The following is a 54,870-nucleotide window of genomic DNA, read 5'->3' as shown; positions in this document are numbered from 1 at the left end:
CGAGGCCTTCATCCTCAAGCGCTGGGGCCCGGCCATGCTGGCGATGGTCGAGAAGCGGCTGGCGATGTGGAGCATCATCGGCCTGGTGGTGCTCGTCGGCGCCATCGTGGCGGTCAAGCTTCTCTGATCGAGCGAGCCTCATCGACGCGGCGTTCCGGCGCGGCTATGAACGTCGTCCGATGAGACGCCTTTATCGACTCCTGACGCGGTGGTGGACCGCCTTCGCCCTCGCCGCCTCGCTGGCGCTGCTGGGCGCGGCGCATGCGTTCGAGCGGTTCGCCGGCCTGGCGCCGTGCAACCTGTGTCTCAAGCAGCGCGAGGTCTACTGGGGCGCCGTCGTCATCGCCCTGACCGCCACCCTCTGGCACGTCATCAGCCGCGGCAGCCGCGGCACGCCCCGCATCGCCGCCTTCCTGCTGGCCGTCGTCTTCGCCACCGGGACGATCACCGCCGTCTTCCACATGGGCGGTGAGATGAAGTGGTGGGAACTGCCCGCGACCTGCGCCGGCGGGGGAGACGTCAATCTCGAAAGCCTGGCCGCGCTCGCCCTCGGCGCCGGACCGATCGAGGCGCCGGTCTTCTGCGACACGGTGACATGGCGGTTCCTCGGCCTGTCGATGGCAGGATGGAACGCCCTGATCTCGGCGGCCCTCGCCATCTTCAGCCTGCTCGCCGCAAAGAGGCCCAAGGATGCCAGAGCGCCTCGAACCTGAACCTCCCGTAGCGGATTCCACGACCGGTCGGCGCATTCCTCTGGCCCGGCCGGGACGGGGCGCGAGCCGCCGTCGCCGGGCCGAAATCCTGCGCGTCGATCACGCGGGCGAATACGCCGCCGTCCACATCTATCGGGCCCAGAAGGCCGTGTTCGAGGGCCGCGCGGGCAAGGCGGCGCTGGTCGCCGATACGGGCGGGATGCAGGCCCAGGAGGCGGTGCATCTGGCGCGCTTCGACGCCCTGCTGAACGCCGAACGGGTGCGGCCCACGGCGATGACCCCGGTCTGGCGCCTGGCCGCCCTGGCCCTGGGGACCGGCACGGCCCTGATGGGCGAAAAGGCCGCCCACGCCTGCACCGAGGCGGTCGAGAGCGTCATCGAGGAACACTACGCCGACCAGATCGCCGAGCTGCGCGAGAGCGATCCCGCGTTGGCGGCGGAGCTGTCTGTTTTCCGGGACGAGGAGCTGGCGCACCACGATCACGCCGTGGACCACGGGGCCCGCGAGGCGCCTGGCTATGGTCTGCTGAGCGCGGTCATAAAGGCCGGTTGCCGTGTGGCGATCAGGATCAGCGAAAAGGTCTGACCGCACGTACGGGTTGCGATCCGCCGCCCCGTTGGCATTATAGGCCCGAAGTTTCACAGGAGAGCCGTGTGCCGTTCCCCGTCGCCTTGCTGGCCTCGCTCGTCTTGTCGCAGCAGACACCTCCAGCCCGGACCCCCGCGGTCGCGCCGGCGCCCGTCGCGGCGACCGCAGCCGAAGCCGCTCCGGCGCCCTCGGGCGCAAGCGTCGTCGCGGAGCAGGCCCAACCGACGCAGGTCTGCCGGACCGAGCCGGTGACCGGATCGCGCTTCGGCCGTCGGATTTGCCGCAGCGTGGTCCAGAGCGGCGAGGATCGCGCCGACAGCCGCGAAATGTTGCGCCAGATGCAGGGCGCCCGGACTCCGCCGGTCGGCTAGGGCGTAACGGCGGGCTCGACGTCGAAGGCCAGCAGCAGGGTCCGCTGCCGCGGATTGTCGTTATCGTCCGACAGGATGTAGAGGCGCGTCCCTGACACGCCCGCCGTCGCCGCCACGCCCTCGAAATTATCGGTCGTTGACGGCAGGCCGAGGGTCGCCAGCACGGGGCCCGGCCGGCCTGACGCGTCCATGCGGCGCAGGCGCGCGCGCATGTCGAACGGCGCGCGGTACAGGCGCTCGACGACGAACCAGCCGCCGCCCGCCGGGTCGCGGTCCATGCCGGTGATGCGCCAGTCGGCGATTGCAGGCGGCGTCGCCGGCGGCGCGACGACCTCGACGCATCGCAGGGGCGCGCAATCCCAGACTCCACCGCCCTCCGCGGCGGCGCGCAGGCCGTCCGGTCCGGCCGCCAGCGCTTCCAGGCCGTCGTTTCCGGGCGGGACGGGCGGAACCGCCCGCGGAGAGGGACGGTCTCGCAGGCCGTCGAGCGGGCCATAGGACCACAGGCGCGGCCTCTGTTCGAAACCGACGAGCAGATCGCCGTCCGCCGTGATCGCCAGGCTTTCGGCGTCGCCGTCGGCCTTGCTCGGGAAGCCGCGCCCGTCTTCGGCGGTCAGGCCTCGCAGACGCAGACCGGACAGGCCCGCCAGCCGACCCCGCCGATCGAACCCCAGCCGCCCACGCACCAGATCCCCCGCATCCGTGACGGCGATGAAGTCTCCGTCCACCAGCTTCAGGTCTGACAGGCCGTGCAACCGGTCGCCCCTGGGCGCGACGATCTGAAGTCCACCGGCGAACCGCACGCCCGGAGCCAGCCGGACGCCGCCGGGCGCGCCCAGCCCGATGGGGCGGATTTCGGCGGCAATCGGGGTCCAGCCGCCGGCGGTGCCTCGCCAGGGTTCGGAAACCGCACCCGCGCCCGCGCAGGCGCCCAGCAGCCATGTCAGGACGACGGCGGCGAGCCGCCTCACGCGGCCTTCCGGCGGCGGCCCGCCGAGACGGCCTTGGGCTCGGCGTCGAACAGGGCGGCCAGGTTTTCGACCATGGCCCCGGCCAGCTGTTCGACATCGACGATGGTCACGGCGCGGCGATACCAGCGGGTCACGTCGTGGCCGATGCCGATGGCCATCAGCTCGACCGGCGAACGGGTCTCGATCTCGGCGATGATCTGGCGCAGGTGCTTGTCCAGATACAGGGCGGCATTGGCCGACTGGGTGGAATCGTCGACCGGCGACCCGTCCGAGATGACCATCAGGATGCGGCGCGACTCGGTGCGGGCCAGCAGCCGTTCGTGGGCCCAGGTCAGGGCCTCGCCGTCGATGTTTTCCTTCAGCAGCCCCTCGCGCATCATCAGGCCGAGGCTCTTCTTGGCCCGCCGCCACGGCGCGTCGGCGGACTTGTAGATGATGTGGCGCAGGTCGTTCAGACGGCCCGGATTGGCGGGCTTGCCGGCCGTGATCCACGCCTCGCGCGACTGGCCGCCCTTCCACGCCCGGGTGGTGAAGCCGAGGATCTCGACCTTGACCCCGCAGCGCTCCAGCGTCCGCGCCAGGATGTCGGCGCACACCGCCGCGACCATGATCGGCCGCCCGCGCATCGAGCCGGAATTGTCCAGCAGCAGGGTCACCACCGTGTCGCGGAAGGGGCTCTCGCTCTCGGCCTTGAAGCTCAGCGGGCTGGTCGGGTCAGTGATGATCCGGGTCAGGCGGGCGGTGTCCAGCACCCCCTCCTCGAGATCGAAATGCCAGCTGCGGTTCTGCTGCGCCATCAACCGGCGCTGCAGCTTGTTGGCCAGCCGCGACACCACCGACGACAGGGCCGTCAGCTGCTGGTCCAGCAGGGCCCGCAGCCGCTCCAGCTCGTTGGGGTCGCACAGGTCGGCGGCGTCGACCACTTCATCGAAGGCGGTCGTGAACACCCGATAGGCGTCGATGGCGCGGCCGTCGTCGGCGGTCTGCTGGCGGTTGGGCAGGGAGCCTTCGTTGACGTCGGGGCCGTTGTCCGAGGCCTCGCCGTCGGGATCACCGGGCGCGCCGTCCGGGCGGCTGTCGCGGTCCTCGCCCTCGGCCCTGTCGTCGGCCGAGCCGTCCATCGACTGGCCCTCGCCGCCGCCGGCGTCCTCCTCCTCGTCCTGGTCGTCGGCGGCGTCGGGGTCCTGCGGGGGCTCCTCGTCGCCCTGATTGTCCGAGGCGTCGTCGCCGCGCCCGTCGCCGGGATCAAGGTCCAGCGCCCGCAACACGTCCTTCAGCCGCTCGGCGAACATCGCCTGGTTGCCGGCTGCCGCCGCCAGGGCGTTCAGCTTCGCCCCGGCCCTGTCCTCGATGCTCGTGCGCACGAGATCCAGCATGGCGCCGGCGCCGTCGGGCGCGCGCTGGCCGGTCAGGCGCTCGCGCACCAGCAGGGCCACGGCCTCGGCCACCGGGACCCGCTCGGCCTCGGTGACGCGCAGGGCCCCCATCTTCTCCAGACGGGTCAGCAGGGCCGCGCTCATATTGGCCCGGACCCCGGCGAGGGCGGTCGAGCCGACGGCCTCGACGCGAGCCTGTTCCACGGCCTCGAACACCTCGGCGGCGCGCGTGTCCACGGGCCGCAGCCGGGCGTGCAGGCCTTCGTCGTGATTGGCCAGGCGCAGCGCCAGCCGGTCGGCCTGGCCTCGCAGGGCGGCGTTGCCGGTCGCGCCGGGATCGCGCGGCGGATGCGGCAGGGTCAGGACGCCGTTGGCCAGTTTCGGCCCGTCCGAACCGAACGTGACCTCAAGCTCGGACTGCTCGGCCAGCGCCCGCGCCGCATGGGCGAGCGCGCGCTTGAAGATGTCGGCGGGGGTTTCGGCGGCGGCCATGGGCGACACATAGCGCAGCGAGCGGAGAGGGGAAGCGTTCTCCCTCCCTTTATGCGGAGGGATGTCGGTGCGAAGCGACGACAGGGTGGGTGTGTCAGCCGTTCCCCACCCGGTCGCTTCGCGACCACCCTCCCCATAAAGGGGAGAGAGACGACGATTACGCCGCGTTGGCCGCTTTCGACTTCAGCTTGGCCTGGTGCGCGCGCATGCCCGCGGCGATCAGTTCGGCGGCCTCGCCGGCGTCGCCCCAGCCCTTCACCGTCACCGACTTGTTCTTCTCCAGGTCCTTGTAGCGGGTGAAGAAATGCTCGATCTGCTCGACCAGGATGGCCGGGAGCTGCCGGTAGCTGGCGATGTCGGTGTAGTAGGGGTTCAGCTTGTCGACCGGCACGGCCAGGATCTTCTCGTCGCCGCCGGCCTCGTCTTCCATCTTCAGCACGCCGATCGGGCGCGAGCGGATGATGCAGCCCGGCACCACCGGCGTCGGGTTCAGCACGATCACGTCGCAGGGATCGCCGTCGTCCGACAGGGTGTGCGGGATGAAGCCGTAGTTGCCCGGATAGTACATCGCCGTGTGCAGGAAGCGGTCGACGAACAGGGCGCCCGACGCCTTGTCCATCTCGTACTTCACCGGCAGGCCGCCCTGCGGGATCTCGATGATGACATTGACGTCCCAGGGCGGGTTGGGGCCGACGGGGATGGCGTCGATATTCATGGCGCGCTCGATTATGGTGCAGTGCGATACGAAGTGGCGGGCGTGATAGGCGTGCACGGCGCCCGAAGCAAGGCGGAGCATGCTTTGGCCCTGGCGCCGGCGCCGCGGTCACTCGCGGCTTGAGCGCCGGGGCCGCGCGCGCCACCATGGGGGGATGACGAGGACCCTCCGATGACCCTGTTCGACTGGCTGGCCCTCGGCCTCTTCATCCTCTGCTGGCTCGGCTACGGCCCCCTGCTCGGCCTGCTGGCGCGGCGCAGCGGCACGCTGAACGACGACATGATGGTCGTCCGCCGGGTGTGGATGACGGCCATGACCCATCGCGAGATTCGCCTCGTCGACAGCCAGTTGCTGGGCCACACCATCAATTCCGGAGGCTTTTTCGCCTCGACCAACCTGCTGCTGATCGCGGCGGTGGCCAGCGTCCTGTTCGGCGGCGAGCAGGCGCTTCAGGGGTTCGCCTCGGTCGGCGCCGAAGACGTGCCGACCCGGTTGCTCGAGGCCAAGCTGGCCCTGGTGTTGGTCTGCCTGGCCCGTGGCCTGCTGGATTTCATCTGGTCGATCCGCCAGCTGAACTACTCGCTGGCCCTGATCGGCGCGGCGCCCGAGGTGCACACAGAGGCGGACCGGGTGGCGCTCGGCGATGCGGCGGCCAACCTGCTGAACCCCGCGCTCAGCGCCTTCAGCCAGGGCGTGCGCGGCTATTATTTCGCCCTGGCGGCGGCGGCCTGGCTGTTCGGACCGCTGTGGCTGGCCGTCGGCGTCGCCGCCGCCTTCTGTCTGCTGGTCTGGCGCCAGGCCGGGTCCCCCGCCGCCCGCGCGATCCGCAGCGCGCGGCGATTGCTCGAGCCGTGACGCTGAACGCCCAAGGTTGTTCGCAGATGCGCTTGCGTCTGGACAGTTTTTCCCCGGAAACCGGTTACAGGTCGATCACATGGAACGACCGTACCGTTACACGGCGTGAACGCAGGTGCGAAATACCGTCTTGACGGTTTGTGCACTGCACACTAGCTTGGTTTTCGACGCCTCCGGGCGTCATGCCCTTCCTGGGCGTTTCCTCCCTAAAGACTTTAATGCCGCGCCTTCGGGCGCGGCTTTTTTTGTCGCGCGGCGGGCGACGGTGCTAGGTTTCCTGTCGATATCGCACAGGGGACGATCATGACCATTCGATCCAGACTCGCCATCGCCGCCGGCGCCGCTGTCCTGCTGGTGGCCGGCGCCGCCGCCGCCGGCACGATCGCCGGCTGCTGCTGCAAGGATGACTGCTGCGACGAGATGGCGGCGCCGCAAGCGCCGACGCCCGCCCCGCCCGTCGGCTAGAGGCGTCAAACGTCGTCGGCCAGCAAGCCCGCGATCACCCGGGCGACGCCCTTCTGTGTCCGGGACCAGCCCGCGGACGGGGTCCGGGACGCCTCGTCGAAATACAGGGCGCGGTTCAGTTCGATCTGGATGGCGTGAAACCCCTCGGCGGGCCGCCCCCAGGCCTGGGTCGTCCAGCCGCCCGCATAGGGCTGATTCAGCGCCACCCGCCAGCCCAGCCCCTCAAAGGCCCGCCGCAGCCGCCGCGTCAGGTCCGCCGAACAGGACGATCCGTGCCGGTCGCCCAGCACCACGTCGGGCCCCCGCGCGCCGCCGGCGGCCTGCGTCGCCCGCGCGGGCATCGAATGCCAGTCCACCAGCACCGCCTCGCCGCGCCGCGCCCGGGCCGCCTGCATCTGCTCGCCGAGCGCCGCGTGATAGGGGGCGTGCACCCGGGCGATCCGTTCGCGCGCCTCGTCCAGCGTCAGCCGGCGCGCGTACAGCGGAAGTCCGTCGCCGCTCAGCCGGGGGATGACGCCATAGCCCGCCGCCGTTCGCGGAGACCCCGCGCCGGCGCCGGCCCCCTCGATCAGCGCCGGGTCCAGATCGGCGGGATCGCGGTTGAGATCGACATAGGCCCGGCCCAGCCGCCCCAGCACCAGCGCCGCGCCGCCCTCCGCGCCCGGCGCGATCAGCCGGTCGACGAGGGCGTCCTCGGCGCTGCGCAGGCTGGCCTCGGGCAGAGCCGGATCGGCGCCCATGTCGGCCGGGTACAGCCCGCCGGAATGGGGCGAGGCGAAGACGAACCGACCGGGCGCGGCGGGCCGCACCAGGGCGAAACCGGCCCCGTCGTCCGCGTGATCCCCGCTGCCGTCTGCTGAATTCATGCCGCAGCCATAGCCTGTTTCAGCGCGTCATCCACAGGGGACGGCGGTGGCATGCCGCTGATTTTCATGGCGGGTTTACCAGTGCGGGCCTAGCTTGGCGTAAAGACGATCCGGGGCGAAAATCACATGGCGCGCATTCTTCTGGCCGAGGACGACCACTCCCTGCGCGGGTTCCTGACCCGCGCCCTGGAGCGGGCCGGCCATTCCGTGGTCGACTGCGAGAACGGCGACGACGCCATCGACGCCCTCGACCAGGGCCCGTGGGACCTGCTGCTGACCGACATCGTCATGCCCGGCGCCGACGGCATCGAGGTGGCGCGCGTCGCCGCCGCCCGCCAGCCCGGCATCCGCATCATGTTCATCACCGGTTTCGCGGCCGTGGCGCTCAGCGCCGCCCAGGCCAGCCCGCAGGCCAAGGTCCTGTCCAAGCCCGTCCACCTTCGCGACCTCGTGGGCGAAGTCGAACGCATGGTGGCGGCGGCCTGAAATCCGCCGCGGGCGGTCACGATGATGAGATCGAATCGCCCTGGTTTCGCCCTTGCGGTCAGCGCCCTCAAGGGGTTATAGACCGCTCCTTCCCGTTCCGGACCTGTCCGGAACCGTCTTGGCGGATGCGTAGCTCAGCGGGAGAGCACCTCGTTGACATCGAGGGGGTCACAGGTTCAATCCCTGTCGCGTCCACCATTCCTTCCCTGACAATCCCGCCCGACCGGCGCCGGCCGGTTCTCCGCCCGCGATTGAACCTTCGGCCGTTTCGGGGATTGCCCTGTCATGGCCCTCAATCTCGACACCCTCCTCGAAGGTTCTCCGGCTTACGGCGTTCTCGACGCCAAGGACGGGGTCGTGCTGTTCCGACGATCCGGACATGAGGCGGCGTTCGACGCCATGGCCGCCGAGGTGCTCGACGCCTCCGGCGAGGCGTTCGAGGCGATCCCTCTGACCGACGACCGCCAGCGCTGCGACCGGCTGTTCATCGCGCCCCTGACGGAAACCCGGTCCTTCGACCCTCGCTAGGGTTCGTTGACATAGGCGCGACCGCGGGTTCAAGCCGTGACCATGAACAGCCGCCCGAAACTTCGCCGCCTGCTCGACCTGCCCGGCGTCGCCGATCTGGAGATGAAGGCGCTGATGAAACCGCGCCATGCCGATCCGGACGCGCGCGCGGAATTCCCCGACATCGATGCGACGGCCCAGGCCGCCTTCGGCCTGACCGTCGAGGCGGCGGAAGCCATCGCCCTGCCCGCCGACTGGGACGACATCCAGCATCTTGAAGGTTTCGACCTGCTCGACGCCTTCGCCGCCGAGGGCTGGGATGTCGCGGACGACCGGCGCAAGCCGCTGCGCATGCTGGGCCATTTCGCCCTGCCCCTGGCCCTGGCCATGCGCGGCGTCGCCGGCGAACTGCCGTTCCAGCCCGAGGACACGACGCCCGAACCCTGGGGCGCCGGCATGGCCGCCGAGGCCAAACGCTTCCGCAAACGCTAGGGTCGGGCCGGAATCTCCAGCCCGCGCCGCACCGCCGGCCGCGCCAGCCCGCGCTCCAGCCAGGCCGGGACGGTCTTCAGGCTGTCAAATCCGACCAGGTCGCGCGCCTCGTAGAAGCCGATCAGATTGCGCACCCAGCCCAGGGTGGCGACATCGGCGATCGAATAGTCGTCCATGATCCAGTCGCGCCCCTCGAGCCGCGTCTCGAGCACGCCCAGCAGCCGCTTCGACTCCGCGACGTAGCGCTGCAGCGGACGCTTGTCCTCGTACGCCCGGCCCGCGAATTTGTGGAAGAAGCCGAGCTGCCCGAACATCGGGCCGATCGCCCCCATCTGGAACATGACCCACTGGATGGTCTGGTACCGGGTCGCCGGATCGGCCGACAGCAGCTTGCCGGTCTTCTCGGCCAGATAGATCAGGATGGCTCCGGATTCGAACAGGGCCAGCGGCGTCCCGCCCGGACCGTCGGGATCGATGATGGCCGGAATCTTCCCGTTCGGGTTCAGCGACAGATATTCCGGCGTCCAGCTCTCGTTCTTGCCGATGTCGATGAAATGCGCCTCATACGGCAGGCCGATCTCTTCCAGCATGATCGAGACCTTCACCCCGTTGGGGGTGTTCAGCGAATAGAGCTGCAACCGGTCGGGATGGGCGGCGGGCCAGCGCTGCGTGATCGGGAAGGCGGACAGGTCGGCCATGGGGCGCTCCGGGGGCAGGGGGACGCTCCGCATGTTGGAAGCCGCCGGCGGAACCGCAACATGACGGGTGACGGACGGGCCTGGCCGGGGTCTGGACCGGCGCGCGTCCGCGATGCATTGGAGGCGGATGTCCGACCTGTTTCCGACCCCCTCTCCCGCAGACTGGCGCGTCCTGGCCGAAAAGGCGCTGAAGGACCGGCCGCTGGAAAGCCTGGTGCATCTGGACGCCGACGGTCTGGCGGTGCGGCCCCTGTATGCGGGCGTGAGCGGGATCACGGCGATTTCGGCGCCCCGGCCCTCGGACGCGGATGGGCGGGCCTGGGACGTGCGGACCCTGATCGAGGGCGACGGTGCGGCGGAAGTCAATGCGGCGGCCCTTGCCGACCTCGAAGGCGGCGCGGCCTCCATCCTGCTCAAGGGCGCAATCCTGTCGGACTCCGAGCCCCTGTCGCGGGCGCTGGACGGCGTGGCGCTGGAGTTGGCCGCGGTCGGACTGGACGCCGGCCTCGACGGCCCCGAGGCGGCCAACGCCCTGGCCGTTGCGGCCAAGGGCTCGCCGCGCGCGAAACTGATGTTCCACATGGACCCGCTGTCGGCCTTCGCCGAAACGGGCGCCGCCCCCCGCACGATCGAGGAGCATCTGACGCTGGCGGCCAATACGGCGGCGCGTCACGCCGGCGCCTATCCCGAGGCCAGCTTCTTCCTCGCCGGCGGCCGGGTCGTGCATGAGGCCGGCGGCTCGATCGCCCAGGAACTGGGCTTCGCCGCCGCCAACGCCGTCGCCCTGATCCGCGCGGCCGTCGCCGCCGGAATGACCGAGGAACGGGCGCTGAAAGGGACGGTGCTCGCCGTCTCGGTCGACCAGGAGTATTTCGACGGCCTCGCCAAGGTCCGCGCCCTGCGTCTGATCTGGCGCTCCATCGGCAAGGCGTTCGGCGCCGAAACGCCCGCGATCATCGAGGCCCGCTCGTCGCGCCGCATGCTGTCGGCCCGCGACCCCTGGCCCAATCTGCTGCGGCTGACGGCGGCCGGCTTCGCCGGGGCGATCGGCGGGGCGGACGCCGTGGTGCTGGACGGCCTGTCGCGCGCCAACGGCCGCTCCGACGCCTTCGCCCGCCGTCAGGCGCGCAACACCCAGGCCGTGCTGATGGAGGAGGCCCATCTGGGCCGGGTCGACGATCCGGCGGCGGGTTCGTGGTTCCTCGACGCCCGCACCCGCGACCTGGCCGAGGCCGGCTGGGCCGAATTCCAGCGCATCGAGGGCGAGGGCGGCCTGATCGTCGCCCTGCGCACCGGCGACATTCAGGACCGCGTCGCCGCCGCACGGGCCGAGCGCGAGGCGGCGCTGGCGAGCGGCGCAGCGCATCTGGTCGGCGTGACCAAATTCGTCGATCCCGAGCCCCGCCCCGCGCCGTTCGAGGCCGAGCCGCGGCCGGCCCGCTTGACCGGCGGCGACGCCTGCGATCCGCTGATCCCGATCCGGTTCGCCGCCCCGTTCGAGACTGAAACCTGGGAGGCCGGCCGATGAGCGCGCCCGACTTCACCAAAATCCCGCTCGACCTCGACCCCACCGGCGCCGGCCCGACCCGCGATGCGTGGAACACGCCCGAAGGCCTGACCGTCGAAACCGCCTACGGCCCCGACGCCGTCGAGGGCCTCGACTTCATCCACGGCCTGCCGGGCATCGCCCCCTATGTGCGCGGTCCGTATCCGACCATGTACGCCGGCAACCCCTGGACCATCCGCCAGTACGCCGGCTTCTCGACCGCCGAGGCCTCCAACGCCTTCTACCGTCGCAACCTCGCGGCCGGTCAGAAGGGGCTGTCGATCGCCTTCGATCTGGCCACACACAGGGGCTACGATTCCGACCACCCGCGGGTGAAGGGCGATGTCGGCATGGCCGGGGTGGCCATCGACAGCATCTACGACATGCGGACCCTGTTCGACGGCATCCCGCTCGACAAGATGAGCGTGTCGATGACCATGAACGGCGCCGTCCTGCCGATCCTGGCCCTCTATGTCGTCGCCGCCGAGGAGCAGGGCGTGCCGCACGCGGCCCTGACCGGGACCATCCAGAACGACATCCTCAAGGAGTTCATGGTCCGCAACACCTACATCTATCCGCCCGGGCCCTCGATGCGGATCGTGTCGGACATCTTCGCCTGGACCGCGGCCGAGACCCCGAAATTCAACTCCATCTCGATCAGCGGCTATCACATGCAGGAGGCCGGGGCCTCGGCCGATCTGGAGCTGGCCTATACCCTCGCCGACGGGGTCGAATATCTGAAGGCCGGGGTCGCGGCGGGCATGGACGTGGACCGGTTCGCGCCGCGCCTGAGCTTCTTCTGGGCCATCGGCATGAACTATTTCATGGAGGTGGCCAAGCTGCGCGCCGGCCGCCTGCTGTGGGCCGAAGCGGTCTCGCAATTCGGCGCGAAGGATCCTAAGTCGCTGTCCCTGCGCGCCCACTGCCAGACCTCGGGCTGGTCGCTGGCGGCGCAGGACGTGTTCAACAACGTGCCCCGCACCATGGTCGAGGCCATGGCCGCGGCCGGCGGCCAGACCCAGAGCCTGCACACCAATGCGCTGGACGAGGCGCTGGCCCTGCCGACCGACTTCTCGGCCCGGATCGCGCGCAACACCCAGCTGCTGCTGCAGATGGAGACCGGCCTGACGACGGTCATCGACCCGTGGGGCGGCAGCTTCTACGTCGAACGCCTGACCCACGAACTGGCGAACAGGGCCCGCGTCCTGATGGCCGAGGTCGAGGCCTTGGGCGGCATGGCGAAAGCCATCGAGGCCGGCGTGCCCAAGATGCGGATCGAGGAGGCCTCGGCCCGCACCCAGGCCCGCATCGACACCGGCCAGCAGACCGTCGTCGGCGTGAACCGCTATCTGTCCGACGCGGTCGACGACATCCCCATGCTGAAGGTCGACAACGCCGCCGTCCTCACGGCCCAGATCGACAAGCTGAAACGCCTTCGCGCCGAACGCGACGAGGCCAGGACCCGGGCCGCGCTGGACGCCCTGACCGAGGGCGCGCGCGGGACCGCCAACCTGCTGGAGCTGTCGGTCCAGGCCGCCCGCGCCTGCGCCACCGTCGGCGAAATCTCCGACGCGCTGGAGGCCGCCTTCGGCCGCCACGTCGCCACCGTGAAGACCGTCTCCGGCGTCTACGCCAGGGAAGCCGGCGCCGATCCGAAGATCAGCCGCGCCCGCGACATGGTCGCCGCCTTTGTCGAGAACGACGGCGGCCCGCCGCGCATCCTGATCGCCAAGCTCGGCCAGGACGGCCACGACCGCGGCCAGAAGGTCATCGCCACCGCCTATGGCGACCTGGGGCTCGAGGCTGTCGCCGGCTCGCTGTTCCAGACTCCGTCCGAAGCGGCGAAGGAGGCGGTGGCGCGCAACGTCCACGCCGTCGGCGCCTCGTCATTGGCCGCCGGCCACCTGACGCTCGTGCCCGAACTGAAGGCCGAACTGGAGAAGCTGGGCCGTCCCGACATCATGATCGTGGTCGGCGGGGTCATCCCGCCGTCGGACGTCCAGACCCTGATCGACATGGGCGCGGCCGCCGTCTATCCGCCCGGCTCGGTCATCGCCGACACGGCCATCGACCTGATCGAAAAGCTGAACCAGCGGCTGGGCTACGCCCAGAAACCCTGAACCCTAGGGCCGGTGGCGCGGCGGCAGGGCGGCCACCTCCGCCGCGGTCAACTGGCGGCTGATGCGGACGCGGCAGACGGTCGAAGGCGAGGTCGAACCGGCCACGACCACCCTGGCCCAGTCGTCAGTGCACAGCCGCGACCCGGCCATGCCGCCGTCGGGGATCAGCGCCACCTGCTGGGCGAAGTCCAGATCCTGGCAGCCGCCCGCAGCGTTCAGCTCATAGACCGCGTCGCGGCCCACACGCAGAAAGACCTGGTCCGGCCGGCCCTTGGTGTAGTTGTTGACCTGGCCGACGCTGAAGCACTGGCGGGCCCGGGGCGGATCGCCGGCGTCTGCCATGCCCGCCCGCCCCACGCCGGGATCGACGGGCGCGCAGGCTGCGAGGGCGACGGCGACGGCGCTGGCGGTGAAGGCGGCACGCATGGCGATCTCCGGTTGTGAAGGGTCAGCCCGTCAACCTTCTGCCTTGTCGACCAGGTGCGCAAGGCTCCCGGTCTTCCGCCATCGCGCCGGGTCGACCCGCGCCGCCAGATCGGCCGGCAGGGGCGACGGCGCGCCGAGGGCGAGGGCCGCGACATGCTCGGCCAGCAGGGGCGCGGCGCAGAAGCCGCGCGAACCAAGGCCGCCGAGAACGAACAGGCCCGGGCGACCGGAAACCGGCCCCGCCAGCGGCAGGCGGTCGGGCGTCGTCGCGCGGACGGCGGCGCGCGCCTGTCCCGGCCCCGCCGCCTCTACCCGCGCCGCCAGCCCCGGCAGCCGGGCGGCCAGCACGGCCAGATTGCGTTCGCTGTCGGCGCGGCGGATCTCCTTTCCGACCTCGCCCCGGTCATGGGTGGCCCCGAACAGCAGGCCCTCGCCGGTCGGGACCGCATAACCGCCCCAGGCGACCGGCGGCGCGACCACGCCCTCGACCCAGTCGGCCTGGCCGCGCACCGGCGACAGCGGCGCTTCGGGCCAGAGGCCGGCGACGCCCCAGCCGGCGGCGACCACGACGATGTCGGCTTCGGCGATGATTTCGCCGTCGCCGGCGATCAGCCGCCAGCCTCCATCATGGGGCTCCACTCCCGCCACCTCGGCCGTGGCCCGGTCGGCTTGCGTCAACCATTGCGCCAGCACCGGCGCGGGCTGTAGCGCCAGCGCCTCGCCCATCAGCAGGCCGCCGTCGACGGGCTCTCCGAGGCGAGCCGAGCACGCCGCCGCGTCGAGCACCGCCATGCCGCCCTCCGGCCAGACCGGCTGTTCCGCGACCTTGCCGAAACGCCCCGCATCCCGGGCTTGCTGTTCCAGCTGCAGGACGCCCCGGTCCAGAACGGCGCCCGGCGCGGCGGCGTAAAGGGCGCGCGCCCGATCCAGCGCCTGGGCGAACAGGGCCGCGATGCCGGCGTCGCCGGCGTCCAGCCGCGGGGTGACGAGGGCCGCCGGAAAGCCCGACGCCCCCGCGCCGGGCCGGTCCGCTTCATACACCACGGGCCGGACGCCCAGCGCGGCGAAGGCCCGCGCCATCGACGCGCCGGCGATCCCGGCGCCGACGACGGCCACGGACGGGCCGGCCGCCGCCTCGTTCGCCGCCCCGGGCAGCCAGGCCTCCAGCCGTTCGCGCTTGCGCCCGTGTCCGGGCCGTTTGGCGACCGCGAAGCCGCGCCCGGCCAGGCCGCGCCGCACCGAGCCCGCCACGGTGAAGGTCGCGGCGCGCGCGCCCGGCGCCGATCGGGCCGCGATCCCGTCCATCACCGCATCGGACCACATGCCGGGATTGGTCGAGGGCGCGAACCCGTCCAGGAACCAGGCGTCGGCCCGGCCCGCCCATTGCTCCAGCGCCCACGCCACGTCGCCGATCGCCAGATCCACGACGGCGTTGAACCCCGGCAGGTCGAGCCGGTGAAAGCCCGGCGTCGGCGCGGGCCAGGCCGCCAGCAGGGCCTCCGACGCCCCGGCCAGTTCGGGCCAGGCCGACAGGGCCCGGGCCGCCTCTTCCCGCCCCAGCGGAAAGCCCTCGACCGAAAACACATGCAGCCGCCCGTCCGGCGGCCCCTCTCGGCGCCACAGGTCCAGCAGGGCGGCGATGTTCAGCCCCGTCCCGAACCCCAGTTCCGCCACCGTGAACCGCCGGCGCCCGCTCCACGCCTCCGGCAGGCCGCAGCCGGTCAGAAAGACCGCCCGCGTCTCGGCCAGTCCGTCCTGTTGCGAGAAATAGACGTCGTCGAACCGGCCGGACCGGAGGGCGCCGTCTTCGGTCCAGATCAGGCGGGGCGAGCGGTCGTCGGCCATGGCGACGGCCTATACGGGTGCGCCCGCCGCGCAAGAAAAAAGGGCCGCCCCGGCCCGGAAATCCGGACGGGGACGGCCCTCTTCGTCGTCCCGGCCTTACTGGGCGGGCTGGTTGTTCTGCGGCGGGTTCAGCCGGCGTTCGGTCTCGGTGACCGTGGTGCCGGCGCCGGCCGGGGGCTGGGCGGCCGGGGCCATGGCGCCGTCCGACACGGTCGAACCCGAAGCCGGAGCCATGGTCTGGCCACCCGTGCTCGCGCCCGAACGCGAACCCGAACCCGAACCCGAACCACCGGCGTTCGCGGCGGAGGCGGCCTCGGCGGCCGAGCCTTCGGCGGTCATGGCGGTGTCCGCGGCTGCACCCGAGGCTTCGGCGGCTTCGGTCGACGCCTCGGTCGTATCTTCGGCGGGCTTGTTGCAGGCGGACAGGGTGAAGGCCGCGGCGGCGGCGACGATCAGGGCGGCGGTGCGCATGAGAGAATCCTTGTGGCTGCCGGCGGCGGGTCCCGACCATCAGGACGCCGACCGCCAAGCTTGTTGCACAGGTGAAATCCCGTCGGGCGACCGATGTTCCCGCTACGGTTCCCGCGCAAGAAAAAAGGGCCGCCCGTGAGGGCGACCCTTTCGTTCAACGAGGCCCGGAGGCCGTGTCGATGTCGCTCTTAGTGAGCGGCTTTTTCTTCAGCAGCCGGGGCAGCCGGGGCCATGGCGGCGTCGGCGGCCGGAGCAGCAGCGGCGTCCGAAGCGGTCGCGGCGGCGGCAGTGGCGTCGGCGGCGGCAGCGTCGGCGGTCGCAGCAGCGTCCGTGGCGGTGTCGGCGGCGGCGGCGGCGTCGGCCGAAGCGTCAGCGGCCTTGTCTTCGGCGGCGGGTTGGCAAGCAGCCAGGGCCAGAGCGGCGGCCGAAGCGGCGATCAGAGCGGTGATGCGCATGGTTTTCTTCCTTCAGAAGGTCACGCGAGGTCATGAATCCTCGCAATGCCGGAGATAACGGGATCGTGAGCGGAAGCGCAAGCGAAATTCTCACGCATTCGTGAACCCGTGTGACGCAACCGATCGAAGAGCAGCGCGCGCTGGCCCGAAATTCGCGCTGACGCGGCCTATCGGGGCGGCGGGCTGGTGGCCGGCGAGGTTGTGGACGGTTCGGTCGGCAGGGTGGGCGGCGTCTGTCCCGGCGGGGTCGTTCCATCCGACGGCGGGGGCGAGGCCGGAACCGTGGCGCTTCCGTCGAGCGGCTCCGGCGTCTCCGCCGCCGGAGCCTCGGCGGCCGTGTCGGCGGCGACATCGGCGGCGGCGTCGGCCCTCGGGGCGTTGTCCTGGCCCGAACAGGCGGACAGGGCGAAGGCGCTCGCGGCGGCGAGGGCGGCGATCCTGGGTGTCATCTGCGATCCTCCCGGCGATCGCCGGCGATGAGCCGCCGTTTCACGATCGTCCCCGCCATAACCGGCGGACCGTCCGGAGCGTTCCCGGCTTCGTGACAGGCGGTGAACCCGCGTGACCGGTTCGTGATCTGCCGGCTCAGCCGTCGGCCGGCATCCGGCCCGCATTGACCGCGATCCGCCCGATCAGCCCCTTGACGATCAGGTCCACGGGCGAGCCCTCGCGATAGTCGGCGGCGGCGACGAAATTGACCCGGTCCTCGGAGATCAGACGGTGGATCTTGGTGGTGTCGCGCGGCGTGGTCTCGGGATCATAGACCGCGATCGAGAAGCCGCCCTTGGTGTGCATCATCTTCATGGTCGGCACGTCGGTGTCGCCGTCGCCGAGGAAGATCATACGCTCGAACGGGATCGGCCGCTCGTCGTCCGGGATGAAGCGGTTGATGCGCTCGTCGTCCCAGTGGTTGAACACGCCCTTGTTGATGCGGAAAAGGTACTGGGTCTTGGTGGTGTAGTTGACGCCGACCGCCGGCCAGATGGCCACGTCGTTGTCGTCATAGACGTATTTCGAGGCGTAGACGTGCTTGAACGCCTTGGCGATCGGGCAGCCCTCGATCATCTCCGTCAGGCCGGCCGAGATGATGTAGTGCTCGATCTCGAGGCCGAACTGGTCGCCGAAGGCGTCCATCCGCTCGAACCAGCTCATGTCCCGCAGCCCCTCGAACAGGGCCACGTCCTGGCCGTGGTCGCGCAGCGCCTGTTTCGTCACCGGCTGGCCGTTGTCGCGCGCGGCCTGCAGCATCATCTGCATATACATCAGGATGCCGTCGCCATCGGCCTTCTGGGTCTGGGGGAAGACGCTGTCCCAGAACTGTTTCGGCGTCATCCCGATCGACGGAATGAAGCTGACCTCCTGCATGTTGCCGCGCGCCAGCGTGCCGTCGAAGTCGTAGATCAGGGCGGTCTTGAGACGTTTGGCCATGGGCGAAATCCTGCGTTCTCCGCCGCTCTAAACCAATCTAGCCGAGCCGCAACTCCGGCGGCGCGGCTACGCCCGCTGCTTCCAGCGGCAGATGCAGGATGAAGGCCGCGCCCTTGCCCGGCTCGCTCTCGACCTCGGCCCAGCCGCCGTGCAGCTCGACCAGGGCCTTGACCAGGGCCAGTCCGACCCCGGGCCCGCCCCGCTCGCGCCGCACGAAGCGATCGAAGACATGGGCCTGCAGGTGGTAGGGAATGCCCCGGCCGCTGTCCTCGACGCGGATGCGGACCTCGGACGCGGTGGCCTCGGCCGTCAGGGTCACGGCCCCGCCCTCGGACACCGAACGGGCGGCGTTGTCCAGCAGATGCTCGAGCGCCTGACCGACGCGCTGGGCGTCGGCGCGGATCGGCCGCAGGCCCGCCGGGCAGGTCACGCTCAGGGTCGCGCCGCGGCCCTCGATCCGGGGCCGCGACTTCTCCGCCGCGTCGTCCAGCAGGTCGCTGACCCGGACGTCGCCCAGCGTCAGCTCCATCTCGCCCGCGTCGATCTGGGCCATGTCCAGAACGTCGTCGATCGATCCGGCCAGCTGGCTGGCGGCGACGCGGATGGCCCCCGCGTGCTGACGGCTGCGCTCGGGCAGATCGGCCTGCATCTCCAGCAGTTCCGAATAGCCGACGATGGTCGTCAGCGGCGTGCGCAGTTCATAGGAGACGCTGCCGACGAACTCGCGCTTCAGCGCCGTCGACTCCTCCAGCGCCTGGGCCTTGGCCGCCAGCGCCTGTTCCAGCCCGCGACGGGCGGTGACGTCCGAGAAGGCCACCAGCGTGGCGCCGTCCGGCAGCGGCCGGGTCAGCCAGGACGCGATACGGCCATCCGTGGTGCGTCCCTCGCCCGCGATCGGCACCCGGCTTTCGGGATCGGGGTCGGCGACCCGCGCCTTCAACCCCAGCCACAGGGCCGGATCGGGCATGGTCGACTGGCACAGGGCGGCCACGGCGTCGAAGTCGGCGGCCGCGTCGATCGCATCACCGCTGACGCCCCAGAAGGTGTCGAACGCCTCGTTGTGCAGCCGGATGCGCCCGTCCGAGCCGAACACGGCGACGGCGTCGTTCAGCTTGTCCAGCGTCGCCGTCTGGACCTGGATCTGGGCATTGAACCGGCTGCGCAGCTTCAGTTCGTCGGTGATGTCGGAGAACAGCAGCAGCACGCCGCCCAAAGGATGCGGCTGGCGCACGACCCGCAGGGTGCGTCCGTCGGGCAGGGACCAGCTGTCGTCCGGCGCGGCTTCCGACGCGCCATAGAAGTCCAGCTCGTTGGCCTTCCAGCCGGCGTAGTCGATGACCTCGGGCAGCAGCCGGCGCTGGCGCAGCTTGTCCAGCAGCTCGGCGTGGGTCGGCCGTTCGTCCAGCCAGGCCGGGTCGATGTTGAACAGGGTCTGGAAGGCGGTGTTGTGGAAGGCCAGCCGCTTGGACGGACCGAAGATGGCGACGGCGTCCGCGAGGTGGTTCAGCGTCTCGTCATGCGCCTCGACGTGGCGGCGCAGGGTGTCGCGCGTCTCTTCCGCCTCGGTCATGTCCAGCGCGAAGGCCAGCACGGCTCCGGCCCCGCCCTGAACCGGCTCGGCCACGATGCGCCAGGCCCGGCGCCGCCCGCCGCCCGTGGTCCAGCGGAAGCCGTCCTGATGCTGGCGGGTGCGCCCCGCCTCGGCGACGATGGCGTCGGCCCCACGGTCGAAGCTCAGTCCCTTTTCGCGCGCGGTCTCGACGCTGTCGGCCTTCATCTCGGTCAGCCAGGCCTTGTTGGCCCAGGCCAGCCGCCCGGCCGCGTCGGTGATCCAAGTCGGGGCCGGATAGGAATCGGCCAGCAGGCCCAGCCCGCTCTCGGTCGCCGTGCCCACCAGTCCCAGTCGTGAGACTTTCAGCCAGGCCGCGCCGGCCGAGGACCGGCCCTCGACCGCCCAGGCCCCGGTCGCGCCTTCCAGCACCGCGTCGAACGCCTCGCCCTGGTCGATCAGGGCGTCGAGCCGCGGGCCCACGCCCTCGCGCACGGCGTCCAGCACGACCAGGGCGGGATCGCCCGGCTCCTCGCCGTCGGCCGCCAGATCGCGGACCACCGCCTCCCAGGCCGCCGCCGCACCCAGCCGCCGCGTCCGCCCGTCGGGGGCCAGCGCCAGCCGCACATCCTCGAAGGCCGCCAGGGCGCCGTCGCAATCCGCCAGATCGGCGCGCGCGCGGGCGAGCTCGGACTCGGCCCGGCGGTGGCGGATCGCCAGCCGGCCGCGCAGCCGCGCCGCCCAGGCGCTGAGCGCCAGGGCCAGCCCCGCGGCGCCCGCGGTCGCGACATAGGCGATGTCGGCCTCGGCCATCGTATTCGTTCAGCTCCCGCCCTGATTCGGTAACCATACCTCAAGAGGGACGAGGGACTAGGGATTAGGGATTAGGGTTCGGGAAATGGCCGAGATCGTGCTCAACCGCGCCCCAGTGTGCTTTCAAACCTCATCCCTGGTCCCTAATCCCTGATCCCTGATCCCCATGACCGACTGGACCGACCAATCCGCCCCCTCGCTCGACGACTTCGCCCGGTTGGCGCGCGAGGCGTTCGCCGCCCTGCCTGAACCGTTCCGGTCGCTGGCGGGCGAGGTGGTCATCCGCGTCGACGACTTCGCCGACGACGAGACCCTGGCGATGATGGAGATGGAGGACCCGTTCGAACTGACCGGCCTCTATCACGGCGTCGACATCGGCCTGCGCGACCAGATGGGCCCGGCCGCAGAGGCCAGCCGCATCTTCCTCTACCGCCGCCCGATCCTCGACGAATGGTGCGAGCGCGGCGACGTCGGCCTGTCCGAGATCATCGCCCACGTCCTGATCCACGAGATCGGCCACCATTTCGGCCTCGACGACGACCGCATCGACGTGATCGAGGACGGGGCGGATTGAGACCCTGACAGGTCCGTCACCCTCGGGCTTGACCCGAGGGCCGGACATTCCTCAGATCGGTCGATGGACAGCGAGCGCCGCCCGTTCATAGCCACCTATATCGAGGCCAGTCGGCCGTTCGGCGTGCTGTACATTGGCGTCACCAGCAACCTCTACACTCGAGGCGCCCAGCATCGGGACGGCGCCATCGACGGGTTCAGCAAACGCCACGGCTGCAACATGCTGGTCTGGTATCAGCCGTTCGAACTGATCACAGCCGCTATCCGTCGCGAGAAGGCGCTGAAGCGCTGGAACCGTGGGTGGAAGATGCAGCTGATAGAGCATCGAAATCCTGGCTGGCTCGATCTCTACCCATCATTGTGCGGCCTGGCGCCCGATCCTCGGGTCAAGCCCGAGGATGACGGAGAGGGTTGTGGCGGCGTTTCTGAAAAGCCTCACGGAAGGCCGGCAAAACCCGTAGCGCCGCCGCCTGCCTTAAATCCTTCCCGATCTGTGGTATAAGCCCCGCCTTCCCTCCTGCAGGACCGACCCCCTTGAGCCTGACGCTCGACCTTTCCCGCACGCCCGCCGTCGCTCCGGCGGCGCCCGTCAACCTCTCCGGTCTGACGCGCGCGGGCCTGCGCCAGGCCCTGATCGACGCCGACATCTGCCCGCCGGAAAAGGCGAAGATGCGCGCCAGTCAGGTCTGGGGCTGGATTCACCACTACGGCGTCACCGACTTCGCCGCGATGAGCAACATCGCCAAGGACACGCAAGGGAAGCTGGCCGCCGCCTTCACCCTCGCCCGCCCGGAGATCGTCGAGCGCCAGGTGTCGAACGACGGCACCCGCAAATGGCTGATCCGCACCGCCCCGGGCATCGAGATCGAGACCGTCTACATCCCGGATGTGGGCCGTGCGGGCGCGTTGTGCGTCTCGTCCCAGGTCGGCTGCACCCTGAACTGCACCTTCTGCCACACGGGCACCCAGAAGCTGGTCCGCAACCTGACCGCCGCCGAGATCGTGGCCCAGGTCCAGGTCGCCCGCGACGACCTCGGCGAATGGCCGTCGCCCAAGGAAGATCGCCGCCTGTCCAACATCGTCTTCATGGGCATGGGGGAGCCGCTCTACAATCTCGACCACGTCGCCGACGCCATCGACATCATCTCGGACAATGAGGGCATCGCCCTGTCGCGCCGCCGCATCACCGTCTCGACCTCGGGCGTCGTGCCGCAGCTCGACGCGCTCGGGACCCGCACCCAGGCCATGCTGGCGATCAGCCTGCACGCCACCAACGACGCCCTGCGCGACGTGCTGGTGCCGCTGAACAAGAAATACGACCTGGCCCAGCTGATGGCCGGCATCCGCGCCTATCCGGGGATTTCCAACGCCCGACGGGTGACCTTCGAATACGTGATGCTCAAGGGCGTCAACGACAGCCCCGACGAGGCCCGCGCCCTGCTGAAGCTGATCGAGGGCATTCCGGCCAAGGTCAATCTGATCCCGTTCAACCCGTGGCCCGGCACGGACTACGAATGCTCGGACTGGAAGACGATCGAGCGGTTCGCGGCCATTCTCAACAAGGCCGGTTACGCCAGCCCGATCCGCACCCCCCGCGGCCGCGACATCCTCGCCGCCTGCGGCCAGCTCAAGTCCGAGAGCGAGAAGGTCCGCGCCTCCACCCTGCGCAAGGCCGGACAGGCGACCATCGAAGGCGCGGTCGAGGCCGCCTAACCTCCGGTTACATCGCGACAAGATTCGTGACCGGGTGTGGCGCCGCCGCGCTTGCGGATTGGGGCCAAAACCGGGCAATCGTCAGGGATCGTCTGACCCCCGGATCAACATGGACCCGTCGTCCCTCTCCACCGTGCTCGAAAGCGCCGAGGTCCAGGCCTTCGCGACCGGCTTCCCCACCACCATGGCGCACCTGGGCCTGACCCTGGCCCTGATGGTCGGCGGCGCGATCCTCTACGCCCTGCTCACGCCGTGGAAGGAGATCACCCTGATCCGTCAGGGCAACGCCGCGGCGGCCGTGGCCTTCTCCGGCGTGCTGGTCGGCCTGGCCATCCCGCTCGCGGTCAGCCTCAGCGTCTCCACCTCGGTCAAGGACATCGCCCTGTGGGGCGTCGCCACCGTGGTCATCCAGCTGCTGTCGTTCCGTCTCGTCGACATGATCCTGACCGGCCTGCCCCAGCGCATCCGCGAGGGCGAGGTCGCCGCCGCCGTCCTGCTGGTCGGGGCCAAGCTGTCGACCGCCCTGATCCTGGCGGCGGCTCTGACGGGCTGACGCCATGGCCTTCCCCCGTCCCCCCGACTGGCTGATCTATTCGGCGGTTCTGGGCGGCCTGCTGATCCTGTCGCTGAACCGGCGCGAGAACGCCGACGCCCCGCCCGCCCCGCCGGCGCCGGACGAGATCGAGGGCGCCCTGCTGGGGCCGGTGACGCCGTTCGATCCCGCCGTCACCGTCAACGCGCCGGACATCCCGTTCCAGCCCGCCTCGGGCACGGCCTTCTCGGTCTCGCGCGACGGCCGCTGGGTCACGGCCCGCCACGTCGTCGAGGGCTGCCGCCGGCCCGCCATCCTGGTCGGCGGCGGACGCGCCGTCGCCGCCGACGTGCGGCTGGCGCCGCGCGCGGACATCGCCGTCCTGATCACCCAGGGCGGCGCCGACGCCGTGCCCGTTTCCAGTCTGCAGGGCCTGCGCGCCGGCCAGCGCGCCTTCCACCCCGGCTATCCGCAGGCGCGCGCGGGCGAGGTCACCTCCCGGCTTCTGGGCCGCGAGACGCTGAGGGTGCGCGGCCGCGGCCAGCGCGACGAGCCCATCCTGGCCTGGGCCGAGGTCGGTCGCACCGACGGCCTGGGCGGCACGCTGGCGGGTCTCTCGGGCGCGCCCGTGCTCGACCGTCAGGGCCGCGCCATCGGCGTCACCATTGCCGAAAGCCCGCGCCGCGGCCGGATCTACACCACGTCGCCCGACACCTTCGGCCCCGCCATCCGCGGCGTGCAGAAGGCGGACGAGCCGCTGAGGGGCCGTACCGTCACCATCGACAACTACGGCCTCGTCGCCGACGACCTGCGCCGCGAACTGCGGGTGGCGCAGGTGGTGTGTCTGTCGGCCTGACCTGAAAGCTCGCCCCTACCGCAGCGCCGCGCTATCCAGATTGAGCGCCGACAGCGGTATGACCTCGACGTTCGGATGCTTCACCCGCAGGGCGTCCAGGAATTTCGACGCGTCGCCGACCACGACCACGCTGGACCGGTCGACCGGGATATTGCGGGCGAAGGCGGCCTGGACGTCGGCGGCGTCGACGCCCTCGACATTGTTCACATAGGCGGCCAGATCGCTCATCGGCAGGTCGTACAGCGCCAGACTGGCGACCAGCCCGCCCAGCCCGTCCACCGTCTCCAGCGAGTCGCTGAAGGCGCCGGTCAGGATGGCGCGGCGGGTGGTCATCTCCTGCTCGGTCGGGGCGGTCGAGCCCAGTCGGGCGACCTCGGCCAGGATCAGGTCGACGACCTCGGGCGCGGCGTCGTTGCGCGTCTGGGCCGAGGCGACGAAGGCCCCGGCATCGCGCCGGACGCCCAGCGACGACCGCGTGCCGTAGCTGAGGCCGCGCTTGATGCGGATCTCCTGATTGAGCCGCGAGGTGAAGCTGCCGCCCAGCAGGGTGTTGCCCAGGGTCAGGGGGAAATAGTCGGGCGTGGCGCGCGGCACGCTGCGCATGGCCACGGCCACCGCCGCCTGTCCCGCGCCGGGCTGGTCGATGACGATGACGCGCGGCGCCACGGTCTGACCGGCCGGCGAAGCGACCGCCGCCGCGCCTGAACCGGCCGGAGCCCAGTCGCCGAACGCCGACTGCGCCAGGGCGCGGGCCTGGTCCGGGGTGATGTCGCCCGAGAACACCAGGGTCGCGGCCTCCGGGCGGTACCGGGCTGCATGGAAGGCGACGATGTCGTCACGCGTGATCGCGGGCAGGGAGGTCACCGTGCCGACCCCCGGCGCGCCATAGGGCGCATTGCCGTAGACGACCCGGCCGACGGCCTGGCTCAGCACCTGGCCGGGCGTGCTCAGCGCCACCTTCAGCCCGTCCAGGGTCTGGGTCCGCTGACGGTCCAGTTCCTCTTCCGCGAAGGCCGGGTTTCGCACCAGATCGGCCATCAGGGCGACGGCCTGCGGGAAGACGTTGGCCGGGGCGTTGGCGAAGACATTGGTGAAGTCCGGACCGGCTCCGGCCCCGACGCTGGCGCCCAGCTGCTCGATCTCTGTCGCGATCTGCGGGGCCGAACGCGTGGCGGTCCCTTGCGTCAGCAGATTGGCCGTCAGGCTGGCCGCCCCGGCCTTGCCCGCGGCCTCGTCGGCCGAGCCGGCGTCGAAGCTGAGGCGGGCCGAGACCAGCGGCAGGCCGCTCTTGGGCGCCACCAGCACGCGCAGGCCGTTGTCGAGACGGAAGTCCGCGATCGCCGGCGTCGAGGGCGACACCGCGGCGCCGGGCTCCGGCATGGCCGCGCGCTCGGCCTCGGGCAGCAGGGCGAAGATCTCGCCGACGGGCGCCAGGTCGGCGACGCGCACCGGCGCGTCGACGGCGGTGTTCTGTTCCGTCACCGGATGGGCCTCGTCTGCGGCGAGATAGCGGATCGTCGACGCGCGCTGCGGCGTCAGATAGCGCCGCGCCACGCGCTGCACGTCGGCCGCGGTCACGGCCTGGATGTCGGCGATCTCGCGGTCGGCGACCGAGGCGTCGCCATTGGTCCCGATCAGGGCCGAGCCCAGCACGTTTGCGCGGTCGTCGATGGTCTCGCGGCTGCGCAGGGCGTCGGCGACCAGCTCGTTCCTGGCCTCGGCCAGTTCGGCCTCGGTGACCGGCTCGTCGCGGAAGCGGGCGATCTCGGCGTTCAGGGCGGCGACGCCTTCATCGGCGGTGTGGCCGTCGGCCATGATGGCGTAGGCCGTGAGATGCCCGGCCTGCTGTTTCATGTCGGGCGAGGAGCCGATCTGGGCGGCGATCTCCTGCTCATAGACCAGCGACCGGTACAGGCGCGAGCTTTCGCCGGTCGACAGGATGCCGTCCAGCACCGTCAGGGCCGCGCGGTCCGGATCGGCGTATTTCACCGTCGGCCAGGCCAGCATGACCGCGGGCAGGGGCACATTGGGCGCGTAAAAGGTCACGTCGCGCGGCCCCGCCGGCTCGGGCTCGACCACATTGTTGGCGGGCAGCGGGCGTTCGGGATTGGCGATGGGCGCGAAATACCGGTCGATCCAGGCGTCCAGCTGCGCCTGGTCGAAATTCCCCGCCACGATCAGATAGGCGTTGTCCGGCCGGTAGTAGGTGGCGTGGAACCGCCGCACGTCCTCCAGCGTCGCCGCGTCCAGATCCTCGATCGAGCCGATGGTCGTCCGGCGATAGGGGCTTTCCTGATAGACGGTGGCCGGCTCGAACACCCCGAACAGCCGGCCGTAGGGGCTGGCCAGAATGCCCTGCCGGTATTCCTCCTGCACCACGGCGCGCTCCGAGCGGAACACGTCCTCGCCGACCACCAGCGAGCTCATCCGGTCGGCCTCGGCGAACAGCAGGCGCTGCAGGTGATTGGCCGGAATGGTCTCGTGATAGGCCGTCACATCGTCCGAGGTGAAGGCGTTGTTGTTGCCGCCGACGTCCTCGGTCAGCCGGTCGAAGGTCTCGTCGGGGAAATTCTTCGTCGCCTTGAACATCAGGTGTTCGAACAGGTGGGCGAAGCCCGAGCGTCCGGCGGGATCGTCCTTGGATCCGACCTTGTACCAGACCTGCACCGTGACGTTCGCCGTCGATGCATCGCGCGCGGTGTAGACCTTGAGCCCGTTCGGCAGGGTGCGTTCGACGAAGCCCAGCGGCGGCACGGCGACGGCGGTTGTCGCAGCGGTCTGGGCGACAGCCGGGGCGGCGGCCGGAAGACCGAGCAGCAAGGCCGAAACGGCGGCAGTCAGGATCAGGCGGGACTTCATGGACGCGGGCTCCGAACGCCCGTCGCATGCGGGCCGCCGGACCCTATCAGGGGGGAGTCCGGACGCACCTTACGATGTCGTAATGAGCCCCCTGCCTCTTTCACCCCGCTCATCCCGGCGGGAGCCGGGACAAGGGGAACAGGTGGAGCGATCAGTCCAGCGTCAGCGCCTCGGCCAGCAATCGGGCCTCCGCCGCGCGGCTCGAGCCCGTGCGCCAGGCCACGACGATCTCGCGGCGCGGCGCCTTGGCGGCGATGGGACGGACCACCACCCCGGGCATGTCGGCGAGGCCGGCCCGCACCGCCATCTCGGGCAGGAAGCTGACGCCCAGCCCGGCCGACACCATCTGCACCAGCGTATGCAGCGAGGTCGCGGCGAAGACATCGTCGCCCTTGGGCGGGTCGATATGGAAGGCCGCCAGCGCCTGGTCGCGCAGGCAGTGACCATCCTCCAGCAGGATCAGGTCCTCGGCCTTCAGCGACCCCGCCGGGATCGGACCGGTCCCCGCCAGGGCGTGACCGACCGGCGCGGCGGCCAGGATTTCATCGTCGCCGATACGCGCGTGGTCCACGCCGCTTGAGCTGTAGGGCAGGGCGATCACCGCCGCGTCCAGTTGCCCGGCCTTCAGTCCGGCGATCAGGCGCGGCGTCAGGTCCTCGCGGATGAACAGCCGCAGGGCGGGCCAGGTCCGCTTGATCCCCGGCAGCTTGGTCGGCAGCAGGAAGGGGGCGACCGTCGGAATGACGCCCAGTCGGAACCGACCGGACAGCGGCTTGCCCGCATTCTTGGCCGCCTCGACCAGATCCTCGGTGCGGGCCAGCACGTCCTCGGCCCGGCGCACGGCCTCGGCCCCGACGGCCGTCAGCTGGACGTTGCCCCGCGTACGCTCCACCACCGGCGCGCCGAGTATCTTCTCCAGCTCCTGCACGCCGGCCGACAGGGCCGGCTGGCTGACATGGGCGGCCTCGGCCGCGCGGCTGAACGAGGCGTGTTCGGCCAGGAGCTTGAGATACTGAAGCTGTCGGAGCGTGGGAAGCATGGCCGACATATAGGCGTGCTCTATCGCTTTATCCAAAGGCAATCAGGCAGCCTTATATGACTGACATTCGGTTGCTCCTCCTCTGGCGAGAGAGGGTTCAACACAAAGGGCGCGAAGGGGTCACGAAGGGCACAAGGGGTCCTTTGATGGCGACAGACCCGGACTCGTCGTTTCGGCGGTGAGAGGCTCCGGATCGAGGCAAGGCCTCGCTGAATCAAGGCGGCGAACGCCGCGAGCGTAACCGCGGAAGAATTCCGATCCGGATACGTCTCCGGTCCCTTCATGTCCTTGGTGACCCCTTCGCGCCCTTCGTGATGAACCTTCCAGCCCGCACGCCAGGAGAGGAGGAAGCTAGACGGCCGCCGCGCCGAACTCCTCGTTCAGGGTGATGTCGAACCGGTCGGCGTTCATCACCTTGGTCCACGCCGCCACGAAGTCGCGGACGAATTTCTCGCCCGCATCGGCCGAGGCGTAGACTTCCGACAGCGCCCGCAACTGCGAGTTCGAGCCGAACACCAGATCGGTGCGCGTCGCCGTCCACCGCTGTTCCCCGCTGATCCGGTCCGAGCCGATGAACGTCTCGTCGCCGCTGTCGTCGACCTGTTTCCAGGCCGTCCGCATGTCCAGCAGATTGACGAAGAAGTCGTTGGTCAGCTGCCCCGGCCGGTCGGTGAACACGCCATGCTTGGACGCGCCGTGGTTGGCGCCCAGCACCCGCAGGCCGCCGACCAGCACCGTCATCTCCGGCGCCGTCAGGCCCAGCAACTGCGCCCGGTCGACCAGCAGCTCCTCGGTCGGCACGTTGAACCGCACCTGCAGATAGTTGCGGAAACCGTCGGCCTTCGGCTCCAGCACCGCGAAGCCCTCGACGTCGGTCTGTTCCTGGCTGGCGTCGGTCCGGCCCGGGGTGAAGGGAACCTCGATCGGGCAGCCCCCGGCACGGGCCGCCTGTTCGATCCCGACGGAACCGCCCAGCACGATCAGGTCGGCGATCGAGACGTTCAGGCCCGAGCTCGACCGGACCTCCTCATAGACCCTCAGCACCGGCGCCAGCTTCGCCGGTTCGTTGACGTCCCAGCTGCGCTGCGGCTCCAGCCGCAGGCGCCCGCCGTTGGCCCCGCCGCGATGGTCCGAGCCGCGATAGGTCACGGCCGCCGCCCAGGCCGTCGTCACCAGCTCGGCCACGGACAGGCCCGAGGCCGCGATCCGGTCCTTCAGCGCGCGGATGTCGGCGTCGCCGATCCGCGAGCCCTGATGCGCCGGAATCGGGTCCTGCCAGATCAGATCCTCGGCGGGAACCTCCGGCCCGAGGTAGCGGATCTTCGGCCCCATGTCGCGGTGGCACAGCTTGAACCAGGCGCGGGCGAAGGCGTCGGCGAAATAGGCCGGGTCGGCGCGGAATTTCTCCATCACCTTGCGGTACTCGGGGTCGAATTTCATCGCCATGTCGGCGGTGGTCATCATCGTCGGGACCCTCTTGCCCGGCGTATGGGCGGCGGGGGCCAGGGTCTCGGGCGGATCGCCCACAGGGTGCCACTGCTTCGCGCCGGCCGGGCTGCGGGTCAGCTCGTAGTCGTGGTCCAGCAGCATGTTGAAATAGTCCATGTCCCAGGTGGTCGGCGTGGGCGTCCAGGCGCCCTCGATGCCCGAGGTGATGGTGTGGTCGCCCATGCCGCTCTCGTGGCCGGAGATCCAGCCCAGACCCTGCTGGGCGATGTCCGCCCCTTCCGGGCTGACGCCGACCTTCTTGGCGTCGCCGGCGCCGTGGGCCTTGCCGAAGGTGTGGCCGCCCGCCGTCAGGGCTGCCGTTTCCTCGTCGTTCATGCCCATGCGGGCGAAGGTCTCGCGGATGTCGCGGGCCGACTGCAGGGCGTCCGGCACGCCGCCGGGGCCCTCGGGGTTCACATAGATCAGCCCCATCTGGATCGCCGCCAGCGGGCTCTCCAGCGCCATCTGCTTCTCAGGCTGGATGCGGGTCTCATTGCCCTCCTCGCCGACCCAGTGCTCCTCGGTGCCCCAGTAGACGTCCTTCTCGGGCTCCCACACGTCGGCCCGCCCGCCGCCGAAGCCGAACACCGGCCCGCCCATCGACTCGATGGCGACATTGCCGGCCAGGATCATCAGATCGGCCCACGACAGGCTGGCCCCGTATTTCTGCTTGATCGGCCACAGCAGCCGCCGCGCCTTGTCGAGATTGCCGTTGTCCGGCCAGCTGTTCAGCGGCGCGAACCGCTGCTGTCCGGAACCCGCGCCGCCGCGCCCGTCGCCGGTCCGATAGGTGCCGGCCGAGTGCCAGGCCATGCGGATGAAGAACGGGCCGTAGTGGCCGTAGTCCGCCGGCCACCACGGCTGGCTGTCCGTCATCAGGGCGGTCAGGTCGCGTTTGACCGCGGCGTAGTCCAGCGCCTTGAAGGCCTTCGCATAGTTGAAGCCGTCGCCCATCGGGTCGCCGGTCCGGCCCTGCTGGTGCAGGATGTCGACGGCGATCTGGTTCGGCCACCAGTCGCGATTGGTCCGGCCCAGCAGCGATCTCAGCGCCGCAGGCTCCTTCTTCGGGTCGTTCAGGGGCGTGGGGCCGCCGGCGTGTCCGTCCATGGTGTCCTCCTGCGTCTGGGCGCGATTGGGAGGAAGCCTATGCCTGAGCTTGGCCGAAGGAAAATCGATAAACTTTGTCGTCAGAAATAGCGGAAGTTATACTCGGGAGAGAGGCTCAAGCCTCATCGCTGCGCGGATCAACTCTCCCGCGACAGCCGGCGCCCACTCGGCTAGCCTTGCTTGATGACACTTTATCGTCTTTTCCCCGCCGCCCTTTTTGTTCTGGCCCTGGCCGGCTGCTCCACGACGTCTGCGGTCGTATCGCCCATCCCGTCCGACAGAGAGGTCGTCGCCTATGTGACCTCGAACTGGAGCGACTACGACGCGCAATTCGCCTTCCTGAGCCAGCGCCAAGGTCAGACGGCCGCTATCGTCTCCGTGACCGACGTCGAATGCGTCGCGGACGACGGAGACGCGAGGTGCACCTTCATCGTGCAAGGCCGGTTTGAGGACGGCGTGGTCCTTCGCCAGCCCATGGAAAGCTATTTCCAGCGTCAGGGCGATGGCTCGATCGAGGAGTTGATTCCGGTCCTGCCTGCCTAGCCCACCTCCGCCATCCACCGCATCCGGCAGGCCATCATCGCCGTCTCGCCCAGACGGTCGACCAGCCGCCAGTTGACCACCGCCCCGATCGGCGCGCCGACGACAGGGATCAGCTGCGCCATCTTGGCCAGGTCGATATGGTCGCGATACTCGATCTGGAACCTGCGCCAGTCGTAGTCCGCGACCGCCTGCGGCTGGTCGACCCCGGCGATCCACGCCTCCAGCTCGGCCAGGGCCTCCGGCCGCCGTTTGGCGCTGGCGAAGGCGAGGTGGAAGATGTGCAGCACGAACAGCCGCTCGCGCACCGTATCGCCGCCCCAGCCGTATGCGCCCACCACGTCGCCCAGCATCCGCACCTTGATCGCCATGAGGGCCGGAAAGTCCGCCGCCGCCAGCACGAAGCCGCCGGCGCCGGCCACGCCGCCCTCGACGCCGGCCGTGTTGCGATAGGCCCGGATCATCGCCCGCGCCCGCCGCTCGCGCGCCGCCAGCGATCCGTCCGCCATGGGCCGCGCCTTCACCAGGTCCGAGCCGAACAATATCCCCCTGGTCATCGCCTCGACGCCCGCGGTGACGACGGCGTGGACCCGCTCGGGAATGATCCGGTTGATCCGTTCCTGCGTCCCGCGCGTCGCCCGGTCCCACAGCCCCGGCCGCTTCAGCATCTTCGCGCGCCAGGCCTCGACCTCGGCGCGGACCGTGGTCTCGTCGACGACGGTGATCAGGTCCGCCGGCACCGACTCGGCGGCGACGAATTCAGGACGGGTTTCAGGCGGGCGGGCCATGGGCGCTCCGGTGACGCGGCGTCACGGTTGCAGGCGAAAGCGCGCGGGTCTAGACCGCCGCCAACGCTTTCCCAACCACCTGACAATACGGCCTCAAGTAGCGCGAACGCGCGATAGGCCAAGGAGACCTGCATGGCTCGCGCGAAGATCGCCCTTATCGGCGCCGGCATGATCGGCGGCACCCTGGCCCATGTGGCCGCGCGCGAGGCGCTGGGCGACGTCATCCTGTTCGACATCGCCGAGGGCACCCCCCAGGGCAAGGCGCTGGACATCGCCGAGGCCACCGCGGTCATCGGTTCGGACGTCTCGCTCAAGGGCGCCAACGACTACGCCGACATCGCCGGCGCCGACGTCTGCATCGTCACCGCCGGCGTGCCGCGCAAGCCGGGCATGAGCCGCGACGACCTGATCGGCATCAATCTGAAGGTCATGAAGGCCGTCGGCGAGGGCATCAAGGCCCACGCCCCGAACGCCTTCGTCATCTGCATCACCAACCCGCTCGACGCCATGGTCTGGGCCCTGCAGAAATTCTCGGGCCTGCCGAAGGAAAAGGTCGTCGGCATGGCCGGCGTACTCGACTCGGCCCGCTTCGCCTGGTTCCTCGCCGAGAAGACCGGCGTCTCGGTGCAGGACATCCACGCCTGGACCCTGGGCGGCCACGGCGACGACATGGTGCCGATGGTGCGCCACTCGACCATCGGCGGCCTGCCCCTGCCCGACGCGGTCAAGGCCGGCTTCCTGTCGCAGGCCGAGCTCGACGCCATCGTCGACCGCACCCGCAAGGGCGGCGGCGAGATCGTCGCCCTGCTCAAGACCGGCTCGGCCTTCTACGCTCCCGCTGAATCCGCCATCGCCATGGCCAAGAGCTATCTGCTCGACCAGAAGCGCGTCCTGCCCTGCGCCGTCTGGCTCTCGGGCGAATACGGCCTCAGGGACCTCTACGTCGGCGTCCCCGCCCTGATCGGCGCGGGCGGCGTCGAGAAGATCGTCGAATTCACCACCAACGACGACGAAAAGGCCATGTTCGCCAAATCGGTCGAGTCGGTGAACGGCCTGATCCAGGCCTGCAAGGACATCGACGGCTCGCTGGCGTAAGCTTCGCGTCCGCCGCAAACAACAAAGGCCCCGGAGCGATCCGGGGCCTTTTTGCTTTCGTCATCCTCCGGCGACACCCGCGAAAGCGGGGGGAGACCGGGGGACCCAGCGGCGCCGAAGGCGATCTGTTCACGCAGGCTGGTCGCCGACGGGGTCCGCGGCAGGTTCGCGCTCTCGCGCGCCTCTGGGTCCCCCGGTCTGCGCCGCGAAGGCGCGGCTTGCCGGAGGATGACGAACGTTATCGCGCCGCCGGAGCCGGCCCCGCCGCCTGCGCCAGCGTCTGCGCGAACTGGCGCAGCATCTGCAGCCAGATCACCGTCGGCTCCTGCAGCTGCTCCGTCCCCGTCGCGGTCAGCACCACGTCATACTGGGCCACCGCCCCGGCCTCGGCCGGCGTCGCCCCCGGTACGAAGAAGGCCTTCAGATAGCGGTTCTCGCGGTTCCAGGCGTTGATCTGCTCGACCGTGATCGGTCCCGAGAAGACGGCGCTGAACTGCACGTCGTCGCACAGGCTCGCGCCGGCGCAGTTGTAGAAGGTCAGGGTCCACGGCAGCGGCTGATCCGCGACGGTCAGCACCTGGGCCCCGCCGTTCTGCGCCGGCTCGGCCACCGACCCGCCCAGTCCGATGAGCCAGGTCCGGACCTCGGCGACAACCACCCCCTTGGTCGCGGCGGCCGGGGCGGCGGGCGCGGGCGCCGATCCTGGAGTCTGGGCCAGGGCGGGCGAGGCGGCGCCGAGGGCGAGGACGGCGAACAGGACGGGCAGGCGCATGGGAAATCTCCGGGGTGGCAAACTGTGGACCGGCGGTCCCAGCGGAATTGTGGCGACGACCTTACGACGTTCTTTCACGCGCCAGCCACTCGGCGCCCGACATTTCGTTGAGGCGCGACACCGTACGCTCGAATTCGAACGCCCCGACGCCCTTCGGATACAGGGCCCCGGGCCCTGCCTCGGCCAGGACCACCAGCCGCGTCCCCGCCTCGTACAGGGCGTCGATCAGGGTCACGAACCGCCGCGCCTCCTGCTGGCTGGCCGGGCCCAGCACGGGCACGTCCTCGACGAACAGGGTGTGGAACCGCTCCGCCATGGCCAGATAGTCCTGCGGCCCCAGCGCCGTCCCGCACAGCTGGTCAAAGGTCGCCCGCGCCAGCCCGCCGTCGGTGCGATCGATCACCACCTCGCGGCCCTGCACCTTCAGATGCGCCGGACATTCCTCCTGATCGCCCTTCAGATCGGCCCACAGCGCCTCGAACCCCGCCCGCGCATCGGCGTCGGCGGGGGTGAACCACACCCGGTCCCCCATCAGCCGGTCCAGCCGCCAGTCCCGCGCGCCCGAGACGCTGACCACGACGCATTTCGCCTCGATCAGATCGATGAAGGGGACGAACAGTTCGCGGTTGATCCCGTTCAGATACAGCTGGTCCGGGGCCCGGTTCGAGGTCACCGCCAGCACCACATTCTGCGCGAACAGGGCCTCGAACAGCCGGCCCAGGATCAGGGCGTCGGCGATGTCCGTGACCTGCAGTTCGTCGAAACACAGCAGCCGCGCCTCGGACGCGATCAGCTCCGCCACCGGCCGGATGGGATCGTCCCCCTTCGACTGGCCGAACACGGCCTTGCGCGTCTTCGCATCGCCCTTGCGCCACTGGCCGATCAGGTCGTGGACCCGGGCCATGAAGGCGTGGAAATGGGCTCGCGTCTTCCGCGGCTCGGGCGCGCAGGCGTAGAACAGATCCATCAGTATGGATTTGCCCCGCCCCGGCGGCCCCCACAGATAGACGCCGCGCACCTCGGCCTGTCCGAACAGCCCGCCCAGCGGCGCCTTCTTGCGCAGATCCTTCTCCAGCCGCGACAGGGCCTCCACCACCACGACCTGCGACGGATCGGGCGTCAGCCGGCCGTCGGCCAAACGACGGTCATAAGCGGTGCGTATGCGTGAGGGCATCGTTCTCGGGCTTAGCCGGGCCGGCTCTCGCTGAAAAGCGATTGCTTCGCGCCCGCGAAAGCCCACATAGGGCGACCGTCACAAACCAGCGCTCAAGCAGCGAGGCTCCGCGAGCCGAGCGTAGCGCGTCCGAAGGACACACCAATATGGGCTATCGCGTCGCCGTCGTAGGCGCCACCGGCAACGTCGGCCGGGAAATGCTGAACATCCTCGAGGAGCTGAACTTCCCCGTCGAGACCATGCACGCCGTCGCCTCGCGCAAGTCCAAGGGCGTCGAGGTGTCCTGGGGCGACAAGACCATCAAATGCGAGGACATCGAACTGTTCGATTTCTCGACGGTCGATCTGGTGCTGATGAGCGCCGGCGGCGACGCTTCGCGCCTGTGGTCGGAAAAGATCGGCGCGGCCGGCCCCATGGTCATCGACAATTCGTCCGCATTCCGCATGGACCCGGACGTGCCGCTGATCGTGCCCGAGGTGAACCCCGACGCCATCAAGCTGGCGTCGAAGAAGAACATCATCGCCAACCCCAACTGCTCGACCGCCCAGCTGGTCGTGGCCCTCAAGCCCCTGCATGACGCGGCGAAGATCAGGCGCGCCGTGGTCTCGACCTATCAATCGGTCTCGGGCGCGGGCAAGGCGGGCATGGACGAGCTGTGGAACCAGACCAAGGCCATCTACGGCCTGGGCGACGCGCGGCCCAAGCTGTTCCCGAAACAGATCGCCTTCAACGTCATCCCCTTCATCGGGTCCTTCCTCGACGACGGCTACACCGACGAGGAAGCCAAGATGTGGAAGGAGACGCGCAAGATCCTCGATCCCGACATCAAGCTGACCGTCACCTGCGTGCGCGTGCCCGTCTTCGTCGGCCACTCCGAGTCCGTGAACCTCGAGTTCGACCGCCCCATCTCGCCCGACGAGGCCCGCGCCATCCTGCGTGACGCCCCCGGGGTCATGGTCATCGATAAGCAGGAGCACGACGGCTACATCACCCCCGTCGACGCCGCCGGCGAACACGCCGTCTACGTCAGCCGCATCCGCAGGGATCCGACCGTCGAGAACGGCCTGTCGCTGTGGGTCGTGTCCGACAACCTGCGGAAGGGCGCCGCCCTCAACGCCGTCCAGATCGCCCAGCTGCTCGACGAGACCGGCATGATCAAGCCGGCCTCGGGGTATCGAAGCATCACCGTCTGACCAAACACCGCCGTCACCCTCGGGCTTGACCCGAGGGCCAGACGATCCGCCGTTCGGTCGATGGAACGGCCCTCGTTCGCGGGGCCGCCCCCGAGACCCGCCGCCTCCCACCTCTGTTCCTCGGGTCAAACCCGAGGATGACGGACGAAAAGAATGACACCCCCGTCCGCCACCCCCCGCGCCGCCCTGATCTCCGCCTTCGGCTGCTATGTCATGTGGGGCTTCATGCCCCTGCTGTTCATGGGGCAGGGCGCGCTCGGCTTCGATTCACTCGAGATCCTCGCCCACCGCGCCCTGTGGGCCGTGGCGGTCGCCGGCCTGCTGGTGCTGCTGGCCAGGCAGGGCGGTCAGGTCCGCTCCGCCCTCACGAACCCGAAGACCCTCGGCTGGCTGACCCTCTCGACCCTGCTGATCGGCGTCAACTGGGGCCTCTATGTCTGGGCCACCACCCATGAGGCCACGCTCGAGGCCAGCCTCGGCTACTACATCAACCCGCTGCTCAACATGGTCGTGGGCCTGTGGCTGTTCCGCGAAAGGATCGACAAATGGGGCTGGGTCGCCATCGGCCTCGCCGCCGTCGGCGTGGCCTTCCAGACCGCCGCCCTCGGCCGCCCGCCGTGGATATCCATCGTCCTCGCGATCAGCTTCGCCAGCTATGGCGTGATCCGCAAACGCGTCCCCATCGACGCCCAGGCCGGCCTGCTGGTCGAATGTCTGCTGCTGGTTCCGTTCGGCCTCGCCTGGGTGCTCTGGCTGCAGCACACCGGGGCCGGCGTGGCCTTCGACAGCCCCGTCAACACCCTCTGGGCCCTGGCCAACGGCCCGGCCACTGTCCTGCCCCTGGCCCTGTTCGCCTGGTCGGCCCGGCGCCTGCCATTGTCGACCCTCGGCTTCATCCAGTTCCTCGCCCCGACGCTGCAGTTCGCCGTCGGCGTCTGGGCCGGCGAGGCCCTGACGCCGCTGCGCATCATCAGCTTCGCCTTCATCTGGGGCGGCGCCGCCGTCTTCGCCGCCGCCGCCTTCTTCCGCGTCCGCGCGGCGCGCGAGGCCCTGAAGCGGTCGGCCGAACCGGCGTAGAAGTGGCTGGTGGCTGGTGGCCAGCCACTCCCTTAAAGCCCCGCGTACAAAGCCCCGATCAACCGTTGCGCCCGCGGGTCGCCGATCAGGTGCGGCGACTGGCGGGTCATCACATAGGCTCCCGACACGCCCGCGTCCGGATCGGCGAAGGCGCAGCTCCCGCCCCAGCCGCAGTGGCCCGCCGCGGTCGGATTGGGGCCGAAGATGTGCAGGCCCTCGTTGCGCATCAGCCCCGCCGCCCAGCTGACGTCGAACGGCACCACCTTGTCGCGGCCATGGATCCGCTCGCGCAGCATCTCGGCCAGCACGCCGGGGGACAGGACGGTCCGGCCGTCCAGCGTCCCGCCGTTGGCCAGCACCCCCATGATCCGCGCCAGGTCCAGCGCCGTGCCGTGCAGATTGGCCGAGGGCATCTCCACCATCCGCCACTCGGCCGAGCCGCGCCCGCCCGGCGCCGAACCCCTGTCGAGGAAGGCCGAGGTCTTGATCGCGTCGATGGTCCCCAGATCGGGCGCCGCCGTCGGCTTGCGCAACGCCGCCACCCGTCCGTGCTCCGCCTCGGGCAGGCCGATCCACAGGTCCAGTCCCGGGAAGTCCTCGCGCAGGGCCATCCCCATGCTGCGTCCGTCCGCCAGCCGGAACAGCTCGCCCGCCAGGAAGCCGATGGTGATCGGGTGATAGCCCGAGGCCGTCCCCGGCGGCCACATCGGCGCCTGCGCCGCCAGCCGCTCCAGCACCGCCTCGCGGTCGAACCAGATCGCCGGATCGACCGTCTCCGAGAAGCCCGGCAGACCGGCCTGATGGCTCATCATCTGGGCCACGGTGATCCGGTCCTTGCCGGCCTGGCCGAAGGCGGGCCAGACGGTCGCGACGGTCTCGTCATAGGACAGCCTGCCCCGCTCGACCGCCGTGGCGATCAGCAGGGCCATCACCGCCTTGCCGGTCGAGAACACCGGCGTCAGCGTGTTCTGGTCATAGGGAACGGTCTTCGCCGCATCGGCCCAGCCGCCCCACAGATCGACCACCGTCTCGCCGCCGATGCAGACGCTGAACCGCGCCGCCTGTTCGTTCAGCCCCTCGGGCGCCTCGGTGAAATTGGCGGCGAAGGCGTCCTTCACGGCGGCGAAGCGCGGCGGGCAGACGCCGTGGATGTCGGGAGGGGAGGTCATGGGGATGTCCTACCGGCCCGCCCGGCGCGCGTCACCTACTGCCGCCGCCCGGCCGACGCCTGCCTGGCCGCCTCGAACTCCGCCCCCGGATTCCACTCCGGCCAGTCGGCGCTGTCGGCTAGGTCGTGGCCCACGAGGTACAGCAGGTCCACGTCCACCGCCGCCGCGTCCATCACCCACTCCGGCGTCCATGCGTCCGACGGCTTGTGATAGCGGTTCGCCACATAGTCCCGGCTGGCTTCGTTGTGCCCGGTGAAGCCCGCCGCCCCGAACAGGGCCGGCACGCCCTTCTTCGCCAGCGGGAAATGGTCCGAGCGGTAGAAGCCGCCCGCCTGCGGGGCCGGGTCGGGGATCAGGGTCCGGCCCTGCTCCGTCGCCCGCCGCTCCAGCCACGCATCCGTCTGGCTCTTGCCCGCCCCCATGACCACGATCTGCGGCGAGACCTCGGTCCCCGGCAGCAGGGAGTCCATGTTGATGTTGGCCACTGTCGTCTCCAGCGGCCAGACCGGGTTGGCGGCGTAGTATTCCGCCCCCAGCAGTCCGGCCTCCTCGGCCGTCCAGGCCGCGAACACCACCGACCGCTTCGGCGCCTCGCCCGCCTTGAACAGCCGCGCCAGTTCGATCAGCCCGGCCACGCCCGTCGCATTGTCGACGGCGCCGTTATAGATGTCGTCGTCCCCCACCGGCGTCGCGCGGCCGTAGGCGTCCCAGTGGGCGCCGTACAGGACAGTCTCCTCGGGATGTTCCGACCCCGGAATCCGCGCCAGTATGTTGCGGCTCTCGATCCGGTCGGCGGTCTGGCCGAAGTCGATCGACATCGTCACCCCGTCCAGCGTCACCGGCGAGAACTCCGGCGTCCGCGCCGCCTCGCGCAGGGCCGCGTAGTCCAGCCCCGCATCGGCGAACAGCTGCTCCGCGACCGGCCCCTGGATCCACCCCTGCGCCGGCACGCGCTCGGCGTCCGGATCGGCCCGGACGATGTCGAATTTCGGCGCCGTCGACGACCCCTCGAGCACGCTCCAGCCATAGCCGGCGCCCGCGGTGTCGTGGATCACCAGCACCGCCGCCGCCCCCTGCCGCGCCGCCTCCTGGAATTTGTAGGTCCAGCGGCCGTAGAAGGTCATCGCATTGCCGTCGAACCGGCCCGCGACCGGATGCCCCTCGGGCGCGCCGAAGTCCGGATCGTTGACGATGACCAGCAGCACCTTGCCCTTCAGGTCCATGCCCTTGAAGTCGTTCCAGCTGCGCTCGGGCGCGTCGACGCCATAGCCAGCGAAGACCACCGGCGCGTCGAGGACGGTGATGCGGTTCACCGGCCGGTCGCTGGACACCAGAATATCCGGCCCCCGCTCCAGCGCCCGCGTCCGGCCGCCGCTGCTGACCGTGATCATCGCCGGCCCGTCCTGCCGCGTCCGCCCGAGCTGCGCCGCCTGCACCCATTGGCCGTCCGGCCCGCCCGGCTCCAGCCCCAGCGCCTGGAACTGGCCGACGACGTAGTCCACTGTCTTCTGCTCGCCCGGCGTCGCCACCCCGCGCCCCTCGAATTCATCCGAGGCCAGCACCCGCACATGCGCGTTCAGCCGCGCGGCGTCGGCCTGCTGGGCGAGGGCGGGGGAGGCGGTGAGCAGGGCCGCGACGGCGGCGGCGAGGATCATGCGGTGCTGGGTCATGCGACCGTTCTAGCGCCTTCGATCAGAGACCGTCACTCCTCGTTCAGATCGCGCCGACCACAGGTCCGTGACCGTCTTGAAAGCGCCGTCGCGACGCGCTTTAACTTTCCGAACAGTGGAGGCGGACCTTTGACGCGTTATTTGGCGGGGACGGCGGCGCTCCTCCTTGTCTGCACGCCTGCCGTGGCCCAGTCGCCGCAAACCCTTTGGGTTATGTTCGCGCCTGAGAGCATTGCACTGGACGACTCGGCGACCAGCCAGCTTCAGCGGTTCGCTGTCGATCTCGGCGCCAGGCATGTCATCATACGCGGGCGCGCCGACCCCTCCGAGGGCCGCGAGGCGGACGTCGACGATCTTTCACAGCGCCGCGCCACGATCGTACACGAGCATCTCCAGGCCTACGGCGTCAGCGTCCAGCGCATGACCGTCGGAGCGTCTGATTCCTCAACACCGGCCGGGAACCCGGAGGATGCCGGCCAGAACCGCCGTGTCGAGGTCATCGCCTATACCCCCTCACACCGGCGCCCGCCACGCTGAAGGCGCACGCCGCCGGTCCACACACCGGCCATCCAGAGCAGCCGCTCGAAGGCATTTCAGTCGTCATGCGCCGACGGAAAGACCGCCCGGATTACCGCAGCGTCACCGCGCCGCCAGCCACCTCATCACCCCGTCCGCCGCCGCGACGCCCGACGCCATCGACGCCTGCAGCAGATAGCCGCCCGTCGGCGCCTCCCAGTCCAGCATCTCTCCGGCCGCGAACACGCCCGGCATGGCCGTCAGCATCAGCCCGTCGTCCAGCTGGTCCAGCCGCACCCCGCCCGCCGACGAGATCGCCCGCGCCAGCCCCTGCACCCCCGTCAGCGTCAGCCGCACCGCCTTGATCCGCCTGGCCAGCTTGTCCGACCCCGCCGGCAGCTCGCCCGGTATCTCCCGCAACAGCCCGACCGCCGGCGCCGACAGCCCGCCCGCCTTGCGCAGCCAGTTGGTCACGCTGTCCTTGCCGCGCGGTTTCGCCAGCCGCCCGGCCAGCGCCTCGACCGACAGGTCGGGCCGCAGGTCCACGGTCAGCACCGCCGTCCCGTCCCGTTCGATCGCGTCCCTCAGCCCCGCCGACAGGGCGTAGACCGCCCCGCCCTCGATGCCATAGCGGGTCAGCATCGCCTCGCCGCGCACCGTCTGCCCGTCATGCGTCATGGCCACCGGCTTCAGCGGCTGCCCCGCGAACCGTTCCGCGAACACCTCGGACCAGGCCACGCCGAAGCCGACGTTCGAGGGCCGGAACGGCGCGACCTCCACGCCCTCCAGCATCGTCGCCCACGCCCCGTCCGAGCCCAGCCGCGGCCAGCTGGCCCCGCCCATGGCCAGCACCACGGCGTCGGGCCGCTCGACCGCCTCGCCCTCCGGCGTCGCAAACACCCAGGCTCCGTCCCGCCGTCCGATCCATTTCGACCGCGTCCGCACCTCGACCCCCAGCCCGGCCAGCCGCCCCAGCCACGCCCGCAACAGCGGCGAGGCCTTCATCGCCCGCGGAAACACCCGCCCGGACGACCCCGTGAACGTCGCCTGTCCCAGCCCCTCGGCCCAGCCGATCAGATGCGTCGGCGAAAACCGCTCCAGCCACGCCGCCACCGCGCCCGCCGCCGGGCCATAGCGGCCGACGAACCCCTCCATCCCCTCCGAATGCGTCAGGTTCAGCCCGCCCCGCCCGGCCATCAGGAATTTGCGCGCCGGCGAGGGCATGGCCTCGTGCACCACCACCTTGAGCCCGGCCTGCGCCAGCCGCTCGGCCGCCATCAGCCCGGCCGGCCCGGCCCCGATCACATGGACGGTTTTGGATGAGTCAGTCATGCCGACCCACTACGCTTTTCCGGGCATCCCGGCGAATGCGAAGACGGTGGCGGCGCTCTCTCTTCTTTCGTCATCCTCCGGCGAGCGCAGCGAGACCGGGGGACCCGGCGGCGCCGAAGGCGATCTGTTCACGCACGCGGGCTTATGGCTGGTCTGCGGCAGGGTCGCGCTCGCGCGCGCCGCTGGGTCCCCCGGTCTGCGCCGCGAAGGCGCGGCTTGCCGGAGGATGACGAAAGGGTGAAGGGCGCCGTCGCGCGAAATTTGGCTCGGGGAACACCCGCATCGCGCATACGCTCATCCCCCATGAGCGTCGCCTTTACCCGCGAGGAGGATCTGGAGGCCACGGCCGCCGATCTTCCCGACCGCCCCATCTCCCCGCACCCCAATCTGGTCACGCCCGCGGGCCTGGCCGCGATCGAGGCCGCCCTGGCCTCGGCCCGCGCGGCCTACAGCGCCGCCCAGGCCCACGGCTCCATCGAGGCCGACCGCACCGCCATGGCCCGCGCCACCCGCGACCTGCGCTACTGGTCCGCCCGCCGCGCCACGGCCCAGCTGGTCGAGACCGAGCCGGACGGCCGCGTCCGCTTCGGCGGCTCGGTGACCATCGAACGCGAGGACGGTCGGGCCCAGACCTGGCGCATCACCGGCGAGGACGAGGCCGATCCCGCCGCCGGCTCGGTCAGCCATGTCTCGCCCCTCGCCGTCGCCCTGATCGGCAGGAGCGTGGGCGACGAGGCCGTCGTCGCGGGCCAGACGGTGGAGATCGTCGCCGTCGATTGACGGTCAACGGTTGCCCCGGCCCCCCGCTTGCCCCACCTTGGGGAACACAAGGCGCTCCCGCGGCGCTTCCTGCGCTCAAGCAGCGTCAATCATCTGCGCTCAGGCAGCGCGAAGCGCGGTAGCGCCACAAAAAGAGAAAGAGCCGCCGATGGCCCGTAAGCCCAACTACAGTTTCGAGCGTCAGGAACGCGATCGCGCCGACGCCAAAAAGGCCGCCGAGAAGGCCGCCGCCAAGGCCGAAAAGAAAGCCGCCGCCGCCGCCCGCAAGGAAGCCGGCCTGCCGCCGCTCGAGGAAGACTGAGTTCAGGCGTCCCTTCCGCCCTCCGCCGCTTTCGAACCGAGCGGTGCAGGGCGGGCCAGGTACAGGCTCATCGGTGAGGTAGGGCGATCTGCCGAACCCCGGACGCCCCGAACCGCTGCAACGGGTTGCAGGCGGTCTATCGGCTTGAGCTGGAACGCGCGCCCGCGTCCCGCCAGTATCCCGCCCCTCCCCCTTCGCCGTCATCCTCGGGCTTGACCCGAGGATCAGAGGTGGGGCCGCGCTGTACCCCGGGACGGCCCCGCGAGGGTGGAGACGGTTCCCTGACCGAGCACCGGACGGTCCGATCCTCGGGTCAAGCCCGAGGATGACGGGCGGGGGGCGAGGTGGTGGTGGTGCGAAGCGCCGGACGCAGACGCTGCGAAGGTCTGGAATGGGTGGAAAGCAGACCTTGGTGAACGCTGTGCCTCTGCTATCGTGCCGACATGCGCATCATCTTCATGCTGATCTTTGCAACTGCGTTGGCGCTGATCGCCGGAGTGGCGTGGGCATGTTCCTGCCCATACTGGAGAAGTGCCTCAGATCAACTCGGCTTCGCAGACGTCGCGTTCGTGGGACAGGCGATATCCTCTACAACGGGGCGCGACGGTTACGTGGTGACGGAGTTCAATGTCTCTCGCACACTGAAGGGGGCTCACCACGACGTTCAGCGGATCACGCACGCGCCCGGCTCTTGGGGCGCCACCTGCGGCATAGACTTCGTTCAATCACGAGATGTTCTCGTTCTCGCCAAGAGGCAGGGCATCAGAATGTCTACGAGCGCCTGCGCCACACCACGCTTCGCTCAGGGCGACTTCGAGCGAGCTGCTGCGCGCTGAGAGCTATTCCAAAACCGGAGTCCGCAACGGGTCGGGAGCCGACTGTCGCCTAGGGGTGGAAAGCGGACGTTGTGCTCAGCGTTGGAACGCCACCGTTTCGCTCGACGCAAAAGGCGGCAGGACAACGCCATTCTGCCAGTCCGAGCGGAAGCCGGGCAGCTTCTCGATGTGACGGAGCAGCGCGTCCCATCCCTCTGCCTCCTCGTGAAACGTCCAGACTTGCCCGCCTACTTCGACATCGCAGCAGACGAGATCGACGGTGATCTGATCGCGTTTGTAGAAAACCGCCGAGGTAATCTCCGGAAGTGGAAGCTGGCTCAGAATCGCGGGCGTGATGCTCATTACACGGCAGTGTTGCCGCCCGAGTTCATGTCCGCAATGGGTCGGGAACGGAAGCGGGCGTCGCGGCAGCGGCCTCAGCCGGCCCCCGCCGCCATCGCCTCGCCCAGCACAGCCTCCATCTGGCCGATGCCGTAGGGCTTCAGCAGCAGGCGGAAATTCTCCCCCGCCGCCGCCGAGGCCGCCTCGCTGTATCCGGTCGTCAGCACCACGGGCAGATCGGGACGCCGGCGGCGGATTTCCTTGCCCAGACCCAGCCCGTCCAGCTCGCCCGGCATGACCATGTCGGAGAACACCAGGTCGAACCCCTGGTCGCCGTCCAGGATGTTCAGGGCGTCGGCGGCCTGGGCGGCGCGCACATAGGTGTAGCCCAGGTCGCGCAGCATGTGCCCGACCCCCGCGGCGACGGCGTCGTCGTCCTCGACCAGCAGAAGCCGGCCGCCGCGCTTGCGCCGGGGCCCCGGCGTTTCCGCGCCCGTCTGGGCCGGCCCCAGGGCCGTGGCTTCCTTCTCGCTGCGCGGCAGGCACAGGGTGAAGGTCGTGCCGCTCCCCTCGACGGACTCGACGCGGATATCCCCGCCCGAGGACCGCACGAAACCATAGACCTGCGACAGACCCAAGCCCGTGCCGCGCCCGACCTCCTTGGTGGTGAAGAAGGGCTCGAACACGCGCGAGGCCACGGCCGGCGACATGCCCGTGCCGGTGTCCGACACGGTCAGGCAGACGGTGTCGCCTTCCCCGTTCGATCCCGTCACATTGCGCGCCGACAGCGTCAGCGTGCCGCCGTTGGGCATGGCGTCCCGGGCGTTGACCGCCAGGTTCAGCAGGGCCAGCTCCAGCTCGCCCGCGTCCGCCTCGACCCGCCACAGGCCCTCGGGCAGGTCCACCACCACTTCGATGTCCTCGCGCAGCGACCGTTCCAGCAGGAACCTCAGCCCCTCCACCTGGGTCGGCAGATCCAGCACGTCGGCCTTCAGCGGCGAACGGCGCGAGAAGGCCAGCATCTGCCGCGTCAGGGCGGCGCCCCGCTCGACCGCCTGGCGCACGCCCTCGCTCAGGGTCTTGCGCTTCTTCGGATCCTCGGTGCGGTCCAGCAGCTCGATCCCGCTCGAGGCCACCATCAGCAGATTGTTGAAGTCGTGGGCGATGCCGCCGGTCAGCCGGCCGATGGCCTCCATCTTCTGACTCTGGCGCAGCGCCTCCTCGGCCTTTTCGCGCTCGGCCATCTGCTGCTGCAGCAGCAGATTGGTCTCGACCAGAACCTCGGCCCGGCGCGCCAGCTCGCGGTTGGCCCGCCTCAGGGCGCCCTGGGCCACGGCCAGGACGACCACGACCAGCACCGCCAGGCCCAGCACCAGCAACAGGCCGGCGTAACGGCTGAACCGCTGCGACGGGGGGGTGTCGAGCAGGCGCAGCCGCGCCGTGCCCAGCCGCTGGCCCGCCTGTTCGACGGGCCGCACCACATACAGCCGGCCGTCCTCGAAGACGGTGGCGCGGTCCCGGGGCGTCGCGATCGCGGGGATGGTCTCGCCCGCGCGGGCGAAACTGGCCACCACCCGATTGTTCTCGTCATAGACCGCGGCGGCCAGGACGTTCGGATTGATCTGGACGGCGTCGACATAGTCCTGGGCCGCCGCCCGGTCGTCGAAGGCCAGGGCGCCGCTGACCGCCGAGGCCAGCAGATCGGCCTGGGCTTCGGCCTCGCGGGCCAGCTGCTGTTTCAGCCCCCGTTCGCTGACCACGGTGGTCGCCACGCCCGCGATCAGCAGCACGATCAGCGAGACCAGCACCATCAGGGGAAAACGCGCCCGCCGCAGTCGCTCCATCCACGCCATCTCAGCCGCCCCGCACGGTAAGGGCGAGGTTCAGCAGGCGCGAGCTGAATTGCAGCCCGTTCCGCAACGCCGACTGCTGGTCGATGTGGAACCGCACCCGGCCCTGGCTGAGCACGAAATGGACCGCGCCCCGGTCGGGCGCCGTCGCACTGTCGGTGACCAGCAACAGGCCCGGCTGGCCCGCCGCCGCGGCGAGGGCCGCGCCGCCGCCCTGGCCCACATAGACGATGTGGCAGCCGGCCAGCGCCGTCGCGTCCGCGCGCCGGCGCACCGCCAGCGGCCGGCCATGGGCCGTCTGGGCCCGGGCCGCCGCGTCGAGCGCCGGGCCGAACGGGTCGCGGCCCGCCACACAGATGACGACCGGCGACTGGGGGGTCTGGAAGGCGCGCGGCGGCCATTCGACGAAGGCGGCGAAGCGGACGAGGTAGTTGGCCTTGACCGAATATTCGAGCCGGCTCTGGGCGGCCACGGGCCCGGCCGCGGTCAGGAGCATCAGGCCCCAGACCGCCGCCACGCCCGCCGGGATGCGCCGGGCTCCGCTCATCTCAGAAACTCGTCCGCAGGGCGACGAAGACGCTGCGGCCGAAGGCCCGCTGTCGGGCGGAGTCGCCGGTTTCGACGCGCCGCTCCTCCAGCAGGTTCTGGCCGCTGATCGACAGCTCCAGCGCATCGGTGAAGCGCCACCCCAGCCGCGCGTCCGCCTCGACCCAGGCTTCCGTCCCGCTCGTCTGCAGCGCATCGACGGCGCGCAGGCGCAGGTCCAGGTCCAGCCGGTCGGTGATCCGCGTCTGCGACTTGAGCAGCAGCTGATACGCCGGATCGTCCCCGGTCGAGATCAGGCCCGTGATGTCCGAGCCCGACGGATCGACCGCGAAATCCTTGTCCAGGGTGCTGAGGCCCGCGCTGAGCCGCCACCGGTCCGTGACGTCATAGCTGCCCCAGGCCTCCACGCCCCAGGTCTCGCCCGCGCCGAAATTGGTCAGGCTGAGCGGGAACACCGTCACCGGATGGAAGGACGCCGTCCGCAGGTCGTCATAGACGTTGTAGAAGGCCGAGATCGAGAACGAGACATGCTCGCGCGGCCGGGCGCGCCAGCCGGCCTCCCAGGCCGTCAGCGTCTCGGACTGGAAGTCGCCGCCGACCAGGAAGCCCGGCAGGGTCAGGTCGCGCTCGATCCGGTTCGGCGTGCGGCTGGCCCGGCTGATCGCGCCCCACACCAGGTCCCCGCCCGGCCGTTCCCAGCCGAGGCGGACGTTCGGCAGGAATTCCTGGCCCGAGAAGCTGTTGTCCTCGACCTTCATCCCCAGCGTCAGGGTCAAGGCGTCCGTCAGGGCGATCTGGTCCTGAGCGAACAGGTTGGTCAGCGACAGGGTCCGCTCGGCCGGGTCGAGGAAGGCCCCGCCCGGCGCGGCGGCGAAGCGCGACTGCACCGTCCGGTAGCCCGCCCCCAGCACCAGCCGGTGCCGGCCCCGGCCGAAGGCGTGCTGGGCCGAGACGTCCCAGGTGTCCGAATCCTCGACCCCGCCCGATTCCGTCCGCTCGAACCGGTCGTAATAGGCCTGGACCTGCAGTTCGCCGCCCGCCAGCGGCCGCGACCACCGCCCCACGACATTGCGCCCGCTGACCCGGGTCTCCTCGCCGCTGAAGCCCTCGTTGACGGCCACCTCATTGTCGAACACGTCGCCCTGCAGCGTCAGCCGGTTGTCGCCCACGGTCCAGTCCGCCCGCGCCCCGCCGCGCAGCCCCGACGCCGCGTCCGTCGCGTCCCCGCCGGTCAGGCGATCGCTGTCGTCCCGCGCAAAGCCCTTGATATAGGCCCGCCACGCCCCGGCCTCGCCCAGCCGCCCGCCATGCCTCAGGGCGAAGGTCGCGTCCTCGTTGCCGACCCCCGCGCTGACCAGGGTCCCGGTCGTCTCCGCCGCCGACCGGGTGATGATGTTGATGACGCCGTTGACGGCGTTGGCCCCGTACAGGGTCCCGCCCGGCCCGCTGACGACCTCGATCCGCTCGACGTCCTCCAGCATCACGTCGCGGGCGTCCCAGAACACCCCCGAGCTCAGCGTCGAATACAGGCTGCGCCCGTCCAGCAGCACCTGCAGCTTGTTGGACATCTCATAGCCGTTGAAGCCGCGCGCGCTGATCGCATAGTCGACCGCATTGACCCGCTGCACGTTCAGATTGGGGGCCAGCCGCAGCACCTCGGGCAGGCTGGTCGCGCCCGAGCGGCGGATGTCGTCGCCCGTGATGACGAAGATCGCCGCCGCCGCGTCGGCCAGGGCCTCGGGCCGCCGCGACACCGAGGTCACCTCGACCAGGGCCAGCTCTTCCAGCGACAGCCGCGACAGGTCCTGCTCCGTCGGCCCCGCGCCCTGGGGAATCGCCGCCGGATCCGCCGCCGCCGTCATCGACAGGGCCGACAACAGGGCCGCCCCGCTGGTCGCACTCAATACCGCCAAAGCCCCTCGCCCCCTGAAGCGCAGCCATTGTAATCGGCTGGAACGCCGCGCCCGTCAAACGGTTGCCCGCCCTTTTCGCCCGCCTAAAGCACCCGCAGCGACGGTCCCCTCGCCCCCGGCGCCGGCAGCAGATCGGTCACCGCCCAGACCAGGGCGTCGGCCCGGTCGGGACTGGCCCCGCCCGCGTCCTCGCCGCCCAGCCCCATCAGCTCCTCCTCCAGCGCCTCCAGCCCCGGCGCGTGCGCCACCCGCCCCTGCTCGTACAGCGCCGCCACCGGCTCGGCCCGCGCGACCTTGCCCACCGACGCATGCACCCGCTTCACCGCGACCGACAGCCCCGAGGCCTTCAGCACCGCCTCCGCCATCGCCCCGCCGTTGTTGCTCTCGACCACCACCCGCCGCGCCCCGTACGCCTCCACCGCCCGCCGCACCCGCTCGGCCCAGCCCTCGGGCGACAGCCCCTGCGCCGTCCAGTCCGCCAGCACCCCGACCCGGTCCCCGCGCCGCCCGGCCACCACGATCCCGCACGCATCCCGCGCCCGCCCCGACAGCGTCCCCGCCGGCGGATCGACGGCCACCACGACCTTGTCAAAGACAGGAGAAACGCGTTCTCCCTCCCCTTCATGGGGAGGGATGTCGGCGCGCAGCGACGACAGGGTGGGGTACGTCTGAACTTCCCCACCCGGGCTTCGCTTCGCTCCGCCGTCCCTCCCCACTTCGGGGGAGGGAGAATGCGAAAGCAGCCCCCACCCCGCCCGCGCCCTCTCGATCTCCGCGAGCGTGAAAAGCGCCCCCTCATCCTCCAGCACCCGCCCGTCCAGCTCCTGCGCCGCCCGCCGCGTCCCGCCGTACAGCCCCTCCATCGCCGCCAGGAATCCCGGCGCGAGGTTCCCCGCATTGGCGCGCGTCGGCGCATCCGTCCGCGCGCAGCCGTCCTCCGCCAGCACCCCGCGCAACACCCGCCCCGGCTTCGGCGTGGACGTCAGAACCAGCCTCGGACCCTCCCCCAGCCTCAGCCCCAGCCGCAGCATCGCCAGCGTCTCCGCGCCATAGGACCAGGCGCAGAACTCGTCCCCCCAGGCCGCATGGAACTGCGGCCCGCGCAGCCGCTCCGGCTCCTCGGCCGAGAACAGCAGCCCCACGGCCCCGCCCGGAAAGCTCACCTGCCTCAGCGACGAGGCGAACGCCGCCCCCGTCCGGAACGGCAGGTTCATCACCCCCGACGGCCCCTCGACCATCACCGTCCGCGCATCCCTTATCGTCGGCCCCACCAGCGCGATCCGCCCGCCCTTTCCCAGCCTCTGCGCCGTCTCCCACACCCACTCCGCCCCCGCCCGCGTCTTCCCCGCCCCGCGCCCGCCGAGGAAGACCCAGGTGCGCCACGGGTCCGTCTCCGGCAGCTGCCCCTCGTGCGCGTCCTCCCGCCAGAGCTCGCGCGCGAACTCGTCCTCCGTCAGCCACCGGTACACATCCTCTCCCTCCCCTTCATGGGGTGGAGGAAGGGTCGGCGGAGCCTCACCCACCCGTCTCCTCCCCATGCAATGGGGAGGGGGACCCCGAAGGGGTGGAGGGGTACGCCCCATCCCCGGCCCCCTCCCTCGCCGCCTCCCGGTCCGCCGCCCGCCGCCGCAGAAACTCCAGCGCCGCCACCCGTCCCGGATGGGTCGGATCCATCTCCTCCCCCGCCTCGCCGCCGGTCCGCCCCATCCCGTCCAGCGCCGCCGCCAGCTTCGCCCAGCCCATCGCCGCCGGCGCATCCTCGCGCCGCATGCAGGCCACCGCCCGGTTCATCGCCTCGCGCGCCGCCCCGTCCCGCGCCTCATCGTCCACTGCGGCCAGCGCCGCTGCGAACGCCTCGGTCGCCTTCCGCGCCGAGCCGTCCAGCCCCAGCCCCGCCCCGATCGCCGGCCCCGCGACCGGGTCCGCATCCCCGCGCACCTCGGCCGCCTCCAGCTCGGCGTCGGCCGCCTCGGCCAGGTCCTTGCGTCGCCAGCCCTCCTTCTTCGCCCGGAAGCCGATGGTCCGCTCGCCCGCCCCGTACCGCGCCGACAGCCAGGGGACCGAGGCCCCCGCCGCGAACTCCCGCTGGATGCGCGCCCACATCCGCGTCCCCAGCTTCACATGCCCCCGCACGCGCGGCCGCCGCACGACCGCGCCGTCCGCCCCGTTTCCGATTTCGCCCCTGATTTCGTCCGCCACCCTGCGCCCCTGATCCGTTTCATGGACCGGAGAGTCTGGCGCCATCCGCTCCTGCGGCTTGAAGATGACGCTGCCCGCGCCGGGAAGCCCCGCCGGATCAGCGGCTTGCGCCGCCGCAATCGTCTGGCTGGCGGCGAACTGTCAGCATTTCAGCCGGGATGGCGGCGACGGCGCGGAGCGCGGTCGGGCCGTTGCGGTTCATGCGGTCGGCGGTTCGGGGAGCGGGCGGGACGGCGAAGGCTGCAATCTGCGGCTCATCCGCCGCCTCGGCGGGTGCAGATTAGTTCAGGGACCACGTGCAGCGCGGTGAGAAAAGGAGGCCTTGGCCCCGTGGCCAAAGCCCCGCACCGGAGGTTCTTCTCACGCGCCATAAGCTCGCGTTTGGACTACCAAGCTTTCATCCTGAATAGTCGACCGTCGTCCCCCACGTCATGGAGACGCACGACGATATCGGACGGTTCAAACACCGGATCCTCATCACTGCGCGGGGGAAGGTCTGAGTCGATCAGAGTTATGATCGATTGCAGGCCCAGCGCGGTGTAGCTTCGGATGACCCCCAAGAGGTTTTCCTTCTTTCGGTCATCGAGCGATTCCAGCACCCCGTCGTGGAACGCGAAGCGAGGAAATGCGTCATCCAGATGCGCGCGAAGCAGCGACAGATCGAATGCGACGCACAACAACTTCTTGTAGCTGAACCCACGATCAGCGCTCGTCGCCACCCCGGCATCATCAAGCAATTCCGCCCGGAAATCGAGGTGTCCCTGCTGATTGACCACGACGCTCAGGAGCGCCTTGTGATCGATTACGTCCTCAACGATTTCGTTGAAGAACAAACGGATGCGCGAGAACAGGCTGTCGCTATCCGCGTTCTTTGCCTCAACGTCGGCCTCGATTGCGGCCTGTAGGTGGCTTTTCTCCTCGGCCAAAGTACGAATATCAGCCCGCAATTGCTGAAGCCGATGCACGAACTCCCGCTGACGTTCGAGGCCTTCGATATCAGCTCGCAACGTCACCATCTCACCCGATAGGTGCTTGTATTTGGCGAAGGAGTCCGTGCTGCTGAGGAAAGCCAGCATCTCGGATCGACGCTTACCCAGCGCGTTCAGCTCAGCATTTATTACCTTGAGTTCCGCCTCGATCTCCTCGCGCTCTTCGACGAGATAGACCCGGCGTTCCTCAGTGATCGCCTTGTTGAATGCGATCAACTGCTGAAAATCGCGTTTGATCTGCCCATCAAAGAGAACTCCGGCTTCGCGGAAAAGAACCCGCGCATCTTCCGGGTCGAAAAGTATCTGATCCTCTTCGAGAGAGCTGATAACCTTTTTTCGATTTTGAGTGAGGGAGTACCGGCGCTGATTAAGGTCCGCGATACGTTCGTCGACCTGATCCACAAGCTGCTTGGTGTCCGCCTTGTCTTGGGTTCGGAAATCGAAAGCATCGAGCAATTCCTGCTTCCTGCTGACCTCCTGTCGCTTCAGAAGTAGAAGGCCATCAATCTTTCCGGCGTCCTCGATCTCGCCGCCAAGCTCCTGGCGGATGGTCGTGGCCTTGTGCTCCTTCTCCCTAAGCTCGTCCTCCTTGGCATAGTGTTGGGTGATCAGATCGGCGTTGAAGCCGAGAATATGAGCAAGGAAAGGCTTCCAGTCGGCGTGGGAATTCGCAAACTTGCGCAGGTGGAAAACGTCGCGGAAGTCCTCCTGCGATCGAATGAAATAACCGAGTCCTTTTCGGTAGCGCCACGGTTTTAGCGCCCGCCAGTCGAGAAGACTGTCGAGCAATTCCTTGGCGCGATCGAAGGGAACGTCAATGTGATCCCAGTCTCGGTCAGGCAGAGTCGTGAAATCTTGATGCCGACCCGTGTGCTTCTTGAAGGCGATCTTTGAGGCTTCGGCGACGCTGCGACGCACGGTTACATAGCTTCCGTCGGGCAGCTCGATCTCAAGGAAGAATGTGAAATCTTCAAAGCGATCGAGATGTTTGAACAGGAAGAATTTGGCGTCGCGCCCGGCCAGAAAGCCGAAATCGAGAAGCCGGCCCAGGGTCGTCTTGCCCAAATTGTGTGTGTCGCGGTCACGGTTCTCCGGCACGCGGATTTCGGCGAGCACCACGTTGAATTCGGGCTCGAATTCCACCGGAACGAAAACCGTCGGCTGATCGGAATAAAGCTTAGACGGCTTCATTCTGGCCCACATATTCGACGGCGTCTGTCTTGGGATGGTATTCGATTAGACCAAGTAGGAACAGGAAATTTAGTGAGGGCAGGAACAACACGTCACCACCAGTTACTGATTTGCGCGCGTACTTAAACAGCATCCCATAATCACAGAGTCGCTGCGAACGTAGGCGGGCCAAGAGAACCAAGGCGACATTGACGACGGTGCGGTCGGGGTGGGCGTGTTTGCTAGGCCTCAACATTCGCCACCTCCCCGATGTCGCAGTTCCAGTACATGTAAAAAAGCACCGCGCGGGTCAGACGCTTGTGCTGACGCTGCCGCAAGATTGGGTCCCGCTGGAAGAGAAGATCAAGCAGATACTCCATGACCGCGTCGAAATTTTGGAAGGCTTTCCGCTTCGAGATGATCTTCATCTGGAACTCCTCGGCAGTCGCCTCGTAGGACTTGAGAATTTCAAGATTCTCGGGCGCGGCCAGGAACGCCCGGATTTGCGCGGTGTCCTTCAGATATCGCCTGCGCAAAGCCGCCGCATAGTCGGCGGTCATGTTGTTCAAGTCGTTCTTTTCCTCGTACGAGGTCCGCTCACTCGGCGGCGCATCGAGCACAGCCGACAGATCGGCGTCATGACTCGCAATCGCTTCGACAACGATGGCGAGTTCGTCGGGCGACACAATCAATGGGGAGTCGACGGGATCCAAGTCGGCGAGAGCCGCCACCTCAGGAAACTGCTTCAGATAGAGCTCCAGCTGCTCCACGCCGCAGAGATAAATCGACCCTTCGGGAAGGCCGCACGTCTCAGCGATATACTTGGTGATGTTCTGGTCGGCATTGCCCGCGAGCCGGCGGTTGGCAAACAGCATATAGTGGTCGAGCTGCTTCGCCTCGCGGAGCTTAATGATCCGCGGGACCTCCTTTCCAATCACCGTGTCTTTGGCGGTCGGGCTGTAAAAATCGGCCTCGCCGAAATGGCGGTTATACCCATTGGTGTGTTTGGCTTGGACAACGGTCGTTCCGACCCATGGCGCAGCTTTGCTCGGATGCAACTCCGCCGTACCCACGAATTTGGCATCCCGGCCGCCGTCAGGCCCCTTGGCGAAGCCCTTCACAGAGACGCCCAACAACCGCTGACAAAGTAGGACAATCAGTCGCTCAAACTGATCCTCACTCAAATCCTCATAGGCGAATTTCATCGTAGACCCCCCGCAGTCAGGCTTGATCGTCCAGAGCCGCCCGACGCGCGCTGCGCGCCGGTAGCATACTGGCCATACAACCGGGAACAACGATCGCAACTCAGGCCGACTGCATCGTGCCTTCAGCCAACACCTGCCGCTGGCAACGAACATCAACGGCCACCAAAAAAGGGCGGGCCCGTCACCGGACCCGCCCTCTTCTGTATCAGCTTGAACCGCTGAACGACCGGATCAGAAGTCCATGTCGCCCATGCCGCCCATGCCGCCGCCCATGCCGCCGCCGGCGCCGCCGGACGAGGCCTTCTTCGGCGCGTCGGCCACGGCCGCTTCGGTGGTGATCAGGATGCCGGCCACCGAGGCGGCGTCCTGCAGGGCCGTGCGCACGACCTTGGCGGGGTCGATGACGCCGGCCTGGATCATGTCGACATACTCTTCCGTCTGGGCGTTGAAGCCGTAGGTCGCGGAAGTGTTTTCCAGCACCTTGCCGACGACGATGCTGCCTTCGACGCCCGCGTTCTCGACGATCTGACGGATCGGGGCCTGGATGGCGCGGCGGATGATGGCGATGCCGGCCGTCTGGTCGGCGTTGTCGCCCTTCAGGCCTTCCAGGGCCTTGGTCGCCTTCAGCAGGGCGATGCCGCCGCCGGGGACGATGCCTTCCTCGACCGCCGCGCGGGTGGCGTTGAGAGCGTCGTCGACGCGGTCCTTCTTCTCCTTGACCTCGACCTCGGTCGAGCCGCCGACGCGGATGACCGCGACGCCGCCGGCCAGCTTGGCCAGACGTTCCTGCAGCTTCTCCTTGTCGTAGTCCGAGGTGGTGTCCTCGATCTGCTTCTTGATCTGGCCGATGCGGGCCTCGATCGCGTCCTTTTCACCGACGCCGTCCACGATGGTGGTGTCGTCCTTGGTGATGGTGACCTTCTTGGCCTTGCCGAGCATGTCGAGGGTGACGTTCTCGAGCTTGATGCCGAGGTCTTCCGAGATGACCTGGCCGCCGGTCAGGACGGCGATGTCCTCC

General features: G+C 69.7%; 55 protein-coding genes and 1 tRNA gene (2 of these 56 running past the window's edge). 25 read left to right on the top strand and 31 right to left on the bottom strand.

The annotated features are described in order from the left end of the window. The 4 genes from ASD59_RS00845 to ASD59_RS00830 form a co-directional block, all read left to right on the top strand. Positions 1 to 127, top strand: partial view of a YqaA family protein gene (locus ASD59_RS00845; RefSeq protein WP_055826907.1) — the end only. 449 nt of this gene lie to the left of the window's left edge; the window shows 127 of its 576 coding nt (coding positions 450–576); the start codon falls outside the window, past its left edge; the stop codon is at positions 125 to 127. Positions 128 to 179: 52 nt separating this feature from the next. Then, positions 180 to 713 carry a disulfide bond formation protein B gene (locus tag ASD59_RS00840; protein ID WP_055826903.1) on the top strand — a complete coding sequence of 178 codons (534 nt, stop codon included), beginning with the start codon at positions 180 to 182 and terminating at the stop codon, positions 711 to 713. Next, a complete protein-coding gene (locus tag ASD59_RS00835) occupies positions 691 to 1,299 on the top strand; it encodes a demethoxyubiquinone hydroxylase family protein (RefSeq protein WP_055826901.1) in 609 nt (202 codons plus the stop codon). The genes ASD59_RS00840 and ASD59_RS00835 overlap by 23 nt, the downstream gene beginning before the upstream one ends. Positions 1,300 to 1,367: 68 nt before the next feature. Further along, positions 1,368 to 1,673: a hypothetical protein gene (locus ASD59_RS00830; protein ID WP_055826898.1), complete on the top strand. Its 306-nt coding sequence runs from the start codon at positions 1,368 to 1,370 to the stop codon at positions 1,671 to 1,673. Here ASD59_RS00830 and ASD59_RS00825 read toward each other — a convergent pair. From ASD59_RS00825 to ppa, 3 genes are all read right to left on the bottom strand, one after another. Further along, positions 1,670 to 2,644: an esterase-like activity of phytase family protein gene (locus ASD59_RS00825; protein ID WP_055826895.1), complete on the bottom strand. Its 975-nt coding sequence runs from the start codon at positions 2,642 to 2,644 to the stop codon at positions 1,670 to 1,672. The two genes, ASD59_RS00830 and ASD59_RS00825, sit on opposite strands and share 4 nt — an antisense overlap. Next, positions 2,641 to 4,512, bottom strand: coding sequence for a cobaltochelatase subunit CobT (gene cobT, locus ASD59_RS00820; RefSeq protein ID WP_055829586.1), 1,872 nt, complete (start codon positions 4,510 to 4,512; stop codon positions 2,641 to 2,643). The genes ASD59_RS00825 and cobT overlap by 4 nt, the downstream gene beginning before the upstream one ends. Before the next feature lie 157 nt (positions 4,513 to 4,669). Then, positions 4,670 to 5,227, bottom strand: coding sequence for an inorganic diphosphatase (gene ppa, locus ASD59_RS00815; RefSeq protein WP_055826892.1), 558 nt, complete (start codon positions 5,225 to 5,227; stop codon positions 4,670 to 4,672). 171 nt (positions 5,228 to 5,398) lie between these two features. Between ppa and ASD59_RS00810 the strand changes: the two genes are divergently transcribed. Next, positions 5,399 to 6,082, top strand: a complete 684-nt coding sequence (locus ASD59_RS00810; protein ID WP_055826889.1) for a DUF599 domain-containing protein — start codon at positions 5,399 to 5,401, stop codon at positions 6,080 to 6,082. A 303-nt stretch (positions 6,083 to 6,385) separates the two neighbouring features. Next, the gene (locus ASD59_RS14095; protein WP_156376871.1) at positions 6,386 to 6,547 is read left to right on the top strand and encodes a hypothetical protein; all 162 of its coding nucleotides are present in this window, start codon (positions 6,386 to 6,388) and stop codon (positions 6,545 to 6,547) included. Positions 6,548 to 6,552: 5 nt separating this feature from the next. Here the strand turns inward: ASD59_RS14095 and ASD59_RS00805 are convergent, their stop codons facing one another. Then, positions 6,553 to 7,413 carry an N-formylglutamate amidohydrolase gene (locus ASD59_RS00805; protein ID WP_055826883.1) on the bottom strand — a complete coding sequence of 287 codons (861 nt, stop codon included), beginning with the start codon at positions 7,411 to 7,413 and terminating at the stop codon, positions 6,553 to 6,555. A 126-nt stretch (positions 7,414 to 7,539) separates the two neighbouring features. Between ASD59_RS00805 and cpdR the strand changes: the two genes are divergently transcribed. The 4 genes from cpdR to ASD59_RS00785 all read left to right on the top strand — a co-directional run bounded on the left by cpdR (position 7,540) and on the right by ASD59_RS00785 (position 8,898). Continuing rightward, positions 7,540 to 7,899: a cell cycle two-component system response regulator CpdR gene (gene cpdR / locus ASD59_RS00800; RefSeq protein WP_055826880.1), complete on the top strand. Its 360-nt coding sequence runs from the start codon at positions 7,540 to 7,542 to the stop codon at positions 7,897 to 7,899. 123 nt (positions 7,900 to 8,022) lie between these two features. Continuing rightward, positions 8,023 to 8,097, top strand: a tRNA-Val gene (locus ASD59_RS00795). A gap of 87 nt (positions 8,098 to 8,184) precedes the next feature. Continuing rightward, a complete protein-coding gene (locus ASD59_RS00790; RefSeq protein ID WP_055826875.1) occupies positions 8,185 to 8,427 on the top strand; it encodes a hypothetical protein in 243 nt (80 codons plus the stop codon). Between the two features lie 42 nt (positions 8,428 to 8,469). Then, positions 8,470 to 8,898 (top strand): hypothetical protein, encoded by a 429-nt coding sequence (locus tag ASD59_RS00785; RefSeq protein WP_055826872.1) that lies wholly within the window; start codon positions 8,470 to 8,472, stop codon positions 8,896 to 8,898. Here the strand turns inward: ASD59_RS00785 and ASD59_RS00780 are convergent. Then, positions 8,895 to 9,596: a glutathione S-transferase N-terminal domain-containing protein gene (locus ASD59_RS00780; protein WP_055826869.1), complete on the bottom strand. Its 702-nt coding sequence runs from the start codon at positions 9,594 to 9,596 to the stop codon at positions 8,895 to 8,897. The two genes, ASD59_RS00785 and ASD59_RS00780, sit on opposite strands and share 4 nt — an antisense overlap. A 127-nt stretch (positions 9,597 to 9,723) precedes the next feature. On the opposite strand from ASD59_RS00780, the gene ASD59_RS00775 reads away from it, so the two are divergent. Both ASD59_RS00775 and scpA read left to right on the top strand, forming a co-directional pair. Further along, on the top strand, positions 9,724 to 11,124 hold the full coding sequence (locus ASD59_RS00775; protein ID WP_055826866.1) for a methylmalonyl-CoA mutase family protein: 1,401 nt from the start codon (positions 9,724 to 9,726) through the stop codon (positions 11,122 to 11,124). Then, positions 11,121 to 13,262: a methylmalonyl-CoA mutase gene (scpA, locus tag ASD59_RS00770; protein ID WP_055826863.1), complete on the top strand. Its 2,142-nt coding sequence runs from the start codon at positions 11,121 to 11,123 to the stop codon at positions 13,260 to 13,262. The genes ASD59_RS00775 and scpA overlap by 4 nt, the downstream gene beginning before the upstream one ends. Positions 13,263 to 13,265: 3 nt before the next feature. On the opposite strand, the gene ASD59_RS00765 is transcribed toward scpA, so the two are convergent. The 7 genes from ASD59_RS00765 to ASD59_RS00735 all read right to left on the bottom strand — a co-directional run bounded on the left by ASD59_RS00765 (position 13,266) and on the right by ASD59_RS00735 (position 20,249). Then, positions 13,266 to 13,688, bottom strand: coding sequence for a DUF6491 family protein (locus tag ASD59_RS00765; RefSeq protein WP_055826860.1), 423 nt, complete (start codon positions 13,686 to 13,688; stop codon positions 13,266 to 13,268). A gap of 30 nt (positions 13,689 to 13,718) precedes the next feature. After that, positions 13,719 to 15,533 (bottom strand): tRNA (5-methylaminomethyl-2-thiouridine)(34)-methyltransferase MnmD, encoded by a 1,815-nt coding sequence (mnmD, locus tag ASD59_RS00760; RefSeq protein ID WP_055826856.1) that lies wholly within the window; start codon positions 15,531 to 15,533, stop codon positions 13,719 to 13,721. Between the two features lie 96 nt (positions 15,534 to 15,629). Then, positions 15,630 to 16,004 (bottom strand): hypothetical protein, encoded by a 375-nt coding sequence (locus ASD59_RS00755; protein WP_055826853.1) that lies wholly within the window; start codon positions 16,002 to 16,004, stop codon positions 15,630 to 15,632. A 188-nt stretch (positions 16,005 to 16,192) separates the two neighbouring features. Then, on the bottom strand, positions 16,193 to 16,459 hold the full coding sequence (locus tag ASD59_RS00750; protein WP_055826850.1) for a hypothetical protein: 267 nt from the start codon (positions 16,457 to 16,459) through the stop codon (positions 16,193 to 16,195). Between the two features lie 167 nt (positions 16,460 to 16,626). After that, positions 16,627 to 16,908, bottom strand: coding sequence for a hypothetical protein (locus tag ASD59_RS14650; RefSeq protein WP_055826847.1), 282 nt, complete (start codon positions 16,906 to 16,908; stop codon positions 16,627 to 16,629). A gap of 136 nt (positions 16,909 to 17,044) precedes the next feature. Next, positions 17,045 to 17,887 carry a haloacid dehalogenase-like hydrolase gene (locus ASD59_RS00740; protein ID WP_055826845.1) on the bottom strand — a complete coding sequence of 281 codons (843 nt, stop codon included), beginning with the start codon at positions 17,885 to 17,887 and terminating at the stop codon, positions 17,045 to 17,047. Between the two features lie 37 nt (positions 17,888 to 17,924). After that, entirely contained in the window at positions 17,925 to 20,249 is a 2,325-nt protein-coding gene (locus tag ASD59_RS00735) for a sensor histidine kinase (RefSeq protein ID WP_055826842.1), read from the bottom strand. A 166-nt stretch (positions 20,250 to 20,415) separates the two neighbouring features. Between ASD59_RS00735 and ASD59_RS00730 the strand changes: the two genes are divergently transcribed. The 5 genes from ASD59_RS00730 to ASD59_RS00715 all read left to right on the top strand — a co-directional run bounded on the left by ASD59_RS00730 (position 20,416) and on the right by ASD59_RS00715 (position 23,923). Further along, on the top strand, positions 20,416 to 20,823 hold the full coding sequence (locus ASD59_RS00730; protein WP_055826838.1) for a metallopeptidase family protein: 408 nt from the start codon (positions 20,416 to 20,418) through the stop codon (positions 20,821 to 20,823). 63 nt (positions 20,824 to 20,886) lie between these two features. Continuing rightward, a complete protein-coding gene (locus ASD59_RS13770; RefSeq protein ID WP_082559991.1) occupies positions 20,887 to 21,324 on the top strand; it encodes a GIY-YIG nuclease family protein in 438 nt (145 codons plus the stop codon). Positions 21,325 to 21,356: 32 nt separating this feature from the next. Next, on the top strand, positions 21,357 to 22,535 hold the full coding sequence (gene rlmN, locus ASD59_RS00725; RefSeq protein WP_055826836.1) for a 23S rRNA (adenine(2503)-C(2))-methyltransferase RlmN: 1,179 nt from the start codon (positions 21,357 to 21,359) through the stop codon (positions 22,533 to 22,535). Between the two features lie 109 nt (positions 22,536 to 22,644). After that, positions 22,645 to 23,088, top strand: coding sequence for a DUF350 domain-containing protein (locus ASD59_RS00720; protein ID WP_055826832.1), 444 nt, complete (start codon positions 22,645 to 22,647; stop codon positions 23,086 to 23,088). A 4-nt stretch (positions 23,089 to 23,092) separates the two neighbouring features. Then, positions 23,093 to 23,923, top strand: coding sequence for a S1 family peptidase (locus ASD59_RS00715; RefSeq protein ID WP_055826829.1), 831 nt, complete (start codon positions 23,093 to 23,095; stop codon positions 23,921 to 23,923). Positions 23,924 to 23,938: 15 nt separating this feature from the next. Here the strand turns inward: ASD59_RS00715 and ASD59_RS00710 are convergent, their stop codons facing one another. The 3 genes from ASD59_RS00710 to katG all read right to left on the bottom strand — a co-directional run bounded on the left by ASD59_RS00710 (position 23,939) and on the right by katG (position 30,416). Continuing rightward, positions 23,939 to 26,782, bottom strand: a complete 2,844-nt coding sequence (locus tag ASD59_RS00710; protein ID WP_055826826.1) for a M16 family metallopeptidase — start codon at positions 26,780 to 26,782, stop codon at positions 23,939 to 23,941. A gap of 151 nt (positions 26,783 to 26,933) precedes the next feature. After that, positions 26,934 to 27,821 carry a hydrogen peroxide-inducible genes activator gene (locus ASD59_RS00705; RefSeq protein WP_055829584.1) on the bottom strand — a complete coding sequence of 296 codons (888 nt, stop codon included), beginning with the start codon at positions 27,819 to 27,821 and terminating at the stop codon, positions 26,934 to 26,936. 351 nt (positions 27,822 to 28,172) lie between these two features. Next, the gene (gene katG / locus ASD59_RS00700) at positions 28,173 to 30,416 is read right to left on the bottom strand and encodes a catalase/peroxidase HPI (protein WP_055826823.1); all 2,244 of its coding nucleotides are present in this window, start codon (positions 30,414 to 30,416) and stop codon (positions 28,173 to 28,175) included. Positions 30,417 to 30,599: 183 nt separating this feature from the next. On the opposite strand from katG, the gene ASD59_RS00695 reads away from it, so the two are divergent. Then, positions 30,600 to 30,959: a hypothetical protein gene (locus tag ASD59_RS00695; RefSeq protein WP_055826820.1), complete on the top strand. Its 360-nt coding sequence runs from the start codon at positions 30,600 to 30,602 to the stop codon at positions 30,957 to 30,959. Here ASD59_RS00695 and ASD59_RS00690 read toward each other — a convergent pair. Further along, entirely contained in the window at positions 30,956 to 31,744 is a 789-nt protein-coding gene (locus ASD59_RS00690; RefSeq protein ID WP_082559990.1) for an EcsC family protein, read from the bottom strand. The two genes, ASD59_RS00695 and ASD59_RS00690, sit on opposite strands and share 4 nt — an antisense overlap. Before the next feature lie 132 nt (positions 31,745 to 31,876). On the opposite strand from ASD59_RS00690, the gene mdh reads away from it, so the two are divergent. Beyond that, entirely contained in the window at positions 31,877 to 32,839 is a 963-nt protein-coding gene (gene mdh, locus ASD59_RS00685; RefSeq protein ID WP_055826810.1) for a malate dehydrogenase, read from the top strand. A gap of 238 nt (positions 32,840 to 33,077) precedes the next feature. Here mdh and ASD59_RS00680 read toward each other — a convergent pair whose 3' ends face one another. Further along, complete coding sequence (locus ASD59_RS00680) at positions 33,078 to 33,611, bottom strand: YbjN domain-containing protein (RefSeq protein ID WP_055826807.1); 534 nt, start codon at positions 33,609 to 33,611, stop codon at positions 33,078 to 33,080. A 61-nt stretch (positions 33,612 to 33,672) separates the two neighbouring features. Further along, positions 33,673 to 34,785, bottom strand: a complete 1,113-nt coding sequence (zapE, locus tag ASD59_RS00675) for a cell division protein ZapE (protein WP_055826804.1) — start codon at positions 34,783 to 34,785, stop codon at positions 33,673 to 33,675. A gap of 146 nt (positions 34,786 to 34,931) precedes the next feature. On the opposite strand from zapE, the gene ASD59_RS00670 reads away from it, so the two are divergent. Together ASD59_RS00670 and rarD are read left to right on the top strand one after the other, a co-directional pair. Continuing rightward, entirely contained in the window at positions 34,932 to 35,978 is a 1,047-nt protein-coding gene (locus tag ASD59_RS00670) for an aspartate-semialdehyde dehydrogenase (RefSeq protein WP_055826801.1), read from the top strand. Positions 35,979 to 36,131: 153 nt separating this feature from the next. Further along, on the top strand, positions 36,132 to 37,055 hold the full coding sequence (rarD, locus tag ASD59_RS00665; RefSeq protein ID WP_055826798.1) for an EamA family transporter RarD: 924 nt from the start codon (positions 36,132 to 36,134) through the stop codon (positions 37,053 to 37,055). Between the two features lie 32 nt (positions 37,056 to 37,087). Here the strand turns inward: rarD and ASD59_RS00660 are convergent, their stop codons facing one another. Both ASD59_RS00660 and ASD59_RS00655 read right to left on the bottom strand, forming a co-directional pair. Beyond that, positions 37,088 to 38,224: a serine hydrolase domain-containing protein gene (locus ASD59_RS00660; RefSeq protein ID WP_055826795.1), complete on the bottom strand. Its 1,137-nt coding sequence runs from the start codon at positions 38,222 to 38,224 to the stop codon at positions 37,088 to 37,090. 35 nt (positions 38,225 to 38,259) lie between these two features. Further along, positions 38,260 to 39,894, bottom strand: a complete 1,635-nt coding sequence (locus ASD59_RS00655; RefSeq protein ID WP_055826792.1) for a M28 family metallopeptidase — start codon at positions 39,892 to 39,894, stop codon at positions 38,260 to 38,262. Positions 39,895 to 40,023: 129 nt separating this feature from the next. Here ASD59_RS00655 and ASD59_RS14340 point away from each other — a divergent pair, with 129 nt between their 5' ends. Continuing rightward, positions 40,024 to 40,431, top strand: a complete 408-nt coding sequence (locus ASD59_RS14340) for an OmpA family protein (RefSeq protein WP_055826789.1) — start codon at positions 40,024 to 40,026, stop codon at positions 40,429 to 40,431. A 102-nt stretch (positions 40,432 to 40,533) separates the two neighbouring features. Here the strand turns inward: ASD59_RS14340 and ASD59_RS00645 are convergent, their stop codons facing one another. Further along, positions 40,534 to 41,742, bottom strand: a complete 1,209-nt coding sequence (locus ASD59_RS00645) for an NAD(P)/FAD-dependent oxidoreductase (protein ID WP_055826786.1) — start codon at positions 41,740 to 41,742, stop codon at positions 40,534 to 40,536. Here ASD59_RS00645 and ASD59_RS14085 point away from each other — a divergent pair. The 3 genes from ASD59_RS14085 (at position 41,741) to ASD59_RS14405 (ending at position 42,823) form a co-directional block, all read left to right on the top strand. Then, positions 41,741 to 41,983 (top strand): hypothetical protein, encoded by a 243-nt coding sequence (locus ASD59_RS14085; protein ID WP_156376868.1) that lies wholly within the window; start codon positions 41,741 to 41,743, stop codon positions 41,981 to 41,983. The two genes, ASD59_RS00645 and ASD59_RS14085, sit on opposite strands and share 2 nt — an antisense overlap. Before the next feature lie 62 nt (positions 41,984 to 42,045). After that, positions 42,046 to 42,522, top strand: coding sequence for a transcription elongation factor GreA (greA, locus tag ASD59_RS00640; protein ID WP_055826783.1), 477 nt, complete (start codon positions 42,046 to 42,048; stop codon positions 42,520 to 42,522). 148 nt (positions 42,523 to 42,670) lie between these two features. Further along, positions 42,671 to 42,823: a hypothetical protein gene (locus ASD59_RS14405; protein WP_200943719.1), complete on the top strand. Its 153-nt coding sequence runs from the start codon at positions 42,671 to 42,673 to the stop codon at positions 42,821 to 42,823. A gap of 911 nt (positions 42,824 to 43,734) precedes the next feature. Here ASD59_RS14405 and ASD59_RS00630 read toward each other — a convergent pair. The 10 genes from ASD59_RS00630 to groL form a co-directional block, all read right to left on the bottom strand. Continuing rightward, positions 43,735 to 44,001: a hypothetical protein gene (locus ASD59_RS00630; protein WP_055826777.1), complete on the bottom strand. Its 267-nt coding sequence runs from the start codon at positions 43,999 to 44,001 to the stop codon at positions 43,735 to 43,737. Between the two features lie 74 nt (positions 44,002 to 44,075). Continuing rightward, complete coding sequence (locus ASD59_RS00625; RefSeq protein ID WP_055829579.1) at positions 44,076 to 45,824, bottom strand: ATP-binding protein; 1,749 nt, start codon at positions 45,822 to 45,824, stop codon at positions 44,076 to 44,078. Between the two features lie 10 nt (positions 45,825 to 45,834). Further along, positions 45,835 to 46,377 (bottom strand): YfiR family protein, encoded by a 543-nt coding sequence (locus tag ASD59_RS00620; RefSeq protein ID WP_055826774.1) that lies wholly within the window; start codon positions 46,375 to 46,377, stop codon positions 45,835 to 45,837. A gap of 1 nt (position 46,378) precedes the next feature. Continuing rightward, complete coding sequence (locus ASD59_RS00615) at positions 46,379 to 48,280, bottom strand: TonB-dependent receptor plug domain-containing protein (protein WP_156376867.1); 1,902 nt, start codon at positions 48,278 to 48,280, stop codon at positions 46,379 to 46,381. A 92-nt stretch (positions 48,281 to 48,372) separates the two neighbouring features. After that, complete coding sequence (locus ASD59_RS14480; RefSeq protein WP_235561686.1) at positions 48,373 to 49,758, bottom strand: terminase large subunit domain-containing protein; 1,386 nt, start codon at positions 49,756 to 49,758, stop codon at positions 48,373 to 48,375. 46 nt (positions 49,759 to 49,804) lie between these two features. Then, on the bottom strand, positions 49,805 to 50,488 hold the full coding sequence (locus ASD59_RS14645) for a hypothetical protein (protein ID WP_162246612.1): 684 nt from the start codon (positions 50,486 to 50,488) through the stop codon (positions 49,805 to 49,807). A gap of 386 nt (positions 50,489 to 50,874) precedes the next feature. Further along, positions 50,875 to 52,668, bottom strand: coding sequence for a DUF2326 domain-containing protein (locus tag ASD59_RS00600; RefSeq protein WP_055826766.1), 1,794 nt, complete (start codon positions 52,666 to 52,668; stop codon positions 50,875 to 50,877). Then, positions 52,655 to 52,903, bottom strand: coding sequence for an ABC-three component system middle component 8 (locus ASD59_RS14715; protein ID WP_082559986.1), 249 nt, complete (start codon positions 52,901 to 52,903; stop codon positions 52,655 to 52,657). Before ASD59_RS14715 ends, ASD59_RS00600 begins: the two co-directional genes overlap by 14 nt. Next, the gene (locus ASD59_RS00595; RefSeq protein WP_055826762.1) at positions 52,890 to 53,852 is read right to left on the bottom strand and encodes an ABC-three component system protein; all 963 of its coding nucleotides are present in this window, start codon (positions 53,850 to 53,852) and stop codon (positions 52,890 to 52,892) included. The genes ASD59_RS14715 and ASD59_RS00595 overlap by 14 nt, the downstream gene beginning before the upstream one ends. A 231-nt stretch (positions 53,853 to 54,083) precedes the next feature. After that, positions 54,084 to 54,870, bottom strand: the end of a protein-coding gene (gene groL, locus ASD59_RS00590; protein WP_055826759.1) for a chaperonin GroEL. 866 nt of this gene lie beyond the right edge of the window; the window shows 787 of its 1,653 coding nt (coding positions 867–1,653); the start codon falls outside the window, past its right edge; the stop codon is at positions 54,084 to 54,086.

Origin of the sequence: Brevundimonas sp. Root608, assembly GCF_001427825.1 — a bacterium.
Lineage (GTDB): Bacteria > Pseudomonadota > Alphaproteobacteria > Caulobacterales > Caulobacteraceae > Brevundimonas.
The sequence above is the reverse complement of the archived record's forward strand: the minus strand, read 5'-3'. Positions and strand labels throughout refer to the sequence as shown.

Excerpts from the sequence above, each read along its gene's own strand:
- ASD59_RS14095 (WP_156376871.1), top strand. The coding sequence starts at position 6,386 with ATGACCATTCGATCCAGACTCGCCATCGCCGCCGGCGCCGCTGTCCTG.
- ASD59_RS00630 (WP_055826777.1), bottom strand. The coding sequence starts at position 44,001 with ATGAGCATCACGCCCGCGATTCTGAGCCAGCTTCCACTTCCGGAGATT.
- ASD59_RS00715 (WP_055826829.1), top strand. The coding sequence starts at position 23,093 with ATGGCCTTCCCCCGTCCCCCCGACTGGCTGATCTATTCGGCGGTTCTG.
- ASD59_RS14405 (WP_200943719.1), top strand. The coding sequence starts at position 42,671 with ATGGCCCGTAAGCCCAACTACAGTTTCGAGCGTCAGGAACGCGATCGC.
- ASD59_RS00790 (WP_055826875.1), top strand. The coding sequence starts at position 8,185 with ATGGCCCTCAATCTCGACACCCTCCTCGAAGGTTCTCCGGCTTACGGC.
- ASD59_RS00670 (WP_055826801.1), top strand. The coding sequence starts at position 34,932 with ATGGGCTATCGCGTCGCCGTCGTAGGCGCCACCGGCAACGTCGGCCGG.
- ASD59_RS00720 (WP_055826832.1), top strand. The coding sequence starts at position 22,645 with ATGGACCCGTCGTCCCTCTCCACCGTGCTCGAAAGCGCCGAGGTCCAG.
- cpdR (WP_055826880.1), top strand. The coding sequence starts at position 7,540 with ATGGCGCGCATTCTTCTGGCCGAGGACGACCACTCCCTGCGCGGGTTC.
- ASD59_RS00835 (WP_055826901.1), top strand. The coding sequence starts at position 691 with ATGCCAGAGCGCCTCGAACCTGAACCTCCCGTAGCGGATTCCACGACC.
- ASD59_RS00705 (WP_055829584.1), bottom strand. The coding sequence starts at position 27,821 with ATGCTTCCCACGCTCCGACAGCTTCAGTATCTCAAGCTCCTGGCCGAA.
- ASD59_RS00840 (WP_055826903.1), top strand. The coding sequence starts at position 180 with ATGAGACGCCTTTATCGACTCCTGACGCGGTGGTGGACCGCCTTCGCC.
- ASD59_RS00750 (WP_055826850.1), bottom strand. The coding sequence starts at position 16,459 with ATGCGCATCACCGCTCTGATCGCCGCTTCGGCCGCCGCTCTGGCCCTG.
- ASD59_RS00695 (WP_055826820.1), top strand. The coding sequence starts at position 30,600 with ATGACACTTTATCGTCTTTTCCCCGCCGCCCTTTTTGTTCTGGCCCTG.
- ASD59_RS00785 (WP_055826872.1), top strand. The coding sequence starts at position 8,470 with ATGAACAGCCGCCCGAAACTTCGCCGCCTGCTCGACCTGCCCGGCGTC.
- katG (WP_055826823.1), bottom strand. The coding sequence starts at position 30,416 with ATGGACGGACACGCCGGCGGCCCCACGCCCCTGAACGACCCGAAGAAG.
- ASD59_RS00620 (WP_055826774.1), bottom strand. The coding sequence starts at position 46,377 with ATGAGCGGAGCCCGGCGCATCCCGGCGGGCGTGGCGGCGGTCTGGGGC.
- ASD59_RS00690 (WP_082559990.1), bottom strand. The coding sequence starts at position 31,744 with ATGGCCCGCCCGCCTGAAACCCGTCCTGAATTCGTCGCCGCCGAGTCG.
- mnmD (WP_055826856.1), bottom strand. The coding sequence starts at position 15,533 with ATGGCCGACGACCGCTCGCCCCGCCTGATCTGGACCGAAGACGGCGCC.
- ASD59_RS00595 (WP_055826762.1), bottom strand. The coding sequence starts at position 53,852 with ATGAAATTCGCCTATGAGGATTTGAGTGAGGATCAGTTTGAGCGACTG.
- ASD59_RS14650 (WP_055826847.1), bottom strand. The coding sequence starts at position 16,908 with ATGACACCCAGGATCGCCGCCCTCGCCGCCGCGAGCGCCTTCGCCCTG.
- ASD59_RS00780 (WP_055826869.1), bottom strand. The coding sequence starts at position 9,596 with ATGGCCGACCTGTCCGCCTTCCCGATCACGCAGCGCTGGCCCGCCGCC.
- ASD59_RS00810 (WP_055826889.1), top strand. The coding sequence starts at position 5,399 with ATGACCCTGTTCGACTGGCTGGCCCTCGGCCTCTTCATCCTCTGCTGG.
- mdh (WP_055826810.1), top strand. The coding sequence starts at position 31,877 with ATGGCTCGCGCGAAGATCGCCCTTATCGGCGCCGGCATGATCGGCGGC.
- ppa (WP_055826892.1), bottom strand. The coding sequence starts at position 5,227 with ATGAATATCGACGCCATCCCCGTCGGCCCCAACCCGCCCTGGGACGTC.
- ASD59_RS00625 (WP_055829579.1), bottom strand. The coding sequence starts at position 45,824 with ATGGAGCGACTGCGGCGGGCGCGTTTTCCCCTGATGGTGCTGGTCTCG.
- ASD59_RS14715 (WP_082559986.1), bottom strand. The coding sequence starts at position 52,903 with ATGTTGAGGCCTAGCAAACACGCCCACCCCGACCGCACCGTCGTCAAT.
- scpA (WP_055826863.1), top strand. The coding sequence starts at position 11,121 with ATGAGCGCGCCCGACTTCACCAAAATCCCGCTCGACCTCGACCCCACC.
- ASD59_RS00645 (WP_055826786.1), bottom strand. The coding sequence starts at position 41,742 with ATGACTGACTCATCCAAAACCGTCCATGTGATCGGGGCCGGGCCGGCC.
- ASD59_RS00805 (WP_055826883.1), bottom strand. The coding sequence starts at position 7,413 with ATGAATTCAGCAGACGGCAGCGGGGATCACGCGGACGACGGGGCCGGT.
- ASD59_RS00710 (WP_055826826.1), bottom strand. The coding sequence starts at position 26,782 with ATGAAGTCCCGCCTGATCCTGACTGCCGCCGTTTCGGCCTTGCTGCTC.
- ASD59_RS00730 (WP_055826838.1), top strand. The coding sequence starts at position 20,416 with ATGACCGACTGGACCGACCAATCCGCCCCCTCGCTCGACGACTTCGCC.
- ASD59_RS00680 (WP_055826807.1), bottom strand. The coding sequence starts at position 33,611 with ATGCGCCTGCCCGTCCTGTTCGCCGTCCTCGCCCTCGGCGCCGCCTCG.
- ASD59_RS00600 (WP_055826766.1), bottom strand. The coding sequence starts at position 52,668 with ATGAAGCCGTCTAAGCTTTATTCCGATCAGCCGACGGTTTTCGTTCCG.
- zapE (WP_055826804.1), bottom strand. The coding sequence starts at position 34,785 with ATGCCCTCACGCATACGCACCGCTTATGACCGTCGTTTGGCCGACGGC.
- ASD59_RS00660 (WP_055826795.1), bottom strand. The coding sequence starts at position 38,224 with ATGACCTCCCCTCCCGACATCCACGGCGTCTGCCCGCCGCGCTTCGCC.
- ASD59_RS14085 (WP_156376868.1), top strand. The coding sequence starts at position 41,741 with ATGCCGACCCACTACGCTTTTCCGGGCATCCCGGCGAATGCGAAGACG.
- ASD59_RS13770 (WP_082559991.1), top strand. The coding sequence starts at position 20,887 with ATGGACAGCGAGCGCCGCCCGTTCATAGCCACCTATATCGAGGCCAGT.
- rarD (WP_055826798.1), top strand. The coding sequence starts at position 36,132 with ATGACACCCCCGTCCGCCACCCCCCGCGCCGCCCTGATCTCCGCCTTC.
- ASD59_RS00765 (WP_055826860.1), bottom strand. The coding sequence starts at position 13,688 with ATGCGTGCCGCCTTCACCGCCAGCGCCGTCGCCGTCGCCCTCGCAGCC.
- ASD59_RS00655 (WP_055826792.1), bottom strand. The coding sequence starts at position 39,894 with ATGACCCAGCACCGCATGATCCTCGCCGCCGCCGTCGCGGCCCTGCTC.
- ASD59_RS00755 (WP_055826853.1), bottom strand. The coding sequence starts at position 16,004 with ATGCGCACCGCCGCCCTGATCGTCGCCGCCGCCGCGGCCTTCACCCTG.
- ASD59_RS00775 (WP_055826866.1), top strand. The coding sequence starts at position 9,724 with ATGTCCGACCTGTTTCCGACCCCCTCTCCCGCAGACTGGCGCGTCCTG.
- ASD59_RS00740 (WP_055826845.1), bottom strand. The coding sequence starts at position 17,887 with ATGGCCAAACGTCTCAAGACCGCCCTGATCTACGACTTCGACGGCACG.
- greA (WP_055826783.1), top strand. The coding sequence starts at position 42,046 with ATGAGCGTCGCCTTTACCCGCGAGGAGGATCTGGAGGCCACGGCCGCC.
- cobT (WP_055829586.1), bottom strand. The coding sequence starts at position 4,512 with ATGGCCGCCGCCGAAACCCCCGCCGACATCTTCAAGCGCGCGCTCGCC.
- ASD59_RS00735 (WP_055826842.1), bottom strand. The coding sequence starts at position 20,249 with ATGGCCGAGGCCGACATCGCCTATGTCGCGACCGCGGGCGCCGCGGGG.